This is a genomic window from Nocardioides sp. cx-169 (assembly GCF_021083605.1).
Taxonomy (GTDB): domain Bacteria; phylum Actinomycetota; class Actinomycetes; order Propionibacteriales; family Nocardioidaceae; genus Nocardioides.
In genome coordinates this window covers 1-55,610 of sequence record NZ_JAJNRO010000017.1, presented here as the reverse complement: position 1 = coordinate 55,610, position 55,610 = coordinate 1, and the positions used below count along the sequence as shown (strand labels likewise).

The following is a 55,610-nucleotide window of genomic DNA, read 5'->3' as shown; positions in this document are numbered from 1 at the left end:
ACGTGGAGTTCTGGGAGTCCTCGCCCTCCGGCGACCTACTGGCGCCCCGACGCAACCGCTACGCCGACCGGATCCCGCACGACGTCGCCGCCGTCGAGCACGAGGTCGACGGGGTGGCGGTCCGCACGCTGCCGCTGATGGCCGCGCCCAGCGTCGAGCAGTGCGCGTTCGACGTCGACGTCGTCTACACCTGGGTCGACGGCAACGACCCGGCGTGGAACGCCGCCCGCGAGCGCCGCCTGGCCGAGACCACCGGCACCGCCCAGACCCGCGAGTCCAGCGGTCGCGCCCGCTTCGTCGACCGCGACGAGCTGCGCTACTCCCTGCGCAGCATCCACCTCTTCGCGCCTTGGGTGCGCCGCATCCACCTGGTCACCGCGGGGCAGGTGCCGGAATGGCTCGACGCCGCGCACCCAGCGATCAACCTCGTCGACCACCGCGACATCCTGCCCGCGGACGCGCTGCCGACCTTCAACTCGCACGCGATCGAGACCTCGCTGCACCGCATCGAGGGGCTGGCCGAGCACTTCGTCTACTTCAACGACGACGTCTTCCTGGGCCGGCCGGCCCACCCGGAGACGTTCTTCAGCCCCGGCGGGCTCAACGCCGCCTTCTTCTCCAAGACGACGATCGGGCTGAGCGACCTGCCCGGATCGCCGCCCTTCCTGCGCGCCGCCTGGAACAACCGCGCCCTGCTGCAGGACGCCTTCGGCGCAGTGACCCTGCGCAACCTGGCGCACTCCCCCCACCCGCACCGGGTGTCGGTGCTGGAGGAGGTCAGCGCGCGGTTCGCCGACGCGGTCGCCGCGACGGCCCGCTCGCCGTTCCGCTCCGAGACCGACGTCTCCATGCTCAGCTCCCTGGCCCAGCACTACGGCCTCCTGACCGGCTCGTCGTACGTCGGCGCGGCCGAGCTGTCCTTCATCAACCTGGCCAACGCCGACGTCGAGCGCCAGCTCGACCAGGCCCTCGACCGGGAGCAGGACTTCATCTGCCTGGGCGACCACCACGACCATGCGCTGCCCCAGTCGCGCCTCGTGCAGCTGCTGCAGGAGTGGTACCCCGCCTACTTCCCGGTGGCCGCGCCGTGGGAGCGCGGCGGATGAGGGCGGTCTACGCCCGGATCCTCGACGGCGAGCGGCTCTGGCTCGCCGTGCCCGCGCGACCCGGGGCGACGCTCACCGTGCGCGGGCTGCCCGGGGGGGAGCAGGCCCTGCCGACCGAGCACGACGCCGGTCTGGCGACGGCGCGCGTGGACCTGGCCGGCCTGCTCGCCGGCTCTGCCGAGCCCGAGGTGGTGCTCACGTTCGCGCTCGACGGGTCGCCGGTCGAGTGGAGCGGCGGGCCGCTGCCGGGCCCCACGAAGGTGCCCCCGACCCGCGACGGCCGCTGGCAGCTGCGTGTGGAGTCCGCGGACGGGCGGCTGCGGGTGCTCCGGGCCGCGACCGACCCGGTCGTGCCGGTGACGGCCCTGTCCAGCGACGACGAGGGCGCGCTGCTGCGCCTGTCCGTCGACGCCGGGGCCGAGCTCGTGTCCGTGCACGACGAGCGCGTGGTCGGCTCGACGGCGGTGGGGCCCGACGGACTCGTCCGGCCCGACCTGCCGCCCGGGCGGCTCGCGGTCCGCACCGGCGGCCGACTGCTGCCCGTCGTACGCCGCGAGCGCGACCTGAAGCGACCCAACTTCGCGGTCGCGCTGCCCGCGACCCGCACGGGACGGCTCCGCTGGCTGCCCGAGGGTCGGCTCAGCATCGCCGAGGAGGAGCGATGAGGATCGCCTACCTGGTGCCGAGCATCCACGACATGGGCGGCACCGCCAGCGCGATCGCGACCCAGGCCAGCGCGATGGCGCGCTTCCACGACGTCGAGGTCTACAGCGTCTACCGCGAGACCGAGACCTCGCACTTCCCGCTCGCGCCCGGCATCCCCGTCCACGACCTGGTCGATCTCACCGGCGACCAGGACGAGTCGCCGCTGCGCGGGGCGCCGCCGCTGCTCAACCGCGCCGAGTGGGACCCGACACTCGACGCGCTCGCCGAGGTCGCGCTGGAGGCGGCGCTGCCCACCGTGACCGCCGACGTCCTCGTCACGGTCACCCCGGCCCTGCTCGCGCTGGCCACCCAGCTGGTCCCCTCGCGCACCGCGCTGGTGCACCAGGAGCACCGCTCCTCCTCGCAGCGCGTCGCCGGCCTCGAGCCGCTGCTGACCTTCGGCCCGCGCGCCGACGTCGTGGCGATGCTGAGCGAGCCCATGGCCGTGTGGCTGCGCGAGCAGCTGGGCGACAACGCGCCGCGGGTGGTGGTGATGCCGAACGCGGTGCCTCCCGGCTACCGGCCGCGCTCGACTCTCGAGACCCCGCTGATCGTCGCGGCCGGGCGGCTGATGGGCGAGAAGCAGTACCCCCGGCTGGTCTCCGCGTTCGCCACGATCGCCGACCGGATCCCCGACTGGCGGCTGCGCATCCTGGGTGAGGGCACCGCCCGCTTCGAGATCATGAGCACGGTCCGCAAGCACCGGCTCTGGGACCGCGTCGAGCTGCCCGGGCCGACGACCGACATGGCGAGCGAGTGGGCCAAGGCGTCGATCTCGGCGTTGACGTCGCGCTCGGAGGGCTTCCCGCTGGTGCTCCAGGAGGCCATGGCCGCGGGCGTGCCCGTCGTCTCGTTCGACTGCCCCTCCGGCCCGCGCGCGATCATCGACGACGGCGTCGACGGGCTGCTCGTCGCGCAGGGCTCGGAGCCGGCGCTCGCCGCGGGGCTCCTGCGCCTGGCCACCGACCGCGACCTGCGCAACCGGCTCGGCGAGGCGGCGCTGGCGAAGGCCGCCACCTGGGACGTCGAGGTCATCACCGCCCGGTGGCGCGAGATCTACGAGACCACCGTCAAGCACCACGACACGTCCAGCCGGGGCACGGCGCGGCTGCGCGCACGCCGTGCGGCGGCCGTGGCGGCGCCACCGGCGCCGGCCCCCGGGGTCACCCCCGCCCAGGCCCGGTCCGAGGCGCTGCGGGCCGCCAGCTCGGCGGCCGCGGCCGTCTGCGACGACTGGTTCGTGATCCCCCCGCACGCCGACGAGACGGTCCTGGTGGTGCCGATGAGCGCCCGCCGGGCGTTCCTGGACGCGCTGGCCGCCGGCGACCTCGCGCCGTACCTCTCACTGGTGGACCCCGAGCTGCGGGGCTGGCCGGAGCGGCGCGGCACGCCCGGCGAGATCGTGCCGGCCCTGCGGCGCGGGCGCACGAGCGTGCTGATGGTCGAGCCGTGGCCGAGCACGGGCGGTCGGCCGTCGCTGCTGGCCGGCTGCGGGCTGCGCGTGGAGTTCTGGGAGGAGGACGCCGACGGGGAGCTGCACACGCCCGGCCCGGCGCGCTTCGCCACGCACGTGCCGCGCGGCGCCGCCACCTCCCGCACCCGGGTCGAGGGCGTCGACGTGCCGACCTTCGAGGCGATGGTCGGTCCGACCCCCGAGGAGTGCCGCTTCCCGGTCGACGTCGTCTACACCTGGGTCGACGGCAACGATCCCGAGTGGGACACCGCCCGGCGTCGCCGGCTCGCCGAGGCCACCGACCAGGCCGTGCAGAGCCCCGCCGCCAGCGGGCAGGCGCGCTACCTCGAGCGCGGCGAGCTGCGCGCGTCGATGCGCAGCGTGCACCTCTTCGCGCCGTGGGTGCGGCGCATCCACCTGGTCACCGCCGGGCAGGTGCCCGCATGGCTCGACGCCTCGCACCCGATGGTCCACGTCGTCGACCACCGCGAGCTGCTGCCGCCCGAGGCGCTGCCGACGTTCAGCTCGCACGCCATCGAGACCGCGCTGCACCGCATCGATGGGCTGGCCGAGCACTTCCTCTACCTCAACGACGACATGGTCCTGGGCCGGCCGACCCGGCCCGAGCGGTGGTTCTCCCCCGCCGGCGCCTGCGCGGTGTTCCCCTCCAGCGGCGTCGTGGGGCTGCCCGGTCAGGACGACCTGCCCTACCTGCACGCCGCCGCCAACAACCGCCGGCTCCTGCAGGAGGCGTTCGGCGTCACCACCACCCGCACGCTGCTGCACGCGCCGTACGCGCACCGGGTCTCGGTGCTGGAGGAGATCACCGATCGGTTCGCCGACGCGGTGGCCGCCACCGCCCGCTCGCCGTTCCGCTCCGAGACCGACGTGTCGCTGCTCAGCTCGCTGGCCCAGCACTACGGGCTGATCACCGGCACTGCCTACCTCGGCGAGATCGACTACACCTTCGTCAACCTCACCGTGCCCGACGTGAAACGGCGGCTGACCCGGCTGCTCGATCGCGAGCAGGACTCCTTCTGCCTCGGGGACCACCACCACTTCGCGCGGCCGCGTGAGGTCGTCGACCAGATGGTGGCCGAGACCCTCGAGGCCTACGTGCCGGTGCCCGCGCCGTGGGAGCGGCCGCTCTAGGAGCGGCGGAAGAGCCCGCGGCGGGGCTGGGTCCGAGCGCCGAGCTCGCGCTCGACGTTGGCCCGCACCGTGCGCCGTACGTGCGCCTCGCGGGCCTTCGTATGGTCGATCGCGATGGCGACCGCGTGGTCGTGCAGGCGCGCGTAGCGCTCGCGCAGGCCGGCGAGCTCCTCGGCGACGGCGCGGTCCTGGGGGCTGTCGACCAGCGCGTTCATCAGCTCCCAGGCCCGCTCGGCGAGGTCGCGCAGCTCGTCGGGCACGTCGAGCTGGTCCCAGTCGGTGCGGGCCCGGTGCAGCCGGGTGTCGATGAAGTCGTCGACGGCGGCGTCGCCCGCCGGGTCCAGGGTCAGCTCGAGCTGCTCGGCCGCCCGGCCCAGCGCCCCGCGCCAGTCGGCGAGCAGGTCGACGTGGCGGACGAACGCCCGCTCACCGCGGGTGGCGACCTCGGTCTCGAACGCGCCGTTGACCCATGCCGCCACGTTGGCCGTCGCGCGCTGGCGACGGAAGCCCTCCGCCTCGTCGGCGAGGTACGCCGAGTCGCGCGAGCCGGCGACCTCCACCGGGTGCCGCAGCATCGTGAGGAACGCCAGCTCGCGGCCGGTCTCCGGCACGGCCGCCCGCCAGACGTCGTGCAGCCAGAAGGCCCGCGGGTCCTTGACCAGCACCTGCGCATGGACGTCCTGCTCGGCGAGCCAGCCCACCAGCCGCTCGCGCGCCTGCGGGTCGGCCGCGGCGCGGGCCGCCAGCGCTGCGGCCTCCGGCCGGGCGTCGATGGTGCGCACCGGGGCTCGGTTGAGCAGCTCCTTGTGGAAGTCGACGACCCACTGCGACTCATAGAAGCCGCGCGGGTTCGTCTCGTCGGCCTCGACCAGCGGCGGGGGGACGAACAGCCCGAGCCGGGACAGCGCGCCCGCCACCGTGCTGGTCCCGCTCCGTCCGGACCCGGTCACGAGCAGCACGCGGCGGCGGGTCTCAGTCACGCGAAGGACCCTATCCGAGCCGGTTGCCGTCCTCGTCCCAGTGCTCGGCCACCTTCTTGGACGGCTGCACGCGCGGCGGCTCACCCGGCATCTTCGGGTGGTCGGGCGGGTAGTTCAGCTCGCCGCCCGGCAGCTCCTCCCACAGGCGCAGCAGCGGCTCCAGCGAGAACGCCTCGTCGTCGATCGTGGCCCACGGGTCGCCGTCGGCCAGCCGGTCGGGCACCGTGAAGAGGTTGAAGACACTCGGGTCGGTGACCTCCGGCAGCTCCTCCCAGGTGAGCGGCGTCGACACCGGAGCGCCCGGGATCGGGCGCAGCGAGTACGCCGACGCGATCGTGCGGTCGCGGGTGTTCTGGTTGAAGTCGACGAAGATCCGCTCGCCGCGCTCCTCCTTCCACCACGCCGTGGTCACCTGGTCGTCGCGGCGCTCCAGCGCCCGACCGAAGCCGATCGCGGCGTGCCGCACGTCGGCGAACTCCCACTCCGGGCGGATCCGCACGTAGACGTGGACGCCGCGATTTCCCGACGTCTTCACATAGCCCCGTATGCCCAGCTCCTCCAGCAGCTCACGCGCCACGCCGGCCACCCGCACCGCGTCGCCGAACGTCGTGCCCGGCTGGGGGTCCAGGTCGATGCGCAGCTCGTCAGGGCGGTCGACGTCGCTGCGACGCACGGGCCACGGATGGAAGGTGAGGGTCCCCATGTGGGCGCACCACACCGGCACCGCGATCTCGGTCGGCACGATCTCCTCCGCCGGGCGCCCGGACGGGAAGGTGATCTCAACACTCTCGAGGTAGTCGGGCGCCCCCTTGGGCACCCGCTTCTGGTAGAACGCGTCGGCCTTCTCGTTCGGCCGCCCGGTGGCCAGCTTGATCCCCGGCCGGACGCCGGCCGGCCAGCGCTCCAGCGCGGTCGGCCGGTCGCGCAGGGCGCGCATCAGCCCGTCGTCGACCCTGGCGAAGTACTGCGCCACCATCAGCTTGGTGACCTCGGGCGTGGTCTCGGTCGCCTCGTAGATCACCCGGTCCGGGCTGGACACGCGCACGGCGCGTCCCCCGGCGTCGACCTCGGCGGCTGGCGGCTTCGGCATGCCGTCAACCTAACGCGACAGCACCGCCGTGGGCTGGAAGGTCGGGCGCCGGTCCAGGTCCTCGCGCCCGGGCCGCACGAACTCGAAGGCCGCCGTCGTGACCAGCACCCAGGCGTTGACGGCCTCGTCCTGGCCCAGCACGCCCTCACCCACGCCGTCGTACGCCGCCAGCAGGGCCGTGGCGCACTCCTCGTGGGTCGGCGGGAAGTGGAAGGCGTTGCGGGCCTCCTCACGCCCGGTGCCGAGGAACGCGATCGGGCGGCCGAGGCCGGCGCCGCACACCCCGCAGACGCGGCTCAGCGCGCACTGCGTGACCCGGCGCTTGTCGAGGTCGCGCGGGCTCGAGCACGCGAACGGCACGGGCACCCCCAGCCGCGGGTCGAGCGGCAGCTCGGCGAACGTGGTCGGCGCGGCGTCCATCAGTCGTGCTCCCGCTCGCGGGGGCTGCGCGCGTAGGCGCCGAGCTCGCGACGCCGCGGCTGGCGCTCGGAGTCCGGGCGCCGCTTGCGATCGCGCGGCGGCTCGTCGGCGGTGTCGCGGCGCTCCGGCGGGGCCGGGTCGTCGGAGCTGGTCATGTGGTTGGGCAGCGACAGCTTCATGATCGTGCGCAGCGCCTGGCCGTACTGGCGGTGCAGCGGACCGGTCGTGTACGGGATGTCGTACTTGTCGCACAGCGCCCGCACCTTGACCGCGATCTCGGGGTAGCGGTTGCTAGGCAGGTCGGGGAACAGGTGGTGCTCGATCTGGTAGCCCAGGCTGCCGCTGAGCACGTGCAGCGTGCGGCCGCCCTCGAAGTTGGCCGAGCCGAGCATCTGGCGCAGGTACCACTCCGCGCGGGTCTCGTCCTCGAGCTCCTCCTCGGTGAAGTGCAGCGCCCCGTCGGGGAAGTGCCCACAGAAGATGATCATGTAGGACCACAGGTTGCGCGCCAGGTTGGCGCTGGCGTTGGCCACCAGCGTGGTCTTCCACTGCCGACCCGACAGTGCGGGGTAGACGACGTAGTCCTTGAGGATCTGGTTACGGCCCTTGCGCACGATCTGGCGCAGCTGCCGCTTCATCTCCTTCGGGTCCTTCTCGCCCTTGCGGATCCGCTCCAGGTCCAGGTCGTGGAGCGCGACGCCCCACTGGAAGAGCGAGGCCAGCAGCGCGTTGTAGACCGGCTGCCCGAGGTAGTAGGGGTGCCACTTCTGCTCGCGCGCCATTCGCATGATGCCGTAGCCGATGTCGTTGTCATGGCCCAGCACGTTGGTGAACTGGTGGTGCACGTAGTTGTGCGAGTGCTTCCACTGCTCCGCCGGCTGCGCGGTGTCCCACTCCCAGTTGCTGGAGTGGATCTCCGGGTCGTTCATCCAGTCCCACTGGCCGTGCATGACGTTGTGGCCGATCTCCATGTTCTCGAGGATCTTGGCCAGGCCCAGCATGCTCCCGCCCAGCACGGCCGCCGGCACGCGCGTACGGCGAGACTGGGTGCCCGCCATCAGCGTCACCCGACCGGCGGCGGCGAGCCCGCGCTGGAGCTTGATCAGGCGGTTGATGTACGCCGCGTCATCGGCGCTGCGCGACTCCTCGATGTCGGCGCGGATCGCGTCGAGCTCGCGTCCCAGCTGCTCGACCTCGTCCTCGGTGAGGTGGGTGTACTCCTTGACGTCGGCGATGGCCATGTCAGGTTCCTTTCGTGGTGCTCGGTGGTTGAGGTGCGAGCGAAGCGAGCCTCGAAACTCAGATGTCGAGGGTGCAGTCGCCGACGGCGGCGGTGACGCAGGTCTGGACGGGCTCGTTGGGCTGGCCGAACTCGTCGCCGCTGCGCAGGTCGCGAATGGTGCCGGAGACGAGGGTGACCGTGCAGGTGTGGCAGATGCCCATGCGGCAGCCGTAGGGCATCCCGACCCCGGCCTCCTCGCCGGCCTCGAGGATGGTCGTGGCGCCGTCGGCGTCGACGGACTTGCCGGAGTTGCGGAAGCTGATCGTCCCGCCCTCGCCGCCCTCGCCGCCGAGCTCCAGGGAGAAGCGCTCCACGTGCAGGCGGTCCTCGAGGCCAGCGGACTCCCAGTGCTCGGTGGCCGCGTCGAGCATGGGGCCCGGGCCGCAGGCCCAGGTCTCGCGGTCGCGCCAGTCGTCGCACACGCGGTCCAGCTCGGCGAGGTCGAGGATGCCGTCGACGTCGGTGTGCAGCTGGTGGAAGGCGAACGACGGGTGCTTGTCGGCCAGGGCGGTCAGCTCGTCGCGGAAGATCATCCGCTCGGCGGTCGTCGAGGAGTAGTGCAGGACGACGTCGGGCATCGTGTCGCGGCGGTCGAGCGTGCGCAGCATCGCCATCACCGGCGTGATGCCGCTGCCGCCGACCAGGAAGAGCGCCTTGCCCGGCGGCGGGTCCGGCATCACGAAGTCGCCCTCGGGCTTGGCCAGCCGCACGATGGTGCCCGGCGCCAGCCCGGAGACCAGGTGCGAGGACAGCTTGCCCTCGGGCATCGCCCGCACCGTGATCGAGATCGTGCGCCCACGCCGCCTGGGCGGAGAGCTCACCGAGTACGAGCGCCACTGGAACCGGCCCTCGACCTGCACGCCGATGCCGACGTACTGCCCGGGACGGTGCTCGTAGTGCCAGCCCCAGCCGGGGCGGATCACCAGCGTGGCGGCGTCGTCGGTCTCCGGGATGACCTCCTCGACCCGCCCCCGGAGCTCGCGCGAGCTCCACAGCGGGTTGAGCAGGGAGAGGTAGTCGTCGGGGTGCAGCGGCGTGGTCAGCTTCGACCCGGCCTTCCGCACGCGCTCCCAGGGGATCGTGGTCGTCACCCCATTCAGTGAACAGGTGTTGACTGAGAACGTCAACCGGCCGGAGGGGTGACTTGGGTCGCCCCTTACGGTGGTGCCCATGAGCTATCAGGTGGAGAAGTCCGACGAGCAGTGGCGCGAGGAGCTCTCGCCCGAGGAGTACGCCGTCCTGCGCAAGGCGGGCACGGAGCGCGCGTTCACCGGGGAGTACACCGACACCGAGACCACCGGCATCTACCGCTGCAAGGCGTGCCAGGCCAAGCTCTTCGAGTCCGACACCAAGTTCCACTCGGGCTGCGGCTGGCCGAGCTTCTACCAGCCGATCAGTGACACGATCGAGTACCTCGAGGACGACTCCGCCGGCATGAGGCGGGTCGAGGTCCGCTGCGCCAACTGCGGCTCCCACCTGGGCCACGTGTTCCCCGACGGCTACGGCACTCCCACCGGCGACCGCTACTGCATCAACTCGATCTCGCTGACCCTGGAGCCGGTCGACCCCACGACCGACTGACCCGTCAACTGACGCACATCCCCGCTGACCCGTCACATATCTGACGGGTCAGCGATCGGAGGGTCAGGGGAGGCGCTGCACGAGCTCCGAGACGGGGGTCAGGGAGCCGGTGTAGAACGGCACCTCCTCGCGCACGTGGCGGCGGGCGTCGGAGCCGCGCAGGTGGCGCATCAGGTCCACGATCCGGTAGAGCTCGTCGGCCTCGAACGCCAGCATCCACTCGTAGTCGCCGAGCGCGAAGCTGGCCACGGTGTTGGCGCGGACGTCGGCGTAGTCGCGGGCCATCTTGCCGTGCTCGGCGAGCATCCGGCGACGCTCGTCGTCCTCGAGCAGATACCACTCGTAGGAGCGCACGAACGGGTAGACGCAGATGTGCCGCTTGGGCTCCTCGTCGTTGAGGAACGCCGGCACGTGGCTCTTGTTGAACTCCGCGGGGCGGTGCAGTGCCATCTGCGACCAGACCGGCGCGAGGCGGCGGCCCAGCTCGGTGCGGCGGAAGCGGTGGTAGGCCAGCTGCAGCTCCTCGCTGGTGGTCGCGTGGACCCACAGCATCAGGTCCGCGTCGGCCCGCAGGCCGCTGACGTCGTAGACGCCGCGCACGATGACGTCGGCCTCGTCGAGCTCGGCGAAGAGCTTCTCCGCCTCGGCTCCGATGGCGGCGCGGTCGGCGTCGTCGCCGAGGACGGTCTCGAGCTTGAACACCGACCACATCGTGTAGCGGATGGAGTCGTTGATCTCGCGGACCCGGGCGGCCTTGGACTGCGTCTCGCTCATGGCTCCATTGTGCCGTCGCCGCGCACGGCCTCGGCAGCGGCCCGGTGCGCGGAGGCCACGACGGCCGCGATCCCCACGCCGTCGTAGGCCGCACCGCACACCGCCAGGCCCGGCACCCGGGCGACGTCGGCCCGGATGCGGGCCACCCGGTCGAGGTGCCCCACGGCGTACTGCGGCAGCCCGCCGCCCCAGCGCTGGACGTGGGTGTCGACCGGTCGCGCGTCTAGGCCGGTGGCGTCGGCCAGGTCGGCGAGCGAGACGGCCACGAGCTCCTCGTCGGAGGCCTGCAGCGCGGCCTCGTCGCCGTGACGGCCCAGGGAGGTGCGCAGGTGCACGACCCCCTCGGCGGCACCCGCGGAGCGCACCCAGTCCCACTTGGCGAAGGAGAACGTCGACGCCTTGATCCTGCGGCCGTCGATCGGCGGCACCAGGAAGCCGGACGAGCCGGTCTCCTCCAGCGCCGCGACCTCCGCCGCCCGGAACGCCAGCGTCACGACCGCCATCGAGGCGTACTCCACCTCGCGGAGCTCGGCGGACGCCACCGGCGCCAGGCCCTCCAGCAGCCGCGCGGTCGGGGCCGCCGGGGTCGCGAGCACGACCGCGTCGGCGCTCATCCGCTCGGTCGCCGTGGTCGGCCCGACACCCAGCGCGAAGCCGCGTCCGTCGCGCTCCAGCGACCGGACGGTCGAGCCGGTGCGCACGTCGACCCGCGCGCTGAGCGCCTCGGTCAGCCCACCCATGCCGCCGGGCAGGCCTGCGAAGACCGGCAGGTCGTACGTCGTGGGGATCGCGGCGGCCTGCTCCAGCAGCGACCCGCGCTCCGCGAACGCCACGAGCTGCGGGACCGACGCCCGCGCCGACAGCAGCCGCGCGTGACCGGCGTACACGCCCCCCAGCAGGGGCTCCACCAGACGGTCGGTCACCTCGTCGCCGAAGCGCCGGGCCACCAGGTCGCCGACCGAGAGGTCGCCCTCGATCCGCTCGGGGGGCAGCGACGGCTCCTGGCGCACCCGCGCCAGCCCGGCCTCCGACAGCACGCCGGAGGCCGCGAGCTGCTCCAGGTCGAGCGGGACGCCCATCAGTGAGCGCGGCAGCGGCCGCAGCGCCCCGCGCGTCCAGATCCGCGACGAGGCGAGCGCCGGGTGGACGACCTCCAGCCCGACGGCGCGGGCCAGGCCGACCCCCTCGGGACGGCGGTTGAGCATCGCCTCGGCACCGACGTCGACCGCGACGCCGGCCACCTCGTGGCGCAGGATCTTGCCGCCGGTGCGCGGGGCGGCCTCGAGCACGAGCACGTCGTGCCCGGCGGCGCTCAGGTCGTGGGCGGCAGTGAGGCCGGCGACGCCGGCCCCGACGACGATGACTCGGCTGTGCACGCCGCCATCGTCTCAGACCGCACCCAGACCCTCGCGCCGTCGCGACCGGGTGCACGGTCCCGCCCCCTGCCCCCGGCGCGGCCGCGAGGGGGGGCAGTGTGGCGACGGCGCGAGGTGATCGGGAGGACTCAGGCCGGCTTGGCCATCTGTCCGAAGCCGCTGCGGTGGAAGAGCAGCGGGAGCGAGGTGTCGGCGTGCTCCACGGCGTGCAGCTGCAGCAGCACGATCGTGTGGTCGCCGGCCTCCACCTCGCGGTGGATGGTGCAGTCGAAGCGGGCCAGGCCCTCGTCAAGGGTGAGCGCACCGTCCTCGGTGGCGGTCACGTCGATGCCGTCGAAGCGCTGGTCGACCGGCCCCGCGAGCTGGCGGCAGACGTCGCCGTGGTGAGCGGCCAGGATCGTCACGCCGAGGTGCTCGGCGCGGCGCAGGTCCGGCCAGGTCCTCGACGTGTTGGCGATCGAGAACGACACCAGCGGCGGGTCCAGGCTCACCGAGGTGAACGAGCTCGCCGCCAGCCCGACGCGCCGTCCCTCGACCTCCGCCGCCACGGCCACGACACCGCTGGGAAAGATCCCGAACGCCTCACGCAGCCGCTGCGGGTCGAGGTCCTGGTTGGTGGGCAGGGGGCTCACGCTCATGAGGGGACTCCCGCGGCAGAGTCGAGGAGCGCACGGGCCACCGGACGTGCGGTGGCCAGCCACTCGGCGTACGCCGACGGGTCGTCGTAGGCGCTGTCGAGCACGTAGAGCCCGCGCAGGGACACCGGGGCGCCGATCTCGGCGAGCACCGGGCGCAGCGTGAACTCCGGCGCGAGGGCATGGCCGGGTCCCGCACCCAACATCAGCGGTACGGCGGTCCCGCGCAGGCCGGTGCCGCGCTGCGGGGCGAACCGGTCGAGGAACAGCTTGAGCAGGCCGGTGTAGGTGGCCTTGTAGGTGGGGCTGGCGACCACCACGAGCCCGGCCCGGCTCACCTGGCGCACCAGGTCGTCGACCTCCGGGTCCCCCCAGTCCAGCAGCCCGGCGCCGAGGGTGGCCAGGTCCACGACGAGGTCGGGCGCCTGGCCGCTCAGCTCGGCCGCGAGGTAGGTGGCGGCGTCCAGCGTGCGCGACGCGGGCTTGGGGTTGCCGACGACGACCGCGACGCGAGCGGTCACGAGGCCGCCCTCGCGCCGGCGGACGCGCCGAACGGCACGGAGGCGGTCGTGGCGACCGGGGCGGGGTGCTCCCACCGGCCGCGCCGCGCCAGCTCCGGCAGCACGCCCTCGCCGAAGGCGTAGGACTCCTCCAGGTGCGGATAGCCCGACAGTACGAACTCGGTGATCCCGACCTCGGCGTACTTCTCGATCAGGTCGGCGACCTCGGTGTGGCTGCCGACCATCGCGGTGCCGGCACCGCCGCGGACCAGGCCGACCCCGGCCCACAGGTTGGGGTAGATCTCGAGGCCGTCCTTGGAGCCCTGGTTGAGCTCGAGCATCCGGCGCTGGCCCTCCGACTCGCTGCGCTTGAGCCCTGCCTGGACCTTGGCGATCTGCTCCTCCTCGATGCCGGCCAGCAGCCGGTCCGCCTCGGCCCACGCGGCCTCGGAGGTGTCGCGCGCGATCGTGTGCAGCCGGATGCCGAAGCGGAGCTCGCGCCCCTCCTTCGCGGCCAGCTTGCGGATCCACGCGACCTTCTCGGCCACGGCTTCGGGCGGCTCGCCCCAGGTGAGATACACGTCGGCGTGCTTCGCCGCGACGTCTCCGGCCGCGGGCGACGAGCCGCCGAAGTAGATCTCGGGCAGCGGGTCCGGCACCTGCGACAGCGTGGCGTCCTCGACCGAGAGGTGCGTGCCCTCGAAGGTGACCGTCTCGCCGGCCCACAGCCGGCGCACGATGGTGAGGAACTCGTCGCAGCGCTCGTAGCGGCCGTCCTTGTCCAGGAAGTCGCCGAACATCCGCTGCTCGTGGCTCTCGCCGCCGGTGACGACGTTGAGCAGCAGCCGCCCGCCGGAGAGGTTCTGGAAGGAGCCGGCCATCTGCGCGGCCAGGAACGGCGCGGTGAGGCCAGGGCGGAACGCGACCAGGAACTTCAGCCGCTCCGAGACCGAGCTGAGCATCGCGGTCGAGACCCAGGCGTCCTCGCACCATGCGCCGGTCGGCGTGAGGGCCGCCTCGAAGCCGAGCTGCTCGGCGCTGCGCGCGATCTGGCCGAGGTAGGCCACCGACGCGGGACGACCCGACGCACCGGCCTCCACACCGTGGCCGCCGGCGACGACCTGACGGCCGTCACCGCCGTTGGTGGGCAGGAACCAGTGGAACCTCAGCTTGCTCATACGGGCCTCCTTCGGCGTTTCACGCTTATGTGTATCAGATTGCTGGACTTTTGTCGGGGACGCAAGTCGGAGCGCCGGGAACCGACCCGTTCCCGGGGCCGTCGAAGCGACATGACCCCCGCCTCCACCGGCCTTCGCCGCCGCCTGACCACGGCCGCGCTCGCGGTCCTGCTCGTCACCACGGTCGCCGCCTGCTCGGGCGGGTCGGGCGGGTCCGACGGCGGCGACGCCGCCTTGTCCGAGCGCGAGGCTCCCGCAAGGGACACCGACGCCGACCGGCCCGACGCCCTCTCCGCGCTCGACGCCTCCACCGGCCGCAACGCCGCGACCGGCGTCGCCGACGTCCCTGACGAGCGCAAGCTGATCTCCCAGGGCAACGTGCAGCTGCGCTCCGATGACGTCGAGCAGGCGCTCTTCGACGTGCAGCAGGTGGTGGACACCTTCGCCGGCGAGGTCGTGCAGAAGGACACCGCGACCGGTCAGGCCGGAGCGGCCACGCGGGCGCGGCTCGTCCTCCGGGTGCCCTCCGCACGCTTCGACGAGGCGATGGCGGGCCTGGAGGACGCCGCCGACCTGGTCACCTCGAGCAGCAACGTCCAGGACGTCACGACGAAGGTGCTCGACGTCGACATCCGGGTGCGGGTGCAGCGGCGCAGCATCCGGCGGATCGAGGTGCTGCTGGACCGGGCGCAGAGCATCCGCGACATCGTGGCCGTCGAGCGGCAGCTGTCCACCCGCCAGGCCGACCTGGCCTCGCTGGAGCGCCAGCAGGCCTACCTCGCCGACCAGACCGCCCAGGCCACGATCACGCTCTCGATCGAGCGGACCGAGGCGCCAGCGGACAAGGCGGAGGAGAAGGAGGACCGGGGCTTCGTGGCGGGTCTCGACAGCGGCTGGACCGGCTTCAAGAACCTCACGGTGGCCCTGGCGACGGCGCTGGGCGCGGCGCTGCCGTTCCTGCTGGTGCTGGCGCTGCTGGTCTGGCCCACGCGGCTCCTGGTCCGGCGGGTGGCGCGACGGCGTACCTCCCCGGTGGCCGAGGCCTGACCCCTGACGGGCAGGCGATCACGAGCCGGGCATCATGGGCAGGTGCCCTCCGAGACCAGCCGCCTTGCCGTCCTGATCGACGCCGACAACACATCCCCGAAACACGCGGGGGCGGTGCTGCGGGAGGTGGCCCGCTACGGGCTGCCGACGGTCAAGCGCGCCTACGGCGACTGGACGACGCAGAACCTGGTGGGCTGGAAGAACACGCTCCCCCAGCACGCCATCCAGCCGGTGCAGCAGTTCGCCAACACCTCGGGCAAGAACTCCACCGACTCCGCGATGATCATCGACGCGATGGACCTGCTCTACGCCGGGCACCTGGACGGCTTCGCGATCGTGTCGAGCGACAGCGACTTCACCCGCCTGGCGACGCGGCTGCGGGAGTCCGGCCTGACCGTCTACGGCCTGGGCGCCCGCAAGACGCCCGCCTCCCTGGTCGCCGCGTGCGACCGGTTCATCTACCTCGAGCTGCTGGACGCCGACACCAAGGAGGAGCAGCAGGCCGAGGAGGCGGACGTCGAGTCGCCGGCGCGCCGGCCCGACCTGCGCCGAATCCTGGTGGCCGCGATCGACAGCACCTCGCACGACGACGGCTGGGCCTCCCTCGGCGCCGTCGGCAGCTACATCAGCGCCAACAACCCCTCCTTCGACGCCCGCGACTACGGCTCGCCGCGGCTCGGCGCCCTGCTCAGCGCCCAGGACTACCTCGAGGTCGACCTCTCCGCCACGGGCCAGGCCCAGGTCCGGCTCAAGGCGCCCACGAAGGCGCCGGCGAAGAAGGCCACCGCCCGCAAGCGCGCGGCGAAGAAGGGCTAGCGACTAGACCGGGTACGCCTGCACGAAGTCCGTGAGCCTCTTGAGCTGGTCGGGGTCGGTGGAGGGGATGACGCCGTGCCCGAGGTTGAAGATGTGGCCCCGGGCGGCGCGGCCGGCCTCGATCACGTCGGCGGCCCGGGCCGTCATCAGCTCCGTGGGCGCGAACACCAGCGTGGGGTCGAGGTTGCCCTGGACGGCTCGGTCGCCCACGGCGGGGATCGCGGAGGCGAGCGGCGTACGCCAGTCGACGCCGACGACGTCGGCGCCGGCCTCGCCCATGAGCCCGAGCAGGCTGGCGGTGTTGACGCCGAAGTGGATGCGCGGCACGCCGAGCTCGCCGGCGCGAGCCAGGACCCGCGCGGAGTGCGGCATCACCTGCGCCTCGTAGTCGACCGGGGTGAGCGCGCCGGCCCACGAGTCGAACAGCTGGACCGCGGAGGCGCCGGCCGCGACCTGGACCTCGAGGTAGGCGGCGGAGATCTGCGAGATCTTGCGCATGAGCGCGTCCCAGACCTCCGGCGCGCCGAACATCATCGCCTTGGTCTTGGCGTGCTCCTTGGACGGCCCGCCCTCGACGAGGTACGACGCCACGGTGAACGGCGCGCCCGCGAACCCGATCAGCGGAGTGGCCCCCAGCTCGGAGGCCAGCGTTCGGACCGACTCGGTGATGAAGGGGACGTGCTCGGGGGTGAGGTCCGGGATCGCCGCCACGTCCGCCAGGGTGCGCACGGGGTGGGCCACCACCGGCCCGACGCCGGCCTTGATGTCGAGGTCGACGCCGACCGCCTTGAGCGGCAGGACGATGTCGGAGAAGAAGATCGCGGCGTCGACGCCGTAGCGGCGGACGGGCTGGAGCGTGATCTCGACGGTCAGCTCCGGGCGCATGCACGACTCGAGCATGCCGACGCCCTCGCGCAGCTTGAGGTACTCCGGCAGCGATCGCCCGGCCTGCCGCATGAACCACACCGGCGTGTGCGGCACCGGCTCGCCGCGGGCGGCCTTGAGGAAGGCGCTGTCGGCGAGCCCTGGATGACGGGGAGGCGGGACCATGCGCCAAGCCTCCCAGGTGGCCCCCGGCGTGTTCGCACAAGGGTTCGTCGGCCCCGCCCTACTGTGGGCTCATGGTGGTCCGTCAGGAGACTCGGTCGGGCTCCGGAGCCGACGCGAGCCCTCCGGAGTTCCAGGAAGCGGTCGCGACCATGCGCGCGGCCACGCTGCGCCCGGAGATCTTCTGCGAGGAGATGCCGGCCCCGCAGCGCATCGCGCCGTACGCCGCCGCGCTGTCCGCCGACGTGACCGTCGACGGGACCGACGTGGGCACCGGGCGGATCATCCTGCTCCACGACCCCGCCGGCAACGACGCCTGGGACGGCACCTTCCGCTGCGTGGCCTACGCCCGCGCGGAGATCGAGCTGGACATGATCACCGACCCGCTCCTGGCCGACGTCGGCTGGAGCTGGCTCACCGAGGCGCTGGCGTCGCACGGCGCGGCCTACACCGCCGTCTCCGGCACCGTCACGCGCGTCGCCACCGAGAGCTTCGGCGGCATGTCGGACGAGGAGGGTGCCGCTCAGCTCGAGATCCGCGCCTCGTGGACCCCGCTCGCCCGGCCGGGCGCGGGGCTCGACGTCGGCCCGCACGTCGAGGCCTGGGGTGAGCTGCTCTGCACCGCGGTGGGGCTGCCGCCCGTCCCCGAGGGCGTGACGGTCATGCCCGGGCGCCGCGGGCAGCGGGGCACCGGCCGCTGATGACCTCCGATCCCCCACCCTCCGACGTCGGCGAGCCCCTCGAGGAGCCACCTCCGCTCGCCGAGCTGCTGGTGCTGCGCGACGGCCTCACCGACGTGGTCGAGACCGACGAGGCGCTGCGTGCGGTGTGCGACGCGCTGGCCGCCGGCACCGGCCCGGTCGCGATCGACGCCGAGCGGGCCTCGGGCTACCGCTACTCCAACCGCGCCTACCTGATCCAGCTGCGCCGCGAGGGCGCCGGCACCTCGCTCATCGACCCCATCGCGTTCGAGTCGCTGGCCCCGCTGCAGGAGGTCCTCGAGGGCACCGAGTGGATCCTGCACGCCGCCACCCAGGACCTGCCGTGCCTCAACGAGGTCGGGCTCTACCCCAGCGCGCTGTTCGACACCGAGCTGGCGGGGCGGCTCCTGGGCTACCCGCGAGTCGGCCTGGCCACTCTCGTGGAGACGCTGCTGGGTCGGCGGATGAAGAAGGAGCACTCCGCCGTCGACTGGTCGACCCGCCCGCTGCCCCGGGAGTGGCTCGAATACGCCGCCCTGGACGTCGAGGTGCTCGTCGAGCTGCGCGACCTGCTCGCCGCTGAGCTCGTCGAGACCGGCAAGGACGAATGGGCGCGCCAGGAGTTCGAGTACCTGCGCACCTTCGTGCCCGCCCCGCGCGTCGACGCCTGGCGCCGCACGTCCGGACTGCACCGGGTGCGCGGGCGCCGCGCCCTCGGCGCCGTACGCGCCCTGTGGGAGCTGCGCGACTCACTCGCTCAGCAGCGCGACGTCACCCCCAGCCGGATCGTCCCCGACTCCGCGATCGTGGCCGCCGCGCAGGCGATGCCACTCGACCGGGACGCGCTGCTCGCCACCAAGGGCTTCCACGGCCGCGGCGCGGAACGCTACGCCGGCCGGTTCGCGGCGGCGCTGCGCGAGGTCGCCGAGCTCGACGAGGACGCCCTGCCCACGCGCGCGCCGCGCGGAGACGGACCTCCGCTGCCGCGGGTCTGGGCCGAGAAGGACCCAGTGGCCGCCCGCCGGCTGCAGCTCGCCCGCGAGGCCATGACGGCGCTCGCCGAGGAGCGCAACCTCCCGGTCGAGAACGTCCTCACCCCCGACTTCCTGCGGCGCATCCTCTGGTCGCCCCCGGCCACCCGTCGCGGCGACGAGCTCGTGGACGCGGTCGTCACCCAGCTCTCCGGCTACGGCGCCCGCGGCTGGCAGATCGCGCTCGCCGCGCCGGTCATCGTGACGGCGATCCTGCAGGCCGACGAGGAGGCCGCGCACCAGCCCGACGCGCTGCCGGCGCCGGACGAGGTCCAGCCGGACGAGGTCGAGCCGGACGAGTAGCTACTCGTCCGTGGGACTCGGGCTCTCCGATGTCTGCTCCGGGTCCAGCACGGCCCGCGACTCCTCGTCGATCTGGGTCGTCAATGCGTCGACGTCGGGCAGCGTGGTGGTCAGCAGCAGCCTCAGCGTGGACGACACCGCCCGCTCCAGCTGGGGCCAGTCGTCCAGGAGCGGCGGCACGACCATCCGCTCCACACTCTCGGTGAACACCCCGGCGTGCTCGGGCATCCGGCCGGGTTGCAGGAAGTCGTCGGACACGGCGACCGGCAGGTTGGCTGGCGTCAGGTAACCCTCGGCCGCGACCCGAGCCGTCGCGTCGCGCGAGACGACGTAGACCAGGAAGTCGGCGGCCTTGGCCGTACTGGCCGCATCCGAGGACAGGCACAGGCCGGTGAGCTCGCCGACCGTCGCCTCGTCGTCGATCCGCGGCATCGGCATCACGTCGAAGCTCAGCCCCGAGACCCGGCGCAGCTGGGGGGTCAACGCCCGGAAGCCGGGGATCATCCCGAGCTTGCCGCGCTTGAACCACTCCAGCGGAGTGGCCCGGGCCAGCTGCTCGTCGGTGAGCGTCACGGACGCATCGCGCAGCAGCTCGAGGGTGATGCCGAGCGCCTCGCGGGAGTCGTCGTCGGCGAGGGCGAGGGACGTGGGGTCGTCATCGTCGTCGAACAGCTTGCCGCCGCCGGAGTAGATGAACGGCGCCAGCCCGTGCAGCGTCGGGTCGACGTGGACCCCGCGGCTGCCGCGGCGCGGGCGGGTGGCGAAGTTGGCCGCGGCCGTGAACTCCTCGAACGTCCACCCCTCATGGCTGTCGTCGGCCGGGGCCGGCAGCTCCAGCTGGCGCATGCGCTCGAAGTCGATCAGGTCGGTGTTGTAGTACATGACCATCGGGGAGGCGCCGTAGGGCATGCACTGCAGCTCGTTGTCGGCGGAGAACGCCAGGAGCGCCTCGCGCGCGTAGTCGTCGCTGTAGTCGACGCCCCGCTCGTCGAGGAGCTCGAGCAGCGGCTGGTTGAGACCCCCGGCACGGAGCAGGGCGAGGTCACCGCGCGAGGCCAGGTAGACGTCCGGCACCTTCTCAGGGTCCTCGGAGCGGAGGTCGCGACTGAAGGCCTCGTGGCTGGGCCAGGTCAGCAGCTCGATGTCGGTGCCAACGCTGTCGGCGTTGTAGGTCTCGACGAGGTCCTGGTAGGCCGCGACCTCCTCCTTCGGACCCCACACCCCGAAGGTCAGCTGGGTGACCTTCGGCGGCTTGCTGGACACCGTCGGGGACGGGCCCGACCTCGGCTCGGAGCCGTCGCAGCCGGCCGCCGCCACGCCGAGTGCCAGGAGGATCGCGAGCATGCCGACTCCCAGTCGAGGGCGTCGTACGCCGCGCTGTCCGAGCCTCATCTGGATCCCTGTCCGCATGCCTCTGCCGGCCTTCCTGGAGGAGGCCCGGGGGTCACGCCCGGGCCACCTTACCGGCGGGCCGTCACCGATCAGGCCAGGGAGTGCCGTCGTCCGGCCTCCGCGAGGACCGCGTCGAACACCGTCCGTGCCAGCGCCGCGCCCTCACGTCGCACGACGGCCGGGTCCAGCACCAGCAGCCGGTCCAGCCGGACCTCGCTCGGCCGCCCCTGCCGGTCCCACGCCCCGGTCCCCACGTCGCGCCAGTACCGGCCGTGGCGGGCCTCGTCCTCGGCGTCGCGGTCGTGGTCCTTGCTCGTCAGCATCAGCCCCAGCAGGTCGTCCCCGCGCCGCCCGATGAGCAGCACCGGCCGATCCTTGCCCTGGCTCGCGTCCTCCTCGTAGGGCACCCACGCCCAGACCACCTCGCCCGGGTCGGGCAGCCCGTCGGCCTGTGGCGCGTACCCGATCTCGTCGCCGCTCGGCGTGGCGAGCGGTGCGGTCGCGCCGGTCGGCCTGGCGCCGAGCAGGCGTCGCAGGATCATGCGGGCGGTCCTCATGTCCCCGAGCCTAGTCCCGCAGCTGCCCCGCGTGGTCGAGGTGAGCGAGTGCGCCGAGCCGGGAGCGCCTCACGGCGCATGGCCGCTCGTAGCGGCTTATTTTGGGACCCGGGGCTGCCGCGGCCCGGCGCACTCACCCCTAGTTTAACGGCTCAGGCCAGGCCGCGCGCCAGCTCGGTGTGGCCGGCGGCCTCCAGCTGCTCGGCGAGGACCAGCATCCGCTGCACCTCGGCCGGCGAGGCGTCGGACAGGACGGCGCGGCCGGTGGCGACCACGCGCGCGAACGCCGCGGCGCGGAACAGCACGTCGGCGAAGTCGCCGCCGGCGATGCCGCGCAGGACCTGGTCGACCATGGTCCGCAGCTCCTCGATGCCGGGCGGGTCGGCGACGCCGGCCACCACGCGCGCGACCTGCGCCTGGGCGCGACCGGCCTCGAACTCGCGCGCGACGGCGGCCGAGTCGGCGTAGACCCACGAGCGGAGGAGGAACAGGCGCCACAGGCAGCCGGCGAGCGAGTCGGCCGGCGAGCCCGACCAGACCTCCGCGATGGACTCGATGCCCTCGGTGTCGGCCAGGTGGAGGAGCCGCTCGGCGACGGCGTCGTCGTGGCTCTCCCGAGCCCCGCGCACCAGCAGCTCCGCGGCGCGGTCCCCCGCCTCCGTCACGAGCGCGGGGTCGGCCCCGCCGATGATCTCGTCGAAGTAGGAGCCGCTGCGCCGCGCAGGGCGGTGGTGGGGCCGGCTCGTCATGCGCTCCAGGCTACGTCGCGCTCGCGCCCGCCGAGCCCAGGGCCTTGCGGATCCGCTGGTCGCTGACCGGGTACGCCGTGCCGAGGTGCTGGGCCCAGAGCGAGACCCGGTACTCCTCCAGCATCCAGCGCACCCGACGCAGCCGCTCGCCCGGCGGCCGGCCCTCCGGCAGGGCCGCCACCTGGTGCAGGTAGGCCTCCTGCAGTTCGCTCACCCGGTCCATGAGCTGCCGGTCCTGGGCCACCGCGCCGCCGCCGGCGCCGAGCCGGTCGCGGCGGGCCTGGAGCGCGGCGAGGTAGCGCGGGTAGGCGCGCAGCTGGGTCGTGCCTGCCTCGCGCACGAAGCCGCGCGTCACGAGCCGCTCGAGCTGGCCCTTCATGTCGGCGAGCGCCGGCAGCATGGTCATGTCGGCGCGCCCGCTGAGCTGCTTCTCGGTGGCCCGCCAGGCGTCCAGCACTCGCAGCACGTCGGCGACCACGCCGGGCAGCGCGGCCTCCTGCTCGGGGCGCGCGGCCGCGACCAGGGCGTCGTACGCCGCCTCGTCGCGCACCACCGGACGCGCGTCGACCACGGCCTGGAGCACCGCCAGGCGGCAGTCCTCGAGCAGCTCCGCCACCGAGGGGTACGGCGATCCGGCCAGGCCGAGCTTGTCGGCGTTGGAGAGGCCGTCGAGCACCGGCCGGTCGGCGCGCGGCAGCGTCAGCGCGAGCAGCCGGGTGACGCCGAGGCGGTGTCGCGCGTCGCGCTCGTCCTCGGAGCCGAAGACGGCGAGCCCGACGGTGTCGCCCTCGTCGACCAGGCCGGGGTAGCCCTGCACCTCGTGGCCGGCCCGGACCTGCCGGAACGACTCCTCGATGGTGCCGAACACCCAGGCCGTCTCACCGGTGCGCGCCAGCCCGCTGTCGCTGGCCACCTCGGCCATCGCCTTCGCGAACTGCGGCCGCAGCGGCTCCTTGAGCGCCTCGAGGTCCTTGCCGCGGGCCTGCTCGCGACCGTCCTCGCCGACGACCCGGTAGGTCGGGCGCAGGTGCTCGGGCACCTTGGTCCAGTCCCACGCGTCGCGGGGCACCACGACCCCGGTCGTCGAGCGCAGGTAGCGCTCCAGCGCGTCGAGCAGCGGCTCCTCGCCGGCCGGCACCGCGGCCAGGAACTCCCGCGCCGTGTTGGGCGCCGGCACGAAGCTCACCCGCAGCCGCTTGGGCAGGCTGCGGATCAGGCTGGTGACCAGCTCCTCGCGCAGGCCGGGGACGTTCCACGAGAAGTCGTCGGCCGCGACCCGGTTGAGGGTCGCCACCGGCACGTCGATGGTGAGGCCGTCCTCGGCGCTGCCCGGCTCGAAGTGGTAGCTGATACCGAAGGTCAGCCCCTCGCTCGACCACTCCTGCGGGTAGTCCTCCTCGCGCACCTCGTCGGCCGTGCCGTGGCGCAGCATCGCCGGGTCGAAGGTGAGGAAGTCGGGGTCCTCGCGGCGCTTGAGCTTCCACCACTGGTCGAAGTGCGCACCGCTGACGACCTCCTTGCCGACGCGGGCGTCGTAGAAATCGAAGAGGGTGTGCTCGTCGACGACGATGTCGCGCCGGCGCAGGCGGTGCTCGAGCTCCTCGACCTCCTCCAGCAGGGCCCGGTTGTGCGCGAGGAACTTCTGGTGCGTCGACCACTCGCCGTAGACGAGCGCGTGACGGATGAACAGCTCGCGGCTGTACTCCGGGTCCACCGCCCCGAAGCCCACGAGCCGGTCCGCGACCAGCGGGACGCCGTAGAGGGTCACCTTCTCGTGGGCCATCACCTGGGCGCGCTTCTTGGACCAGTACGGCTCGGAGTAGGTGCGCTTGAGCAGGTCGCCGCCGAGGCGCTCGGCCCACTCCGGCTGGATCGCCGCGTTCTGCCGCGCCCACAGCCGCGAGGTCTCGACCAGCTCGCCGGCCATGAGGTACGGCGGGCTCCTGCGCGCCAGCGCACTGCCCGGGAAGATCGCGAACCGCGCGCCGCGGGCGCCGACGTACTCGCGCATCGGGCGCCGCCCGCCCCGCTGGGGCTTCTCCTTGTCGCGCTCCTCGAGCATGCCGATGTGGCTGAGCAGCCCGGAGAGCAGCGCCTGGTGGATGGCGTCGGAGTCCATGCCCTCGGAGCCGTCGGACGGTTTGCCGACCTCGATGCCCATCTCCTTGGCCACGCGGCGCAGCTGGGACTCGAAGTCCTGCCACTCGCGCACCCGCAGGTAGTTGAGGAACTCGCGCTTGCACAGTCGCCGGAAGGCGCTGCTGCCGAGCTCTCCCTGCTGCTCCTTGAGGTAGCGCCACAGGTTGAGGAAGGTGAGGAAGTCCGAGCTCTCGTCGCGGAAGCGCGCGTGCATCTGGTCGGCCTGCTGCTGCAGCTCCGCGGGCCGCTCGCGCGGGTCCTGCAGCGACAGCGCGGCGGCGATCACCACCACGTCGCGCACGCACCCGAGCCGCTCGGCCTCGATGATCATCCGCGCCAGTCGCGGGTCGATGGGCAGCCGGGCGAGGCGCCGGCCGAGCTTGGTGAGCTTGCCGCCCGACAGCGCGCCGAGCTCCTCCAGCAGCTGCACGCCGGCGTGGACGTTGCGCTTGTCGGGCGGCTCGACGAACGGGAAGCGTCCCACGTCGCCGAGCCCGAGCGAGGCCATCTGCAAGATGACCGAGGCCAGGTTGGTGCGCAGGATCTCGGGCTCGGTGAACTCCGGGCGCGACTCGAAGTCCTCCTGCGAGTACAGCCGGATGGCGATGCCGGCCGCGACCCGGCCGCAGCGCCCGGAGCGCTGGTTGGCCGAGGCCTGGCTGATGGCCTCGACCGGCAGCCGCTGCACCTTGGTGCGCACGGAGTAGCGCGAGATGCGCGCGACGCCGGAGTCGACGACGTAGCGGATCCCGGGGACCGTCAGCGAGGTCTCGGCCACGTTGGTCGCCAGCACGACCCGGCGCCCGGAGTGGGGAGAGAAGACACGGTGCTGCTCGGCGGCCGACAGCCGCGAGTACAGCGGCACGATCTCCACGGTGCCGAGCCGCTCGAGCCGGGCGTCCCCGAGGGCGTCGGCGGTGTCGCGGATCTCGCGCTCGCCCGGCAAGAACACCAGGATGTCGCCTGGGCCCTCGGCGCACAGCTCGCGCACGGCGTCGACGATCGCCTCGGTCTGGTCGCGGACGACCGTCTCGCCCTCCTCGTCCTCCTCGGGGCGCTCGACCAGCGGTCGATAGCGCACCTCGACCGGGTAGGTCCGGCCCGTGACCTCGACCACCGGGGCGTCGAAGTGCTTGGCGAAGCGCTCCACGTCGATCGTCGCGCTGGTGATGACCAGCTTGAGGTCGGGGCGCCGCGGCAGCAGCCGCTTGAGGTAGCCGAGCAGGAAGTCGATGTTGAGGGTGCGCTCGTGGGCCTCGTCGATGATGATCGTGTCGTAGCGGCGCAGCTCGCGGTCGCGCTGCAGCTCGGCCAGCAGGATGCCGTCGGTCATCAGCTTGACCCGGCCGCTGCGCGAGGTCCGGTCGGTGAACCGCACCTGGTAGCCCACCAGGTCGCCCAGGTCGGTGCCGAGCTCCTCGGCGATCCGCTCGGCCACCGAGCGGGCGGCGATGCGCCGCGGCTGGGTGTGCCCGATGAGCTTGCCGTCGGGCCCGCCCTGGCCGCGCCCGAGCTCGAGGCAGATCTTCGGCAGCTGGGTGGTCTTGCCCGACCCGGTCTCCCCGGCCACGATGACGACCTGGTGGTCGCGGATCGCGGCGGCGATGTCCTCGCGTCGCTGGCTGACGGGCAGCTCCGCGGGGTAGACGATCTGGAGCTGCTGGGTCTCGGTCATGGCCCGGCCCATTGTGCCGGACGGCCTTGCTAGAACAGGTTCTACTTGCAAGGATCGCGCGGTGACGGAGCAGCGGTACGACGTGGTCGTGGTCGGCTCGGGCGGGGGCGCACTCACCGGGGCCGCGCTCGCGGCGACGGCGGGACTGTCGGTGGTGGTGGTCGAGAAGACCAGCCTGATCGGCGGGACGTCGGCCTACTCCGGCGGGGCGTGCTGGCTGCCGGGCAGCCGGGTGCAGCAGCGCGCGAGCATCGCGGACTCCATCGAGTCGGCGCGCACCTACCTCGACGCGATCCTGCGGGACCCCGGCGACGAGCTGGTCGAGGCGTTTCTCGCGCACGCGCCCGAGCTCGTCGCCGCACTGGAGGACGACCTGGGCGTCGACTTCGAGTGGCTGCCGTTCCCGGAGTACTACGACGCCCCCGGCCGGGTCGCCTCCGGGCGCTCCATCCAGCCCACGAACGTCCGGCGCGGCGATCTGCCGGCCCAGGTGACCGACCTCGTGCGCCCGCCGGTCGAGCGCGACCGCGCCGGGGAGCCCGGCCGGAGCACCCTGACCGGCGGACAGTCGCTGATCGCCCGGCTGGCCGCGGCTCTGGCGAACGCGGGCGGTGAGATCCGGACGAACCTGCCGGTCACCGGGCTGCTCGTCGACGACGACGGACGGGTCACCGGCGTCGCGGCGATGACACCGGAAGGGCCGCTCACCTTCGGCGCGAGCCGCGGCGTGCTCCTGGCCGCCGGCGGCTACGAGGGCAACGCCGCCCTGCGCCAGGAGCGCGGCGTTCCCGGCGACGCGGCGTGGACGATGGCGCCGGCCGGCACGAACACCGGCGAGCCGATCCAGGCCGCGATCGCGCTCGGGGCGGCCACCGACTTCAGCGCCCTCGGCTGGTTCTGCCCCGGACTGGAGCACCCCGACGGCCGCGGGTCGTTCACGCTCGGCTTGCGCAGCGGGCTCATGGTGGACGCATCCGGCCACCGCTACGCCAACGAGGCGCAGCCCTACGACCGCCTGGGTCGAGAGATGGCCGCGGCCGTGGGGGGAAGGGCGACCCGGGTGCCGTCGTGGCTGGTCTTCGACTCCCGCGAGGGCGGGCGGCTGCCGGCCATCGCGATGCCCGAGGGCGACCCGGTCGAGCACCTGGCCGCCGGCACGTGGACGCAGGCCGACACGGTCGAGCAGCTCGCGGCCACCATCGGCGTGCCCGCCGACGCCCTGGTCGCGACCGTCGCGCGCTTCAACGGCTTCTGCGAGAAGGGCCTCGACGAGGACTTCGGCCGCGGGGACGACGAGTACGACACCTTCTTCGCCGGCGGCGAGGGGCCCAACTCCGCGTTGAGGCCCTGCGACCGTCCGCCCTACTACGCCGCCCGCTTCGTGCTCTCCGACCTCGGCACCAAGGGTGGCCTGGTCACCGACGCCGCCGGGCGCGTGCTGCGCCACGACGGCTCCCCGATGCCTGGCCTCTACGCGGCGGGCAACTGCGCCGCCTCGGTGTTCGGCCCCGTCTACCCCGGCCCCGGCGCCCCGCTGGGCTCGGCGATGGTCTTCGCGTCGCTGGCCGTGCGGGACATGCTCAGCGGGTCGGCTGCCAGCGCGGGTCGGTGACGAACGCGAGGGCCCGCTCGAGCGGGAACTCCCCGGTGTCCGGGACGAACGACACCGTGACGCGGTACGACGCTCCGGCGTAGACCGCCTGCCAGCCCTCGACTCCGGCCCCTGTCCATCGCACCTCCGCTGCTCTCTACCTCCTCAACGGAGCGCGAGTCGGTTGGGTGCGGAGGCGGACCTGCTCAGGCGTCGCCGTCTCCGGTGTCGGGCTCGGGCGTCCCGGACTCCGGCGCCTCGGGCTGCTCGGAGTCGGGCTGCTCGCCGAACGGCAGTCCGCCCTGGTCGCCGTCGTACTCGTCGTCGCCGTAGGAGCCGGGCGGCATCATCAGCCCGGGCCCACCGTGGTGGCCGCCCCGGTGGCCACCGTGCTCCTGGAACCGTCCGCCGCCCGGGCCGAAGCCGTCCGGCTCGTCGTCGTCGGCCCAGGCGCTCACGGCCGCACCGCCGAGGCCCCCGAGGATCAGGCAGAGCGCCGCGACGCCGGCCACGATCGGCGCGCCGAGGCTGCGCTGGCGCCAGCTGGTCTTGTGCGGGGGCTGGACGGGCTGGGTCTCGTGCTCGTTCACAGGTGAAACCTCCTTCTGTGGTCCTGTCGTGTCGTGCACCCCTGAGTGTCGGCGGCGAGTCTGTGCAGACGCTGTGCTCGCCGGATGAGGACGTCGTGAGCCGGCTCCTAGCTGCACCTCATCGTGCGCACAGGAGAGTCACAGGATGGCGAGGCACAGTGGAGCCATGGCTCCACACGACCTGGTACGCGCCGACGGCTCACCGCTGCGCGTCCTCGTCGTCGACGACGAGGTGAACCTCGCCGAGCTGATCTCGATGGCGCTGCGCTACGAGGGCTGGCAGGTCGAGACCGCCCACACCGGGACGAAGGCGGTGAGCACGGCCAAGGAGTTCCGCCCCGACGCGGTGGTGCTCGACATCATGCTGCCCGACTTCGACGGCCTCGAGGTGCTGCGCCGGCTGCGCAGCGCCGACGCCGACGTCCCGGTCCTCTTCCTCACCGCGCGCGACGCCGTGGAGGACCGGATCGCCGGGCTCACGGCGGGCGGCGACGACTACGTCACCAAGCCGTTCTCCCTGGAGGAGGTGGTCGCGCGCCTGCGCGCGCTGATGCGGCGCGCCGGCGCCCAGCAGGCCAAGGAGTCCCCCGTTCTGGTGGTCGGCGACCTGGAGCTGGACGAGGACAGCCACGAGGTACGCCGGGCGGGCGAAGAGATCAGCCTGACGGCGACCGAGTTCGAGCTGCTGCGCTACCTGATGCGCAACCCCCGCCGGGTGCTCAGCAAGGCGCAGATCCTCGACCGGGTCTGGAACTACGACTTCGGCGGCCAGGCCAACGTCGTCGAGCTCTACATCTCCTACCTGCGCAAGAAGATCGACGCCGGCCGCGAGCCCATGATCCACACGGTGCGCGGCGCCGGGTACGTCCTCAAGCCGGCCGCATGAGGCTGCCTCGGTCGCTGGCCTCGCGACTGGTCGTGACGACCGTCGCGCTCGTGGCGGTCGCCGCGCTGCTCATCAGTGGCGCGACCGCACTGGTCATGCGCAACTACCTCAACGGCCAGCTCGACGACAAGGTGCTCTCCTCGGCACGCCGCGCCGAGGACGGCCCCGGACTCCGCGGGCCCGGGCCGCACGGCCACGAGCCGCGGGGCCTCTTCGGCAACCAGGAGCCCGCCACCCTCGTGGCGCTGCCGGACGAGGGCGTGGGCATCGTCCTGGCCGACCAGCCCGGCGACAGCGCCCAGCTCGACGACGAGGCGCTCGACCTGCTCGCCGACGTCCCCGACGACGGCGAGGTGCACACCGTCGACGTGCCCGAGCACGGCCGGTACCGGGTCACCGTCGAAGGTGGCCTGGTCTCCGGGCTGCCCACCGAGTCGGTGGACGCCGCGGTCGCGTCGGTGGTGCGCTGGGAGCTCCTGCTCACCCTGCTGGGCGTCGTGAGCACCGGCGCGCTGGCCTCGAGCGTCGTACGCCGCCAGCTGCGCCCACTCACCGAGGTGGCCGAGACGGCGCGCGCGGTGGCCACCCTGCCGCTGGCCTCGGGCGAGGTCGGGGTGACCGAGCGCGTGCCGGCGCACCTGACCGACGAGCGGACCGAGGTCGGCCAGGTCGGTGCCGCGCTCAACACCCTGCTCTCCCATGTGGAGTCCTCCCTGGACGCGCGGCACCGCAGCGAGCAGCAGGTGCGGCAGTTCGTCGCCGACGCCTCCCACGAGCTGCGCACCCCGCTGGCCACGATCGTGGGCTACGCCGAGCTCGCCCGGCGCCGACCGGGGGACGCCGAGGCCGCGGCGACCGCGCTGGCGAAGGTCGAGGAGGAGTCCACGCGGATGACCCGGCTGGTCGAGGACCTCCTGCTGCTGGCGCGTCTGGACGCCGGGCGACCGCTGGCCCGGGAGCCCGTGGACCTGACCCGGCTGCTCCTGGAGGCCGTCGAGGACGCGCGGGTGCTGGCGCCCGAGCACCGGTGGACGCTGCACCTGCCCGAGGAGTCGGTCGAGGTGCTCGGGGACGAGCAGGCGCTGCACCAGGTGGTGACCAACCTGCTCACCAACGCGCGCAAGCACACCCCGCCCGGCACCGAGGTCACGGTCTCGCTGACCGACCGCGGCTTCGAGGTCGCCGACGACGGGCCGGGCTTCCCGCCGGAGCTTGCCGACCATGCGTTCGAGCGGTTCGCGCGCGGTGACGCCGCCCGCCACCGGCAGGGAGGTGTCGGTCTCGGTCTCGCCCTCGTCCGGGCCATCGTCACGGCCCACGGCGGCGACGTACGGCTGGAGAGCACGCCGGGCCACACCAGGATCCGGGTGGATCTGAGGTAGTCTTCGCAGCGACGGATTGTCAGACAATCTGACGCCCACCACCCGAGGGAGAAGCGCTCCGATGACGTCATCGCTGACCGACCTGCCCGCCACCAACGGCATCGAGTTCGCTCGCGCCGAGGAGCGCACCGCCCACAACTACCACCCGCTCCCGGTGGTCGTCGCCCACGCCGAGGGCGCGTGGATGACCGACGTCGACGGCGGGCGCTTCCTCGACCTGCTGGCCGGCTATTCCGCGCTCAACTTCGGCCACAGCCACCCCGCGCTCGTCGCCGCGGCGCACGCCCAGCTCGACAAGCTCACCCTCACCAGCCGAGCGTTCGTGCACGACCAGTTCGCCGACTTCTGCGCCGCCCTGGGCGACCTGTGCGGCAAGGACCTGGTGCTGCCGATGAACACCGGCGCCGAGGCCGTCGAGACCGCGATCAAGGTCGCTCGCAAGTGGGGCTACGAGGTGAAGGGCGTGCCCGCCGACCGCGCCACGATCCTGGTCGCCTCGGGCAACTTCCACGGCCGCACCACCACCATCGTCGGGTTCTCCGACGACCCCGACGCCCGCGACGGCTTCGGTCCCTTCGCCCCGGGCTTCGTGACGGTGCCCTACGGCGACCTCGCCGCACTCGAGGCCGCCATCGACGACACGACCGTCGCCGTGCTGATCGAGCCGATCCAGGGCGAGGGCGGCGTCGTGATCCCGCCCGAGGGCTACCTGCGCGGCGTCCGCGAGGCCTGCACGCGCGCGAACGTGCTCTTCGCCGCCGACGAGATCCAGGCCGGCCTCGGCCGCACCGGGCGCACCTTCGCCTGCGACCACGAGGACGTCGTCCCGGACATCTACATCCTCGGCAAGGCCCTGGGCGGCGGCATCGTGCCGGTCTCGGCGGTCGTCGCCGACCGCGACGTGCTCGGCGTGCTCAAGCCCGGCCAGCACGGCTCCACGTTCGGCGGCAACCCGCTGGCCTGCGCGGTCGGCCACGCGGTCGTCGACATGCTCGCCACCGGCGAGTTCCAGCGGCGCGCCGACGAGCTGTCGCTGCTGCTGCGCGAGCGCCTCGAGTCGATGATCGGCCACGGCGTCCTCGCCGTCCGGGTCCGAGGCCTGTGGGCCGGCGTCGACATCGACCCCGCCGTGGGCACCGGACGCGAGGTCTGCGAGGCGCTCATGGCCCGCGGCGTCCTCGCCAAGGACACCCACGGCTCCACCATCCGCCTCGCGCCCCCGCTCGTCGTCACCGCCCCGGACCTCTCCTGGGGCCTGGACCAGCTCGCCGAGGTGGTCGCGCGCTAGGCCGCGGCCGCGGACCGATCGGCTACGACCTCACCCGGGCGCGATGACCTCGACGAGCGCCGGCAGGGAGGCCGCGAGGATCGCCAGCAGCTCCTCGCGGCTCACGCCCGCCGGCTCGGCGCGCCAGGTCAGCACGAGCTCCTCGGCCATCGCCGACCAGCCGCGCACCAGCAGCCGGGTCGTGGCCGTGTCCGCGACGATCTGGCCCCGGGCGTCCTCGCGGAAGATCCGGTCGGTGAGTGCGGAGCGGGCCTCCTCGTAGATCTCGCGCAGCGCGTCGTTGCCGCCCGCAGCCCCCTTGACCAGGGACAGGTAGCCCTCGTAGTTGGCCGTGACGTAGTCGACGTACGCCGTCACCGACACCCGCAGCCGCTCCAGCGGCTCGCCCTCCACGGGCGGTGCGGTCTGGGCGATCAGGTCGTCGGCCGCGCGGCGTACGACGGCCTCGTGGAAGGCGTGCTTGTTGCCGAAGTAGTGGTAGAGCAGGCCGCGCGAGATGCCGGCCTCCTCGGCCAGCACGTCGATGGAGAGCTCGTCGAGCGAGCGCGTCGCGAGCAGCCGGACCCCCAGGTCCAGGAGCTGGGAGCGGCGCTCGTCGGGAGCCAGCCGGGTGCGTGCGGGTGACGTCACGTCACGAGTGTATTGACACTCGTTCAATAACGGCAATACCGTCGCGCCATGAGCTCCCCCCACGCGGTCGACCACGTGATCATCGGCTCAGGCTTCGCCGGGCTGTGCGCCGCAATCAAGCTGCAGGAGGACGGCGAGACCGACTTCGTGGTCCTCGAGAAGGCCGGTGAGGTCGGCGGCACCTGGCGCGACAACACCTACCCCGGTGCCGCCTGTGACGTGCCGAGCCAGCTCTACTCCTACTCCTTCGCCGAGCACGACTGGCCCAGCTCCTACTCCCCCCAGCCCGACATCCAGGCCTACATCCAACGGGTCGCCGCCGAGTCCGGCACGCTCGACCGGTTCGCCTTCGACACCCCGGTCACCGACGCCGTCTGGGACGCCTCCGCGCAGCGGTGGAGCGTTCACACCCCGGCCGGCGTGTGGACCGCGCGGTTCCTCGTGGTCGCGGCCGGCGCCCTCGAGGAGCCCAAGGTGCCCGACCTCCCGGGGCTGGACACCTTCCAGGGCCACGTCTTCCACTCCGCGCGCTGGGACCACGACGTCGACCTGGCCGGCAAGCGCATCGCGGTCATCGGCACCGGCGCCTCCGCGATCCAGATCATCCCCGAGCTCCAGAAGGCCCTGCAGCCCACGGGCGGCCACCTCGACGTCTACCAGCGCAGCGCGCCCTGGGTGATCCCCCGCAACGACCGGGCCTACTCCCGACTCGAGCGGCTCGCGCTGCGGCGCGTGCCCGGTCTGCGCCGCCTCTACCGCACCGGCCTGTACTGGTCCCACGAGGCCTACGTGCCGGCGTTCACCCTCCAGCCCAAGATCGCGGCCCCCGCTCGTGCGCTGGCGCTGCGGAACATCGAGAAGGGCATCTCGGACCCGGTCCTTCGCGACAAGGTCACGCCGCGCTTCGCCTTCGGCTGCAAACGGGTGCTGCGCTCCAACACCTACTACCCCGCCCTCGCCGCCGACAACACCGAGGTCATCACGGAACGCATCTCCAAGGTCACCGGCAACGCGGTCGTCACCGAGGACGGCACCGAGCGCGAGGTGGACGTGCTCGTGGTCGCCACCGGCTTCCACACGACCGACCTGCCGATCGCCGAGCACATCACCGGCCGGTCCGGGCGCACGCTCGCCGACACGTGGCGCAGTGCCGGCATGGCGGCCTACAAGGGCACGACCGTGCCGGGCTTCCCCAACCTCTTCATGCTCGTGGGGCCCAACACCGGCCAAGGGCACACCAGCATGATCTTCATCATCGAGTCCCAGGTCGCCTACCTGCGCGACGCGCTGCGCACCGTCCGCCGCCGCGGCCTCGACGCGGTCGAGCCCACCCAGGAGGCCACCGACCGCTGGAACCGCTCCTTGCAGCGCCGGATGCGCCATACCGTGTGGACGACGGGCGGCTGCGACAGCTGGTACCTCGACGACCATGGGCGCAACACCGTCCTGTGGCCCCGCACCACGGCAGACTTCCGGCGCCGGTTGGCGTCCTTCGACGAGGAGGCGTACGCATGAGGAGCTTCGCGGACAAGGTCGTCGTCATCACCGGCGCCGGCTCCGGGATCGGACGCGCCCTCGCGGTCGAGACGGCCCGCCGCGGCGCGCTGCTGGCGATCTCCGACGTGGACGAGGCCGGGCTGGCCCGGACCGTGGACCTGGTCAAGGCGGTGGGCGCCGAGGTCCGCAGCGACCGCCTCGACGTCGCCGACCGCGCGGCCTTCGCGGCGTACGCCGGTGCCGTCGTCGAGCACTTCGGGCGGGTCAACGTGGCCGTCAACAACGCCGGCGTCGCGCTCTCCGGCGACCTCGCGGACCTGTCCTACGACGACATGGAGTGGATCTTCGGCGTCAACTTCTGGGGCGTCGTCCACGGCACCAAGGAGCTGCTGCCGCATGTGATCGCCTCCGGCGACGGCCATGTCGTCAACATCTCCTCCCTCTTCGGCCTGGTCTCGATGCCGGGGCAGAGCGCCTACAACGCGACCAAGTACGCCGTGCGCGGGCTCACCGAGGCGCTGCGCGAGGAGATGCTCGTGGCCGGCCACCCGGTCGGCGTCACCGCCGTCCACCCGGGCGGCATCAAGACCGCGATCGCCCGCAACGCCCGCGCCGCCGAGGGCGAGGACGCCGAGGCGCTCGCTCGGTTCTTCGACGAGAAGCTGGCCAAGACGACCCCCGAGAAGGCCGCCCGCGTCATCGTCAAGGGCGTGCTGAAGAACAAGGCCCGGGTGCTGGTCGGGCTGGACGCGCACGCGGTGCACCACGCGGCCAAGCTGGTCGGGTCGCGCTACCAGGAGGTCGCCGCCCGGGCCTCGCGCAGGGTGCTGTGAGCGCGCCCGCGCCACCGCGGTCCGGCGACCCCGTGCGGGTCGTGATGACCAAGTGGGGCGACCGCCCCCACTGGGAGTTCGACGCGGTGCTGCTCGGCACCGACGAGGCCGGCGACTGGCTCGGACTGCCGGCCGGGGCGACGATGTCGCGCCCGGGCGCAGACTACGTCGCCCCGGTCGACCAGGCGCTCCTGGTGCCGGCCGAGGGCACTGAGACCACCCGGGGTTGGCTCGCCACGTTCCACGCCGCGCAAGGTCCCCTCCACACCTACGTCGACATGACCACGCCACCGCGTTGGGACGGCCACACCCTGCGGGCCGTCGACCTCGACCTCGACGTGATCCGCGGCAACGACGGGCGGGTCTGGGTGGACGACGAGGACGAGTTCGCCCAGCACCGCGTCGAGCTCGGCTACCCCGACGAGGTCGTCGCGCTCGCCCTGTCCACCGCCGAGCGGATCCTCGCGGCGGTCGAAGGGAGACGGGCGCCCTTCGACGGGAGCGCGCTCGCGTGGCTGAGCCACGTCGAACGGCTCTCCGGCTAGGACGCGACCGTCCGGCTCCGACCGCGACGGCGCCTGCCGGGGTAGCGCAGCGGCCCGACCAGCCGGGGTCCGGCCAGCCGGCTCTCCAGCCGGCTCGCCTCGCGCCTCAGGGGCTGCGCCACGTACTCGCCCAGGATCACGCCGGCCGAGAGCGCGGTGGCGATGGAGGCTGCCGAGATCATCGCCAGGAGCCCCTGCGAGGTGGTGGTCCCGCCCTCGGCCATCAGCGCCAGGCCGCGGTAGATCGACAGTCCGGGCAGCATCGGCACGACCGCGGAGACGACCACCACCAGCGGCGGGACGCGCAGGCGGCCGGAGACGGTGTAGCTGACCACCCCGACGAAGAACGCCGCGAGGGCGGTCGGCCAGGCGCGGCCGAACCCCTGGATCGAGATCGACTGCGAGATCGAGATGGCGAGCCCGGCGATGAGCGCGATCGGCAGGATGATCCGACGAGGCGCGTACGACGAGAACGCGAACGCGCCCGCACACAGGGCCGCGCCGAGCGCGACCGGGGTGAGCGTCTCCCAGCTGGAGGCGGCCATCCCGACGCGGCGCAGCTCCACGCCGGCCACGTCGGCCACGGTGAGGCCCCCGCTGACGCCGGCGATGATGCCGGCCGTGGCCAGCAGCGCCTCGGTGAGCCGCGCGCCGGCGGTGATGTAGAAGCCCGAGAGTGCGTCCTGGAGCGCGCCCATGAACCCGATGCCCGCGAGCAGCATGATGATGTTGGCGGTGATGACCAAGGACGGGTTCTCCACCAGACCCACCCCGGCGGCGGCCGCCGCGAGCAGCGTGGCGACGGCTCCGCCCGCGACCTGCTGGTAGAAGAACGGCAGCCGGCGGCGGGCCATCCACAGCTGCAGCCGGTCGATGCAGACCGCCGCCACGAAGGCGATGGCCACCACCGTGACGTCGCCGCGCAGCAGGATGCCGACCCCCGAGCACATGGCCCCCCAGCCCAGGCTGACCGCCCACCGGGGGGTGCTGTGCCCCGACGAGACGATCCGGGCCAGCGTCGCGCGCGCCTCGGCCAGGTCCACCTGGTCGGCGATCACGTCGCGGACCAGGTGGTCGACGAGCGTGAGGTCCTCGTAGTCGATGTCGCGCTGCTTGACGTGGCGCACCTGCATGAGCGGAGACTCCTCGGGGGAGACCTGGTAGCTCATCGACAGGGACGTGAACGTGACGTCGATCTCGGGGTGCCGCAGCCCGAAGTGCCACGCCAGCGTCTGCATGGTCGAGGTGACGTCGGCGGCACCGGCGCCGGACGAGAGGAGCAGCTCGCCCACGCGGAGACAGAAGTCCATCGTCAGGTTCAACGCGCGTCCCTCAGCCATCCCGCCATGCTGGCAGGCACCAGGTGTGCTTCGCTTGGCGGGTGCGCATCGACTTCCACGCCTCCGCCGAGCCCACGCTCGGGGTCGAGTGGGAGCTCGCACTGGTCGATCGGCGGACCCGCGACCTGCGCAACGACGCCTCTCACCTCTTCGCCCGCGCCCGGCACCGGATGCCGGATCCGAGCCGCCTGCACCAGGAGCTGCTGCGCAACACCGTCGAGCTCGTGACCGGCGTCTGCCACACGGTGCCCGAGGCCATGGCCGAGCTGCGCGAGACGCTCGCCGCCGTGGTTCCCGCCGCCGACGAGCTCGGGCTCGACCTGTACGGCGCCGGCACGCACCCCTTCGCGTCGTGGACCGCGCAGGAGCTGACGCCGGGCCACCGCTACGCCGAGCTGATCAACCGCACCCAGTGGTGGGGACGCCAGATGCTCATCTGGGGCGTCCACGTCCACGTCGGGATGCCGGAGCGCGACCGGGTACTGCCGGTGCTGTCGGCGCTGCTGAACTACTACCCGCACCTCCAGGCCCTCTCGGCGTCCTCGCCGATCTGGGCCGGGGTCGACACCGGCTACGCCTCCAACCGGGCCCTGATGTTCCAGCAGCTGCCCACCGCGGGGCTGCCGTTCCAGTTCGACACCTGGGCCGAGTACGAGCGGTTCGTGGACGACCAGCTCACCACCGGGGTGATCGAGGTGCTCTCCGAGGTGCGGTGGGACGTTCGGCCGGCCCCGCACCTGGGCACGATCGAGACCCGGGTCTGCGACGGCGTCTCCACCTTCGACGAGCTGGCCGCGCTGACGGCCCTCGTGCACTGCCTGGTGGTCGACCTCGACTCCCGGCTGGCGGCGGGCGAGACGCTGGCGACCATGCCGCCGTGGCACGTGCAGGAGAACAAGTGGCGCTCGGCCCGCTACGGCCTGGACGCGATCATCATCCTGGACGCCGACTCCCAGGAGCGGCTCGTGACCGACGACCTGGTCGACCTCGTGGAGCGGCTGGCCCCGGTCGCGGACCGGCTGGGGTGCGAGGCCGAGCTGCGCTCGGTCCTCGACATCGTGGGCCGCGGGGCGTCCTACCAACGGCAGCGGGCCGTCGCCGAACGCACCGGCGGCGACCTGGTCGCGGTGGTCGACTCCGTCGTGCGCGAGCTGCGCGACGGGCTCTGACGTGGCGGGCGACGGGATCCGGGTGGCGCTGGCGGCCCCCAACGAGGCGGCGGCCGCCGCCGGCGAGCGCGTGGTCCTGGCCGGTGGCAACGCGGTGGACGCGGCGCTGGCCGCCGCGCTGGTGACGATGGTCAACGAGGTCGGCATCGTCTCGCTCAGCTCCGGCGGCTTCGTCACCGTGCAGCCGCCCGAGGCCGAGCCCTTCACCGTCGACGGCTGGATGGACATGCCCGGTCGCGGCGGAAGCCCCCTGGGCGGCGGCACCTGGGACGTCGTCACCGAGTACGGCGACGGGGTCGAGACCACGATCGGGCCGGGCTCGGTCGCGGTGCACGGCTCGGTCGCGGCGTTCGGCGAGGTGCACGCCCGTGACGGCAGGCTGCCCTGGCGCGACCTGGTCGCTCCGGCGATCGAGGTGGCCCGCGGCGGCTTCCGGCTGAGCCGGGCGTCGCGGTACTACCTCGACCACGTCCACCTCGACATCTACGGCTGGGACGAGGCCAGCCGGGTCGCGCTGCACGATCGCGACGGACGGCTCACCCGCGGGCCGGTCGTGCTGCCCGACCTCGTCGCGACGCTGCGCCAGCTCGCCGACGAGGGGCCGGCCGCGCTCCACACCGGCGACCTCGGCCGCCGCATCGCCGCCGATGTGACCGCTCGCGGCGGCATCCTGGACGCCGACGACCTGGCGGCGTACGCGCCGGTTGTGCGGCCCTCCCTGACCACGCGCATGGGGGCCTGGACCCTGGCCACGACGCCGCCGCCCTCGGTCGGCGGGGTCTGCGTCGCCGCCATGCTGCGCCTGCTGGAGGACCGCCCGCACGGCCCGTGGACACCCGACGACGTGGACCACCTGGTGCGCGTCCAGCGCGCGGTGCTCGGCCACCGCCTCGACATCCTGGACCACGCCGACGACGTCACGGCGGCCGCCGCGTCGCTCCTCGACCAGGTCGACCGTGACCACCTCGCGGTGCTGGAGTCCGGCTCGACGGCGCACGTCTCCGCCGCCGACAGCGACGGCCTGGCCTGCTCGGTGACCGTCTCGTCGGGCTACGGCGCCGGCTTCATCGCCGAAGGCACCGGCATCTGGCTCAACAACTGCCTGGGCGAGCAGGAGCTCAACCCCCGCGGCCTGCACGGCTCGGCCCCCGGCACCCGACTGCTGTCCAACATGGCCCCCACCGTGGGCCGGCACGACGACGGCTCCGCCCTGGCGATCGGCTCGCCCGGCGCGGATCGGATCACCACCGCGCTCGCCCAGGTGCTGGCGCTCTTCGTCAACGGCGGCCTGTCGCTGCGCGACGCCGTCGACCACCCGCGGGTGCACCTGCACCGCGCCGGCCGGCCCGGCGAGGTGCTCAAGCGGGAGGCCGAGCCCACGATGTACTTCGGGGGCGTCGGCGCCGCCCTGGTCGGCCCGGACGGGCGGCTCGACGCGGCCGCGGACCCCCGTCGCGAGGGCGCCACCCGGCTCGTCGCCGGCCCCGCCTCCTAGTAGCCGCCCTCGGGCTCGGTCATCTCCAGGCGGACTCCCAGCAGCCGCACCGGACGGTCCCGGTCGACCCGGCCGAGCAGCTCGACGGCGGCCTCGGCCAGGATCTCCGGGTCGTTGGTCGGTGCCGGCAGGGTGAGGCTGCGGGTGACGGTGAGGAACGGCTTGAACCGCACTTTGATCCCGACCCGCGCGGCGGGACGGCCCTCGGCGTCGATGTCCACCACCGCCCGGCGGGCCAGCCGGCGGGCGGCCTCCTCGACCTCGGCCCACACCTCGAGGTCGGACTGGAAGGTCTCCTCCCGGCCGTGGGCGCGCGGCACGTAGGGCGCGGGGTCCACGGGGCTGGTGTCGACACCGCGGCCGAGCCGGTGGAACCACGGGCCCATCGTCGGCCCGATCTCGGCGGCCAGGACGCGAGCGTCGGACTCGGCCAGCTGGCGCACCGTGTCGATCCCCAGCGTCGCCAGCCGCTTGGCGGTCTTGGCCCCGATCCCCCACAGCGCCCGGGTCGGCCGGTCGCCCATCTCCTCGAACCAGGTCTCGTCGGTGATCCGGTAGACCCCGCGCGGCTTGCCGAAGTCGGTGGCGATCTTGGCCTGCAGCTTGTTGTTGCCGATGCCGACCGAGCAGTGCAGGCGCGTCGCCGCGAGCACCGCCGCGCGGAGCTGCTCGGCGAAGGCGACCGGGTCCTCGCGTGGCTCGCGCGCGGCCAGGAACGCCTCGTCCCAGCCGAGCACCTCGACGTCGACCGGGGCGCCGTCCCACTGCTGCGCGCGCAGGGTCGCCATCACCTGCGCCGAGGCCGCCTCGTAGGCCGGCGCGTCGACCGGGAGGATCACCGCGTCGGGGCACTTGCGCGCCGCCAGCCGCAGCGGCATGCCGGACCCCACGCCGTACTCGCGTGCCTCGTAGGACGCCGTCGAGACCACCGCCCGCTCGCTCGGGTCGCCGCGCCCGCCGACGATCAGCGGCAGGCCCGCGAGCTCGGGGCGTCGCAGCACCTCGACGGCGGCGATGAACTGGTCCAGGTCGACGTGCAGCACCCAGCGAGCCCGCGGCGGATCGCCCGACGTGGTCATGACGTCATCGTGGGAGGCGGGGGCAGGGCGTCGGTGGACTCGGTCTCGTCCATGCCCGTCAGGAGCAGCAGGTCGACGACGATCGATCGGAGCTGGGCGAGGATCACCTCGGCGGCCAGCACCTCGGAGCGCTCGACCTGGCCGGTGCGCTCACCGACCGCGAGCACCTGCGGCCGGGCCGCGAGGGCCATCCGGTCGGCGGCCAGCTCGGCGGCCACCGCGTCGGCGGCGTCGGCCAGCTCGAGCGCCAACCGCGCGTAGGAGCCGGGGACCGCCCCGCGCCGGTAGGCGGTGACCGCCGTCTGCCGCACCAGCACCCGGGTGGAGCGCAGCGTCCGGTCGAGGGGGTCGACCAGGTCGCTCACCCGCCTGAGGTTGTCCCGGTGGCGCACGCGGAACGGCGAGGAGGCCACGACGGACATCCCCTCGTCGGCGGCCGACTGGAGCTCGCGGATCAGGTGGTCGGTGGCACGGGCGTCGGCGAGCAGCGCCAGGCCGCGCTCGGCCTCGCCCGTGACCATCACGTCGCTGGCCGTGCGCAGCAGCTCGGCGATCTTGTCCATGACCAGCGCCGCCTGCTCGCGGGGCCGCCGCAGCGGCGCGGCGGGGACGACCGTGGCCGCCACCAGGGCGACCGCGCCGCCGACCAGCGCGTCCGTCCAGCGGGTCAGCGCCGCGCTCGGATCCGGCAGCAGGGTGCTGACCACGATCGACTGCACCGCCGCCTGGGTGACGAACAGCTGTCCCCCGTCGAGGAGGAACGCCGTCGTCATGGCCAGGCCCACGATCAGCACGAGCTGCCAGGCGCCCGAGCCGATCTGGATGACCAGCAGGTCGGCGATGAAGACGCCGATCGCCACCCCGAGGGTCACCTCGACCACCCGCCGCAGCCGCTGGCCGTAGGAGGTGCCCAGGCTGACCACCGCGGCGATCGGGGCGAAGAACGGCGTGTCGCGGCCCAGCACGTCGGCGGCCAGGAACCACGCGACCCCGGCCGCGAGCGCGCACTGGGCGATCTGCCACCGCTTGGCCCTCAGCCGCAGGAGGCGGGCCCCGAGCGACGCGCGCCCCCGCGCCCGCATCCGGTCCAGCCGTCCGGCCTCCATGGACCGATCGTGTCACGACCGCGCGTGCTCCAGCGCTCGCTTGAGGTCGCCGAGATCGCGGTACCAGACCCGGACCTCGGTGCGGCAGCGGACGCGTGCCACGCGGCGGCCGTACTCGCCGCACTCGGCGAAGGCCTCCGAGTCGGTGGGTGGGGAGAGCTCGGAGCCGTCGGAGTAGTGGATGCCGAAGCCGTTGGCCGCGTCACCCTCCACCTCCACGATGACGGGCGGCTCGTGGACGCGGTCGCCCGGCGGCCCGTGCTCCGCGCGGGCCAGGCCGGTGAGGGCGGCGGTGAGGAGAAGTGCGGTCAGGAGTGCGAGAAGGATCTTCATGGCCGCGACGCTAGGAGCGGCGAGGGACAGAACGAGGCGAGCGCGGTCCTCCCTGGGGACGACCGCTGGCGCGAGGCCCCGCTGTGGACGACAGGTGGCCCGAGCACCGCTCGCCGGGCCCTGGGTGCTTGTGGCCGTGGTCACGGCGAGCGAGGATGCGTCCCTACGAAAGGCGCACCGTGGTCACTGCGATCGATCCCACCGCGACCGGCTTCCTCTTCGCCGAGAACCGGAGCATGCCGATGCACGTCGGCGGACTCCAGCTGTTCAAGAAGCCGGAGGGAGCCGGACGGGGCTACGTCCGCGAGATGTTCGAGCAGATGAGCGACATCGACGAGGTGGCACCGCTGTTCCTCAAGCGACCCCACCGGTCGGTGCGCACCGGCGGGCAGTGGGTCTGGCGGCCCGACGAGCAGTTCGACATCGAGCACCACGTGCGCCACAGCGCCCTGCCCAAGCCCGGACGGATCCGCGAGCTGCTCGAGCTGTGCGGCCGGCTCCACGGCACTCGCCTGGCGCGTGAGCGTCCCCTGTGGGAGGCCCACGTCATCGAGGGTCTGCGTGACGGCCGGGTCGCGATGTACACCAAGACCCACCACGCGCTCATCGACGGCGTCTCCGCGATGCGGCTCCTCGCCAGCGTCCTGTCGACCGACCCCGACAAGCGCGGGATGCCCGCGCCCTGGGCCGCGCCGCCGACCTCCCGCCCGAGTCGCGAGCGCGAGGCCCCCGAGCTCTCCGAGCTGCCCGTCCAGGCGCTGCGTACGGCGCTCGGGATCACCGCCGAGGCCGCCGGCATGCCGGGCGCGCTGGTGAAGACGCTCAGCAAGGGCCTGCGCAACGAGACCTCCGCGCTCTCGCTCTACGCGCCGCGCACGATCATCAACCAGAAGATCACCGGCTCGCGGCGCTTCGCCGCGCAGGACTGGCCGATCGAGCGGCTGCGCGGCATCGGCAAGGCCACCGGGACCACGGTCAACGACGTGGTGCTGGCGATGTGCAGCGGTGCCATGCGCGCCTACCTGCTCGAGCTCGACGCGCTGCCAGACCAGACGCTGGTCTCGATGGTCCCGGTCGGTCTCAACGCCACGCAGTCGCAGATCGCCTCGGCCGAGGGCGGCAACGCGGTCGGTGCGGTGATGGTGCAGCTGGCCACCGACCTGCCCGACCCGGCCCGGCGGCTGGCGGCCATCCACCGCTCCATGAAGGACGGCAAGGAGGCGCTCTCGTCGATGACGCCGATGCAGATCCTGGCGATGAGCGCGCTCGGCCAGGCCCCGGCGATCCTCGCGCCGATGCTGCGCATGCAGGGCATCGTGCGTCCGCCGTACAACCTCATCATCAGCAACGTCCCCGGCCCGCGCTCCACCCACTACTGGAACGGTGCGCAGCTGGTCGGCACCTACCCGCTGTCGATCCCGATCAACGGCATGGCGCTGAACATCACCTGCACGTCCTACGACGGCCACATGGCGTTCGGGCTCACCGGCTGCCGCCGCACCGTCCCGCACCTGCAGCGGCTGCTCACCCACCTCGACGACGAGCTAGGTCACCTGGAGCAGGCCGCCGGAGTCTGAGGACGACCGGGCGCCGGTCCGCTCGGCGCCGATGCCGGCGACGACCACGAACCCGACGCCGGCGACGGCCAGCCACCCCGGCGCCTGGCTGAGGGCGAGGAAGCCGATGAGCAGGGCGAACGCCGGCTCCAGGCTCATCAGGGTGCCGAACGCCGAGGTGGTCAGCCGGCGCAGCGCCAGCAGCTCCAGCGCGAACGGCACCACCGGCAGCAGCACCGCCAGCCCGACGCCCACGAGCAGCAGCTCGGGGGTGAGCCGGCCGAATGTCGAGGGCCCGGCGACGGCGGTCGCGACCAGGGCCGCGACGGGCATCGAGATCGCGAGCCCCTTGAGGCCGGTGACCTCGTCGCCGACGCGCTGCGTCAACAGGATGTACGCCGCCCAGCAGACCGCCGCACCCAGCGCGAACGCGACCCCCACGAGGTCGGCCTCGCCGCTCCACGGCTGGGTGAGCAGCAGGACGCCGACCGCCGCGAGGGCCGGCCAGATCCGTCGGCCGCCGTGTCCGCGCGCGACCGCGACGCCCAGGGGGCCGAGGAACTCCAGCGCGCTGGCCGTGCCCAGCGGCAGCCGGTCCACGGCAGCCATGAACAGCATGGTCACCCCCGCGGTGACGACGCCGAGCAGCACGCAGGCCGGCAGCGAGCCGGCCGGGAAGTCGGAACGGCGCGGGCGGACCACCGCCAGCATGATCACCCCGGCCCACGCCAGGCGCAGCCAGGCGGCACCCTCGGGGCCCAGGTCGTCGATGAGGCCGACCGACACCGCCAGCCCCAGCTGGACGCACAGCATCGAGACGACGGCCATCGAGGCACCGGTGCGCGAGCTCATGGGCCCAGTGTTCGCGCCGCCACCGTTCGCGTCCACGTGATTTCAGTGGACATATCGTTCACGATCTGTGGACAATCGGCGCATGGACGTCCGTCGGCTCCGGCTGCTCGTCGAGCTCTCCCGGCTGGGCTCGATGCGCGAGGTCGCCGACGAGCTCGGCCACACCACCTCGACGGTCTCCCAGCAGATCGCGGCCCTGGCCCGCGAGGTTCAGACCCCGCTCGTCGAGCCCGACGGCCGGCGGGTCCGGCTCACTCCCGCGGGGCGCCGCCTCGCCGACCACGCGGTCACCATCCTCGCCGCCGTCGACGCCGCCCGGCGCGACCTGGACCCGGACGCGGAGCCGGCCGGGACCCTGCGGGTCGCCGGCTTCGCGACCGCCGTACGCCGCTCGCTGCTGCCGATCATCGGCGACCTCGCGACCTCGCACCCGGGGGTGCGGGTGCTGGTCAGCGAGTACGAGCCGCTCGAGGCCTTCGAGCTGCTCGCGAGCGACGACATCGACCTGGCGCTGACCTATGACTACAGCCTGGCGCCGGCGGCGCTGCGCAACGACCTCGACGCCCTCCACCTGTGGGAGGTCGCCTGGGGCCTCGGCGTGCCCGCGGACGAGCCCACGCCGCGCGGCGACTCGGCCGCGGTCTTCGCCGCCTTCGCCGAGCGGCCGTGGATCGTCAACTCGCGCAACACCGCCGACGAGCACGCCGTGCGCACGCTCGCGTCCATGGCCGGCTTCACCCCGCGCATCGCCCACGAGATCGACAGCCTGGAGCTGGTCGAGGACCTGATCGTCGCCGGCCTCGGCGTCGGCCTGCTCCCTCTCGACTGGCATCCCCGACCGGGCGTCCGCGTCCTCCCCTTGACCGAGCCGAGCGTCGTGCTCCGGGCCTACGCCGTCACCCGGCGAGGCCGCGAGCGCTGGGCGCCGCTGCGGCTGGTGCTGGACCGGCTGCGCTCCGGTGCAACCTGCGAGGGCACCGATCCCGTGTGAGGGGCATGGGACAGGACTCGGAGCCGGAGTTCCGCGAGTGGGTGACCGCCCGCCGGTCGCAGCTGCGGAGGACGGCGTACCTGCTGTGCGGCGACTGGCACCTCGCCGACGACCTCGTGCAGGAGGCGCTCACCCGGGCCTTTGCGGTGTGGGGCCGGGTCACCCGTACGGGGCAGCCGGACGCCTACGTGCGCAAGATCCTGCTGAACCTCTACCTCGACCACCGCCGCCGTCCCGCCCGGCGCGAGTCCGCCTGGGCCGAGCTGCCCGACGTCACCGCCGCCGGCGGTGACGTCGAGAGCCTCGGCGAGCGCGAGCGGGTCCTCGCCGCCCTGCGCCGGGTCGCCCCCGGCCAGCGCGCCGTGCTGGTGCTGCGCTTCTGGGAGGACCTCTCGGTGGAGCAGAGCGCCCAGGCGCTCGGCGTCAGCACCGGCAACATCAAGAGCCAGACCAGCCGCGGCCTCGAGGCCCTGCGGGGCGCCCTGGCGACCTATCAGGAGGAGACGCCGTGAACGACGTCCGCACGCTCTTCGAGTCGGTGCTCACCGACCCGCCGCCCGACACCCTCGACCTGGACCACGTGATCGCCCGCGGCACCCGCCGCCGCGCGGTACGGCGGGCGGTCACCGCCGGCGCCGGGCTGGCGGCGACGCTCATGATCGGCACCGGCTTCGCCTACGTGGCGATGCCCGGCGACACCGACACCGCTCCGCCCGCCACCGTCGAGCCCACCCCCACGATCCGGCGCACGGCCGCACCGCTTCGCGGGAGCGGTACGGGGATCGGCGAGTGGTCGTTCGGGGACGCGGCGGGCGAGGTGATCACCGAGATGACCCGGTCCTTCGGCGCACCGGACTGGGACTCCGCCTGGGACCAGCTCGAGCCCGCGCCCGCCGGGTTCGCTGTCGACGGGGACGACCCGCTCAGCCCGTCGTGGGACCACCGTCAGGCCCGGACCGTGTGCTGGCAGTCCCTCTGCGCCGCCTTCGGCGGCGAGACGGTCAAGGCCGCGACCTTCCGGGGCTGGGAGCTCGCCAGGAGCCCGTCGTGGAACGACTACGAGCCGGTCGACGCCACGCAGCCGCAGATCCGCCTCGCCGACTCCGGCATCGCTCTGGGCGACACCTGGGCGGAGCTCTCCGCCGCCTACCCCGACGTGGTCCCCGGCGGCGGCGAGGGCGCGTCCCTCACCATCGACGACCCACCCTGGCCGGGCATCTTCGACGGTGTCGGCGAGTGGCGCCTGTCCGGGACGTGGGACAGCTCCCGCCCCCGGTATGCACCGCCCGGGGCAGAGGTCACGCGGATGTCGGCCGGCGAGGGTCTGGAGCCGGGCTGCTGCTGAGCGGCGGGAGCTCCTCGAACCCGCCCCCGACCCGCTCGGCCACGGCGCGCAGCCGGGCGCGGGTGATGTCGGCGACGGTGGCATAGCCCGCGAGCTGGGCGTTGGAGCCGACCCGGGTGGGCTCGGTCGAGTTCACCGAGAGGCAGGTGCGGGTGCCGCCGTCCGCGGCGTTGGCGAGCGCGACCGCGTGCCCCGTCGTACCGCTGCCGGCGAAGAAGTCGAGCACCCGCGCGTTCGCGGGCATCGTCTGCAGGATCCGCAGGATCAGCCCGGTCGGCTTGGGCGACTCGAAGACATGGCCGAGCACCTCCTTGAGCTCGGCCACGGCGGTGTCGGTGGAGCCGACCTCCTCGGCCATCCAGATCGTGCGCAGCTTCTTGCGGCGCCCGCCCGGGGTGTCGCGGTGCAGCCAGTCCTTCTGGAACACGTCGACCCGCTCGCCACGCACCCCCTTGATGGTGCGGCACACCAGGTCGTCGGGGCGCTCGTCGATGCGCGGCCGGCTCCACCGCCACACCGCCGGCGTCCCGTCGCCGAAGACCGGCAGCACCTCGACGGCGCCCTCGAACGGCGCCGTGCGGACCGCGCCGCCGACCGGGTCGCCCCAGACCGGGAAGTGCAGGGTGCGCGCGGTCGCCGGGTTGAACTTCTTGTTCGTGTTGCGCAGCGGCAGGTGCCGGAAACGCCGTCCGTCGGGCCCGGCCAGCGGGAAGTCGCGCTCGTCGACGGTGTCGCTGGTGCTGGCGTCGAGCACGCAGCGGCGGGCGTCGCGCGCGTAGACGAGCAGGTACTCGTGGTTGGTCGCGAACCCCTTGCCCAGCTGACGGCCCTTGGGGTTGAGGTTGACCACGACCTGCGCGAGCAGGTTCTGCTCGCCGTACACCTCGTCCATGAGCAGGCGCAGGTACGCCGCCTCGTTGTCATCGATGCTGACGAAGATCGCGCCGGTGTCCGCGAGCACCTCGCGCGCGGCCACGAGGCGAGGCCGCATCATCGCCACCCAGGCCTGGTGCCGGCTCGCGCCGTCGACGCCGCGGATGTCGTCGGCGTAGGCGAAGTCGTTGCCGGTGTTGTAGGGCGGGTCGATGTAGACCAGGTCGACGCTGCCGGGTGGGAGCGCGGGCAGGACGTCGAGGTTGTCGCCCGCGACGAACGTGTTCCACGGCGGGGGTTCGACGGTCACGGGCGCACGGTAACCGGTGGTCGGACATCATTTCTGGCATGGGAGGGTCCGGATGGTCACGGCGGCGCGCCGATCGCCAGTGGCAGCGCGACCTGCTGCGCGAGATCCGGGCCATGGAGACGACCGACGCAGGCCCTGACGGGGCCGACGTCACGCCGATCCGGGGCGGCCTGCCACGACCCCCGCGACGGCGCCGCCGACGCCCGGATCGGACCGAGCGGCCGCCCGGAGCCACCCGGGATCGTCGCCGGACCTACTTCACCATCGGCTTCACCGTCGCCGTGATCGTCGGGCTGGTGGGTCTCAACCTCAGCCCCGGAGCCGCCCAGGTGCGCAGCTGGCTGGGCATCGACGACCGGCTCAACGACCCGGTCGCCGGCGACGGGAGCGGCAGCTACGAGTTCCTGTCGACTCGTCCGGGCACGGACCAGCCGGTCGCGTGGAGCCCCTGCCGCCCGGTCGAGTACGTCGTCAACCCCGACGGGGCGCCGGACGACTGGGAGGACCTGCTCGACGACGCGGTCGAGACCATCAGCGGGGCCACCGGGCTGCGGTTCGAGGACGGCGGCACCACCGACGACCGCGACTTCGAGGGCCGCGTGAGCCCGTCGGGTCGGCCCGGTCCGGTGCTCATCGGGTGGGCGGACGCCGACGAGGTCGAGGGCCTGGCCGGCGACGTCGCCGGGCTGGCCGGGCCGATGGGCCGCGACGACGGGATGTTCACCCGGTACGTCACCGGCCGGGTCGTCCTCGACCGGGACGCCTTCGAGGACATCGAGGCCACTCGCGACCCGGAGGCCCAGCAGCGCGCGATCATCGTGCACGAGCTCGGCCACCTGGTCGGTCTCGACCACGTCGACGACCCCAACGAGCTGATGTACCCCACCGCCCAGGTGACCAGCCTGGGCCCCGGCGACCTCAGCGGCCTGGCCATCCTCGGCGACGCACCCTGCGCCTGACCGTCCCGGCCGGGCCCGGAGCGTGACCCCGGCCGGGGTCGACAGTTGAGCAGGGCATGACCTCGCGCCTCGCCCTGCCGCTCGCCACCGCCCTGCTGACCGCCGGCCTGAGCGCCGCGCCCGCCACCTCCGCCGCCCCGGCGCCGGCGGCACCGCCGACCGCGGCGGGCAAGGTCACGGTGACCCACGGCTGCCTGAGGAGCGCCCCGGAGACGAGGGGCGGCGCGCCGGTCAAGATCTGCTACTCGGTCTTCAAGCCGCCGCGCGCCACCGCGAAGCGGCGGGTCCCGATGCTCATGCACAGCCACGGCTGGGGCGGCTCGCGCACGAAGGACCCGGCGGCACTCGCCGCGTTCACCCGGGCCGGGTACGGCGTGATCTCGTTCGACCAGCGCGGCTGGGGCGAGTCCGGCGGCAAGGCGCACGTCGAGAGTCCCGCCTACGAGGGCAAGGACGTCCGGGCGCTGGTGCGGCTGGTCAGCCGGCTGCGCTGGGTGCGCCAGGACGGCAGAGGGGACCCGCGCCTCGGCGCGATCGGCGGCAGCTACGGCGGCGGCTACCAGCTGCTCGGCGCCTTCGAGTCGCTGCGGCTGCGGGGCAAGCCGGTCTTCGACGCCCTCGCGCCCGAGATCACCTGGCACGACCTCTCCCAGAGCCTCGCCCCCGAGGGCGTGACGCGCACCGAGTGGGCACTGGGCCTCAGCGCCGCGGCACTGCCGTCGCAGGCGCTGCCCGAGCGCGTCTACCAGGCGCTGATCGAGGGCGCCGCAACCGGCCAGTGGCCTGACGGCTCGCTGCCCGGCGGGCAGGACCTGGTGTCGTTCTTCGAGCGCAACGGACCCAAGTGGCACGCCGACCACGGCCGTCGTCTCGACATCCCGGTGCTCCTCGGCCAGGGCACCACCGACACCCTCTTCCCGCTCCAGCAGGGCCTGGCCAACTGGCAGCGCGGCCTCACCAAGCGCGCCCGCAAGCACAGCATCTTCGTCGGCTACAACGGCGGCCACGTGCTGCCGAACCTGCTGCCTGCGGGCATCGACGTGACCTCCGACCCGTGCAGCAGGAGGCTCGCCGGCGGCGACTTCCGGGCGCTCTCGATCCGCTTCTTCGACGCCAGGCTCAAGGGGCGCAAGACCGGCCTGCGCGGCTGGGGCCGCATCCACCTCGCCACCCCGTCCAGCACCTGCACGACCGTGCGCTCGGTCGCGCCCACCCGGCGGTACGCCGTCGGCACGGTCGCCACCACCGTCGGCCCGGCCGGCGCGCCGGTGGCGGTGCCGGTCGTGAAGGGCCCCGTGCGGGTCGCCGGGTCGCCCTACCTCACCGGCAAGGTCACCGCGCTCGGGCTCGAGAACCGCGCGTTCTACGGGCTGGCCGTCGGCACCTCGCCGGCGACCGCTCGCCTGGTGCAGAACAACGTGCTGCCCCTGCGCGAGGTCTCCCCCGTCACCGGGGTCGCGCGGCGGGTCACCCTGCCGTCGGTGGCCGTGAACGTGCCCGCGGGGCAGACGCTGTACCTGCTGGCCACCGCGGTCAGCGACACGTTCGTGACCATGGGGTCGCGCACGCCGGGCGTCGTGATCATCGACGACACGGTCGTCTCACTGCCCGTCGTGAGGCGTTGAGGCACCTACCCTGGACGAGGTGCGCACACGACTTCCCCAGGTCGCAGCCCTGCTCCTCGGCTGCACCCTCCTCGCGGCGCCGTCACCCTCGGTCGGCGGCGGGCGCGACGACCCACGGCGACCCGGCGTCTCCGAGGACTCGCGCGTCCCTCAGACCTCCGACGGGATCCGCGGCGAGATCGCCGCGCCGCAGCCCGCCCCGTCCCTGCGCCGGGCCACCCGTGAGCTCGCCCCGCCCGTCTCCTGGCGTGTCGCACCGGGCATCACCTACAGCCGCTGGGACCAACTCGACGCGCGCGGCCCGGTCCGCGCCCACCTGCTGACCGTGAACCCGAAGGTCCGCGGGGTCAACCTCGGCTACGGGTCGCCCGGGGCCGTCCGCCGTACCGACGAGGTCAGCGACATCCTCGCCCGCCACGACGCGGTGGCCGGCGTCAACGGCGACTTCTTCGACATCGGCGACACCGGCGCTCCCCTCGGCATCGGCCGCAGTCGGCTGCGCGGGCTGCTGCACGGGCCCCGCAGCGGCTGGAACTCCGCGTTCTTCCTCGACGCCAAGGGCCGCCCCGACATCGGCCCCCTCACTCCGGCCCTGGTCGTGGCGCACCGCCCGCGCCTGGTGATCACCAACGTCAACTCACCGTCGGTGCAGCCCGACGGCATCGGCCTCTACACCAGCAAGTGGGGGCGCACCTCGGGCTACCGCGTCACCGACGGCGTCCGCAACGGTGTGCGCATGGTGCGGGTCGTCAAGCGCCGGGTCGTCGAGGTAAGCACCCGGCTCCCGGTCGACACCCCCGTGCGCGGCCAGCTCCTCATCGGCCGTGGCGCCGGAGCCGAGCGCCTCGCCGCCCTGCGTCCGGGCTCCTGGGTCACCGTGCGCGGCGGCATCGCCGAGGCGCCGCAGATGGCCATCACCGGCAACAGGTTCCTGGTGCGCGACGGGGTCATCGACGTGGTCGACGACCGCGAGCTGCACCCGCGCACGGCGGTCGGGATCGACCGCGACACCGGCGAGGTGCTGCTGCTGGTGATCGACGGCCGCCAGGACTTCAGCCGCGGCCACACGATGGTCGAGCTGGCCGAGCTGATGATCGAGCTCGGCGCCGACGAGGCGCTCAACCTCGACGGGGGCGGGTCGACGACCATGGTCGCGCCCGGGCGCCGCGGCGCGGTGGGCGTGCGCAACAGCCCCTCCGACGGCGCGCAGCGCCAGGTCGCCAACGCGATCGAGGTCACCTACACCCGGCCGCGCCGGCCCTAGAAGCCCGACGGCGCCGGCCCGGGCGGCACCTCCCCGGGCACGTCCACGACCACCACCGTGGTCACCGGCGCGAAACACTCCGTCAGCGGACTCGCCACCTTGTGCGGCGAGACGGCCCAGCCGTCGCCGGCCCGCGTCACCTCGACGCCGGGCGGCACGTCGCACCCGACCGCGACCACCGCGGCGCCCAGGCTGTGGCCCTGTGGCAGCTCATGGTGCTCGACCTCGCTGCGCACCTTGTCGGCGAGCGAGCCCGAGTCGAGCTGCGCCAGGAAGCCCTCCAGCGCGGCGCCGTCGACCGGCGAGAGCACGTCGGAGGTAGGGCCGCCCGTGGTGGTCTCGCTCAGCAGGGCCACCACGACCGGCTCGACCGCGGGGTTCGTCGAGGGGTCCCCGGCGGAGGTCGACGTCGACGGGGACGGGGACGGGTCGTCGCCGGCCCGCCCGGCGTCGTCGCCGCAGCCGGCGAGGGCAGCGAGCAGCACGAGCAGCAGCAGGAGGGGTCCGGGGGTCCGTCTCATGGTGGTTGGACGCTACCCCTCACAGGGCGGTTCCCGGTGGCCCTGGCACGCTGGCGTCGTGACCACGCCACCTGCTCCCGAGCGGCGCCGCTTCACCCGAGCCGAGCTGGAGTCCTTCCGCGACGCGCTCGTGCCCGACCTCCTCCCCGGCCCGGGTCAGGAGCTGCGACTGCTGTTCGTCGGCATCAACCCCGGCCTCTGGACGGCGGCGACGAGCAGCCACTTCGCGCACCCCGCCAACCGCTTCTACCCGGCCCTGCTCCAGGCCGGCATCCTCGAGCGCCCGATCAGCCCGTCGGCGGGCATGACCGACGCCGATCGCGACTACCTGCGCTCTCGCGGCATCGGCATCACCAACATCGTGGCCCGTGCCACCGCCCGCGCCTCCGACCTGACCGCCGATGAGCTGCGCGCGGGCAAGGCGCAGCTCGCCGCACTCGTCCGGCGTACGACGCCGGCGGTGGTGGCCATCGCGGGCATCACCGCCTACCGCACCGGGTGGGGGTTGCCGAAGGCCGTGCTCGGCCGGCAGCCCGAGGACCTGGCCGGCGCCGAGCTGTGGGTGGTGCCCAACCCGAGCGGCCTCAACGCGCACCAGACCGTCGCCACCCTCGCCGAGGCCTACGCCGAGCCGGCGCGCGCGGCGGGCATCCTGACCTGAGCGGTCGGGCGCTCAGAACCTCTGGTCCTTGCCGAGGACGGTCAGTCCGTCCTCGACCACGAAGCCGCGGGCGCGGTCGGCCTCGAGGTCGACGCCCACCTGCGCGCCGTCGGGGATGACCACGTTCTTGTCCAGGATCGCGTGCCGCACGACCGCGCCGGCGCCGACGTGGACGCCGTTCATCAGCACCGAGCCGTCGACCACCGCGCCGGCCTCGACGCGCACGCCCGGTGACAGGACCGAGCGGTTGACCCTCGCGCCGCTGACGACGACGCCGGGCGAGAGCAGCGCCTCGTCGACGGTGGCCTCGGTACCGTCGGCGCCCTGCACGACCTTGGCCGGTGGCTGCGGGCCGTAGGAGGTGAAGATCGGCCACGCGAAGTTGTAGAGGTTGAAGACCGGCAGCGGCGAGACGACGTCCATCTGCGCGGCGTAGTAGGAGCCGAGCGTCCCGACGTCGCGCCAGTAGCCGCGGTCACGGTCGGTGGCGCCGGGCACCACGTTGTCCCGGTAGTCGTAGACGCCGGCCTGCTCGCGTCGTACGAAGTACGGGACGATGTCGCCGCCCATGTCGTGCTTGGAGCCCTGGGTGGTGGCGTCGCGGGTGACGGCCTCGATCAGGGCGTCGGCGTCGAAGACGTAGTTGCCCATCGACGCCAGCACCTCGCCGGGACTGTCGGGCAGACCGATCGGGTCGGTGGGCTTCTCCAGGAACTCCCGGATCCGCGACGGGTCGTCGCGGTGGACGTCAATCACGCCGAACTGGTCGGCCATCTCGATCGGCTGCCGGATCGCGGCGACCGTGCAGGCGGCGTCGCTGTCGCAGTGCTGCTGCACCATCTGCGCGAAGTCCATGCGGTAGACGTGGTCGGCGCCGACGACGACCACGATGTCCGGCTTCTCGTCGCGGAGCAGGTTGAGGGACTGGAAGATGGCGTCGGCGCTGCCGAGGTACCAGTGCTTGCCCACCCGCTGCTGCGCCGGCACCGGCGTCACGTAGTTGCCGAGCATCGTCGACATCCGCCAGGTCTGGGTGACGTGCCGGTCGAGGCTGTGCGACTTGTACTGGGTCAGCACGACCACCCTGAGGTAGCCGCTGTTGACCACGTTGGACAGCGCGAAGTCGATCAGCCGGTAGATGCCCGCGAACGGAACGGCGGGCTTGGCTCGGTCGGCGGTCAGCGGCATCAGGCGCTTGCCCTCGCCCCCGGCCAGCACGATGGCCAGGACCCTCTTGCGCGCACTCATGCGCTCACCGTAGTCCCGAACCCGCCACCGAGTAGCGTGCCCCACGTGAGGGTCGACGTGGTGAGCAGGGAGTACCCACCGGAGGTCTACGGCGGCGCCGGCGTGCACGTCACCGAGCTGGTCCGCGCGCTGCGCGCCCGCTCGGATGTCGACGCCCGCGTGCACGCGTTCGGGGCGCCGCGCGCCGAGGCCGGCACGTCGTCGTACGCCGACCTGTCCGAGCTGGCCTCCGCCAACCCGGCGCTGCGCACGCTCGGCGTCGACCTCGCGATCGCCGACGCCTGCGCCGGCACCGACCTGGTCCACTCGCACACGTGGTACGCCAACATGGCCGGCCACCTCGCCTCACTGCTGCACGGCGTCCCCCACGTGGTGTCGGCCCACTCGCTCGAGCCGCTGCGGCCGTGGAAGGCCGAGCAGCTCGGCGGCGGCTACGCCGTGTCCTCCTGGGTGGAGCGCACCGCCTATGAGGCCGCGGCCGCGGTCATCGCGGTGTCGTCGGCGATGCGCGACGACGTGCTCTCCGCCTATCCCGCGATCGACCCGGCGCGGGTGCACGTCGTGCACAACGGCATCGACACCGAGGACTGGGCGCCGGTCGTCGACCCCGACCGCGTGCGCGAGCTCGGCGTCGACCCCGACCGCCGCTCGGTGCTGTTCGTCGGCCGGATCACCCGCCAGAAGGGGCTGCCGCTCTTCCTGCGCGCCGTGGCCGACCTGCCGGACGACGTGCAGATCGTGCTCTGCGCGGGTGCCCCCGACACCCCGGAGATCCAGGCCGAGGTCGAGGCGCTCGTGGCCGACCTCGCCTCCCGGCGTACCGGCGTCGTGTGGATCAGCGAGATGCTCCCGCGCCACGACGTCACGAGGCTGCTCACGAACGCCACGGTGTTCGCGTGCCCGTCGATCTACGAGCCCCTGGGCATCGTCAACCTCGAGGCCATGGCCTGCGAGACCGCCGTCGTCGCGACCGCGACCGGCGGCATCCCCGAGGTCGTCGTCGACGGCGAGACCGGTCGCCTGGTCCCGATCGCGCAGGCCACCGACGGCACCGGCACCCCGCTCGACCCCGACGCCTACGTCGCCGACTTCGCCGCGGCCCTCACCGAGGTCGTGACCGACCCGGTCCGCGCGGCGGCCATGGGCGTCGCCGGCCGCCGCCGCGCCGTCGAGGCGTTCGGGTGGTCGGCCATCGCGGAGCGCACCGTCGGCATCTACCGCTCGCTGCTCTGAGGCGGCCGACCGGCAACACCCTCTGGCAGATCATGCTCGGGCCCGACGGCTCGACGACCCCGGTCATCACCGAGCGCCGAGTGCAGCCCCTTCCCCGACGAGGGCCCGTCACGAGCCGGCTTCGTCGACGTCCTGCGCATGCTGGTCACGCAGGCCGTGCCCAGCGGCCGGGTCGCGTTCCTCCGCACCCGGCCGGGCCGCGAAGCGAGCCTCGAAACCACCCCCAGCCCACCCACCAGCCACAACCACCACCCGTTGCCACACTCATCCACAGACCACACGCAACCCTCCGTCACTGTCGGCGGTGGTGCCTATAATCGATTATATGTTCGAGACGCTCATCCAGCAGATCCACGAGGCGACCGCCGCCCTCGCGGACTGCCCCCGCGAGGTCTCGGACGCCCAGCGCATCGACCTCATCGGCGCGTTGGAGGACCTCAAGTGCACCGCCACCGCCGCCCAGGCCACCACCGCGGTCGACTTCGACGCCTCCCAACGCTAGAGCCAGGCAGCGGCCGGCGTCCCCACCTCCCGCCTCGGCGAGGGCATCGCCGAGCAGGTCGGTCTGGCCCGCCACGAGTCCCCGACCAAGGCCGCCCGCCTCCTCGCCTCGCGAAGGTCCTGCAGCACGAGATGCCCCACACCCTGGCGCTCATGCGCGCCGGGCGGCTCAACGAGTGGCGCGCCACCATCCTGGCCCGCGAGACCGCCTGCCTGTC

General features: G+C 73.3%; 53 protein-coding genes (1 of these 53 running past the window's edge). 27 read left to right on the top strand and 26 right to left on the bottom strand.

Annotated elements, in window-relative coordinates:
- The 3 genes in view from LRP67_RS19615 to LRP67_RS19605 are tightly spaced (each overlapping or abutting the next) and all read left to right on the top strand, a layout consistent with a single transcriptional unit that may run on beyond the window.
- Positions 1-1,106, top strand: partial view of a stealth conserved region 3 domain-containing protein gene (locus LRP67_RS19615; protein WP_231271825.1) — the 3' end only. The gene continues 1,582 nt to the left of window position 1, outside the view; the window shows 1,106 of its 2,688 coding nt (coding positions 1,583-2,688); its start codon lies off the left edge, out of view; the stop codon is at positions 1,104-1,106.
- Entirely contained in the window at positions 1,103-1,771 is a 669-nt protein-coding gene (locus LRP67_RS19610) for a hypothetical protein (protein WP_231271824.1), read from the top strand. Before LRP67_RS19615 ends, LRP67_RS19610 begins: the two co-directional genes overlap by 4 nt.
- Positions 1,768-4,416: a stealth conserved region 3 domain-containing protein gene (locus LRP67_RS19605; RefSeq protein WP_231271823.1), complete on the top strand. Its 2,649-nt coding sequence runs from the start codon at positions 1,768-1,770 to the stop codon at positions 4,414-4,416. The genes LRP67_RS19610 and LRP67_RS19605 overlap by 4 nt, the downstream gene beginning before the upstream one ends.
- Here LRP67_RS19605 and LRP67_RS19600 read toward each other — a convergent pair.
- Genes LRP67_RS19600 through LRP67_RS19580 form a run of 5 tightly spaced genes read right to left on the bottom strand, consistent with a single transcriptional unit; the run spans position 4,413 to position 9,279 of the window.
- Positions 4,413-5,396, bottom strand: coding sequence for a sulfotransferase family protein (locus LRP67_RS19600; RefSeq protein WP_231271822.1), 984 nt, complete (start codon positions 5,394-5,396; stop codon positions 4,413-4,415). The genes LRP67_RS19605 and LRP67_RS19600 overlap by 4 nt on opposite strands.
- 10 nt (positions 5,397-5,406) lie before the next feature.
- The gene (locus tag LRP67_RS19595; RefSeq protein WP_231271821.1) at positions 5,407-6,486 is read right to left on the bottom strand and encodes a DNA polymerase domain-containing protein; all 1,080 of its coding nucleotides are present in this window, start codon (positions 6,484-6,486) and stop codon (positions 5,407-5,409) included.
- 9 nt (positions 6,487-6,495) lie between these two features.
- The gene (locus LRP67_RS19590) at positions 6,496-6,906 is read right to left on the bottom strand and encodes a hypothetical protein (RefSeq protein WP_231271820.1); all 411 of its coding nucleotides are present in this window, start codon (positions 6,904-6,906) and stop codon (positions 6,496-6,498) included.
- Positions 6,906-8,147 carry an acyl-CoA desaturase gene (locus tag LRP67_RS19585; RefSeq protein ID WP_231271819.1) on the bottom strand — a complete coding sequence of 414 codons (1,242 nt, stop codon included), beginning with the start codon at positions 8,145-8,147 and terminating at the stop codon, positions 6,906-6,908. Before LRP67_RS19585 ends, LRP67_RS19590 begins: the two co-directional genes overlap by 1 nt.
- A gap of 58 nt (positions 8,148-8,205) precedes the next feature.
- A complete protein-coding gene (locus tag LRP67_RS19580; RefSeq protein WP_231271818.1) occupies positions 8,206-9,279 on the bottom strand; it encodes a ferredoxin reductase in 1,074 nt (357 codons plus the stop codon).
- Positions 9,280-9,358: 79 nt separating this feature from the next.
- Between LRP67_RS19580 and msrB the strand changes: the two genes are divergently transcribed.
- Entirely contained in the window at positions 9,359-9,769 is a 411-nt protein-coding gene (gene msrB, locus LRP67_RS19575; protein WP_231271817.1) for a peptide-methionine (R)-S-oxide reductase MsrB, read from the top strand.
- Between the two features lie 63 nt (positions 9,770-9,832).
- On the opposite strand, the gene hemQ is transcribed toward msrB, so the two are convergent.
- The 5 genes from hemQ to LRP67_RS19550 all read right to left on the bottom strand — a co-directional run bounded on the left by hemQ (position 9,833) and on the right by LRP67_RS19550 (position 14,232).
- A complete protein-coding gene (gene hemQ, locus LRP67_RS19570) occupies positions 9,833-10,543 on the bottom strand; it encodes a hydrogen peroxide-dependent heme synthase (RefSeq protein ID WP_231271816.1) in 711 nt (236 codons plus the stop codon).
- Positions 10,540-11,919 (bottom strand): protoporphyrinogen oxidase, encoded by a 1,380-nt coding sequence (hemG, locus tag LRP67_RS19565; protein ID WP_231271815.1) that lies wholly within the window; start codon positions 11,917-11,919, stop codon positions 10,540-10,542. The genes hemQ and hemG overlap by 4 nt, the downstream gene beginning before the upstream one ends.
- A 128-nt stretch (positions 11,920-12,047) precedes the next feature.
- Entirely contained in the window at positions 12,048-12,557 is a 510-nt protein-coding gene (locus LRP67_RS19560; protein ID WP_231271814.1) for a flavin reductase family protein, read from the bottom strand.
- Positions 12,554-13,075, bottom strand: a complete 522-nt coding sequence (locus LRP67_RS19555; RefSeq protein ID WP_231271813.1) for an NAD(P)H-dependent oxidoreductase — start codon at positions 13,073-13,075, stop codon at positions 12,554-12,556. The genes LRP67_RS19560 and LRP67_RS19555 overlap by 4 nt, the downstream gene beginning before the upstream one ends.
- Positions 13,072-14,232, bottom strand: coding sequence for an LLM class flavin-dependent oxidoreductase (locus tag LRP67_RS19550; RefSeq protein WP_231271812.1), 1,161 nt, complete (start codon positions 14,230-14,232; stop codon positions 13,072-13,074). Before LRP67_RS19550 ends, LRP67_RS19555 begins: the two co-directional genes overlap by 4 nt.
- 111 nt (positions 14,233-14,343) lie before the next feature.
- Between LRP67_RS19550 and LRP67_RS19545 the strand changes: the two genes are divergently transcribed.
- Entirely contained in the window at positions 14,344-15,279 is a 936-nt protein-coding gene (locus LRP67_RS19545; protein ID WP_231271811.1) for a DUF4349 domain-containing protein, read from the top strand.
- Between the two features lie 42 nt (positions 15,280-15,321).
- Positions 15,322-16,095 carry an NYN domain-containing protein gene (locus LRP67_RS19540; protein ID WP_231271810.1) on the top strand — a complete coding sequence of 258 codons (774 nt, stop codon included), beginning with the start codon at positions 15,322-15,324 and terminating at the stop codon, positions 16,093-16,095.
- Positions 16,096-16,098: 3 nt separating this feature from the next.
- On the opposite strand, the gene hemE is transcribed toward LRP67_RS19540, so the two are convergent.
- The gene (gene hemE / locus LRP67_RS19535) at positions 16,099-17,145 is read right to left on the bottom strand and encodes a uroporphyrinogen decarboxylase (protein WP_231271809.1); all 1,047 of its coding nucleotides are present in this window, start codon (positions 17,143-17,145) and stop codon (positions 16,099-16,101) included.
- A 71-nt stretch (positions 17,146-17,216) separates the two neighbouring features.
- On the opposite strand from hemE, the gene LRP67_RS19530 reads away from it, so the two are divergent.
- On the top strand, positions 17,217-17,843 hold the full coding sequence (locus tag LRP67_RS19530; RefSeq protein ID WP_231271808.1) for a DUF3000 domain-containing protein: 627 nt from the start codon (positions 17,217-17,219) through the stop codon (positions 17,841-17,843).
- Positions 17,843-19,177, top strand: coding sequence for a ribonuclease D (locus LRP67_RS19525; protein ID WP_231271807.1), 1,335 nt, complete (start codon positions 17,843-17,845; stop codon positions 19,175-19,177). The genes LRP67_RS19530 and LRP67_RS19525 overlap by 1 nt, the downstream gene beginning before the upstream one ends.
- On the opposite strand, the gene LRP67_RS19520 is transcribed toward LRP67_RS19525, so the two are convergent.
- The 4 genes from LRP67_RS19520 to hrpA form a co-directional block, all read right to left on the bottom strand.
- Positions 19,178-20,569 carry an ABC transporter substrate-binding protein gene (locus LRP67_RS19520; protein ID WP_231271806.1) on the bottom strand — a complete coding sequence of 464 codons (1,392 nt, stop codon included), beginning with the start codon at positions 20,567-20,569 and terminating at the stop codon, positions 19,178-19,180. It lies immediately after the preceding gene.
- A gap of 89 nt (positions 20,570-20,658) precedes the next feature.
- Positions 20,659-21,126 carry a type II toxin-antitoxin system PemK/MazF family toxin gene (locus tag LRP67_RS19515; protein WP_231271805.1) on the bottom strand — a complete coding sequence of 156 codons (468 nt, stop codon included), beginning with the start codon at positions 21,124-21,126 and terminating at the stop codon, positions 20,659-20,661.
- 152 nt (positions 21,127-21,278) lie between these two features.
- Positions 21,279-21,875 (bottom strand): hypothetical protein, encoded by a 597-nt coding sequence (locus tag LRP67_RS19510; RefSeq protein ID WP_231271804.1) that lies wholly within the window; start codon positions 21,873-21,875, stop codon positions 21,279-21,281.
- 10 nt (positions 21,876-21,885) lie between these two features.
- A complete protein-coding gene (gene hrpA / locus LRP67_RS19505) occupies positions 21,886-25,689 on the bottom strand; it encodes an ATP-dependent RNA helicase HrpA (protein WP_231271803.1) in 3,804 nt (1,267 codons plus the stop codon).
- Between the two features lie 61 nt (positions 25,690-25,750).
- Between hrpA and LRP67_RS19500 the strand changes: the two genes are divergently transcribed.
- Positions 25,751-27,301 (top strand): FAD-dependent oxidoreductase, encoded by a 1,551-nt coding sequence (locus LRP67_RS19500; protein WP_231271802.1) that lies wholly within the window; start codon positions 25,751-25,753, stop codon positions 27,299-27,301.
- On the opposite strand, the gene LRP67_RS19495 is transcribed toward LRP67_RS19500, so the two are convergent.
- Both LRP67_RS19495 and LRP67_RS19490 read right to left on the bottom strand, forming a co-directional pair.
- Positions 27,270-27,425, bottom strand: coding sequence for a hypothetical protein (locus LRP67_RS19495; protein WP_231271801.1), 156 nt, complete (start codon positions 27,423-27,425; stop codon positions 27,270-27,272). The two genes, LRP67_RS19500 and LRP67_RS19495, sit on opposite strands and share 32 nt — an antisense overlap.
- A 61-nt stretch (positions 27,426-27,486) precedes the next feature.
- Positions 27,487-27,870, bottom strand: a complete 384-nt coding sequence (locus tag LRP67_RS19490) for a hypothetical protein (RefSeq protein WP_231271800.1) — start codon at positions 27,868-27,870, stop codon at positions 27,487-27,489.
- A 166-nt stretch (positions 27,871-28,036) separates the two neighbouring features.
- Here LRP67_RS19490 and LRP67_RS19485 point away from each other — a divergent pair, with 166 nt between their 5' ends.
- The 3 genes from LRP67_RS19485 (at position 28,037) to rocD (ending at position 31,426) form a co-directional block, all read left to right on the top strand.
- Positions 28,037-28,756, top strand: a complete 720-nt coding sequence (locus tag LRP67_RS19485) for a response regulator transcription factor (RefSeq protein WP_231271799.1) — start codon at positions 28,037-28,039, stop codon at positions 28,754-28,756.
- A complete protein-coding gene (locus LRP67_RS19480) occupies positions 28,753-30,138 on the top strand; it encodes a cell wall metabolism sensor histidine kinase WalK (RefSeq protein ID WP_231271798.1) in 1,386 nt (461 codons plus the stop codon). Before LRP67_RS19485 ends, LRP67_RS19480 begins: the two co-directional genes overlap by 4 nt.
- A gap of 61 nt (positions 30,139-30,199) precedes the next feature.
- The gene (gene rocD, locus LRP67_RS19475) at positions 30,200-31,426 is read left to right on the top strand and encodes an ornithine--oxo-acid transaminase (protein WP_231271797.1); all 1,227 of its coding nucleotides are present in this window, start codon (positions 30,200-30,202) and stop codon (positions 31,424-31,426) included.
- Positions 31,427-31,456: 30 nt separating this feature from the next.
- On the opposite strand, the gene LRP67_RS19470 is transcribed toward rocD, so the two are convergent.
- Positions 31,457-32,056, bottom strand: coding sequence for a TetR/AcrR family transcriptional regulator (locus LRP67_RS19470; protein WP_231271796.1), 600 nt, complete (start codon positions 32,054-32,056; stop codon positions 31,457-31,459).
- Between the two features lie 48 nt (positions 32,057-32,104).
- On the opposite strand from LRP67_RS19470, the gene LRP67_RS19465 reads away from it, so the two are divergent.
- Genes LRP67_RS19465 through LRP67_RS19455 form a run of 3 tightly spaced genes read left to right on the top strand, consistent with a single transcriptional unit; the run spans position 32,105 to position 34,931 of the window.
- A complete protein-coding gene (locus LRP67_RS19465) occupies positions 32,105-33,571 on the top strand; it encodes an NAD(P)/FAD-dependent oxidoreductase (RefSeq protein ID WP_231271795.1) in 1,467 nt (488 codons plus the stop codon).
- Positions 33,568-34,386 (top strand): SDR family oxidoreductase, encoded by an 819-nt coding sequence (locus LRP67_RS19460; protein ID WP_231271794.1) that lies wholly within the window; start codon positions 33,568-33,570, stop codon positions 34,384-34,386. Before LRP67_RS19465 ends, LRP67_RS19460 begins: the two co-directional genes overlap by 4 nt.
- Positions 34,383-34,931: a DUF402 domain-containing protein gene (locus tag LRP67_RS19455; protein WP_231271793.1), complete on the top strand. Its 549-nt coding sequence runs from the start codon at positions 34,383-34,385 to the stop codon at positions 34,929-34,931. Before LRP67_RS19460 ends, LRP67_RS19455 begins: the two co-directional genes overlap by 4 nt.
- Here LRP67_RS19455 and LRP67_RS19450 read toward each other — a convergent pair.
- Positions 34,928-36,271 carry a threonine/serine exporter ThrE family protein gene (locus LRP67_RS19450; protein ID WP_231271792.1) on the bottom strand — a complete coding sequence of 448 codons (1,344 nt, stop codon included), beginning with the start codon at positions 36,269-36,271 and terminating at the stop codon, positions 34,928-34,930. The two genes, LRP67_RS19455 and LRP67_RS19450, sit on opposite strands and share 4 nt — an antisense overlap.
- A gap of 41 nt (positions 36,272-36,312) precedes the next feature.
- Between LRP67_RS19450 and LRP67_RS19445 the strand changes: the two genes are divergently transcribed.
- Both LRP67_RS19445 and LRP67_RS19440 read left to right on the top strand, forming a co-directional pair.
- Entirely contained in the window at positions 36,313-37,440 is a 1,128-nt protein-coding gene (locus tag LRP67_RS19445; protein ID WP_231271791.1) for a glutamate--cysteine ligase, read from the top strand.
- Position 37,441: 1 nt separating this feature from the next.
- Positions 37,442-38,935 (top strand): gamma-glutamyltransferase, encoded by a 1,494-nt coding sequence (locus LRP67_RS19440; RefSeq protein ID WP_231271790.1) that lies wholly within the window; start codon positions 37,442-37,444, stop codon positions 38,933-38,935.
- Here LRP67_RS19440 and LRP67_RS19435 read toward each other — a convergent pair.
- The 3 genes from LRP67_RS19435 to LRP67_RS19425 are packed head-to-tail and all read right to left on the bottom strand — an operon-like array spanning position 38,932 to position 41,453.
- Complete coding sequence (locus LRP67_RS19435; protein WP_231271789.1) at positions 38,932-40,014, bottom strand: DNA polymerase IV; 1,083 nt, start codon at positions 40,012-40,014, stop codon at positions 38,932-38,934. The genes LRP67_RS19440 and LRP67_RS19435 overlap by 4 nt on opposite strands.
- Positions 40,011-41,120 carry an aromatic acid exporter family protein gene (locus LRP67_RS19430; protein ID WP_231271788.1) on the bottom strand — a complete coding sequence of 370 codons (1,110 nt, stop codon included), beginning with the start codon at positions 41,118-41,120 and terminating at the stop codon, positions 40,011-40,013. Before LRP67_RS19430 ends, LRP67_RS19435 begins: the two co-directional genes overlap by 4 nt.
- 12 nt (positions 41,121-41,132) lie before the next feature.
- Positions 41,133-41,453, bottom strand: coding sequence for a hypothetical protein (locus LRP67_RS19425; RefSeq protein WP_231271787.1), 321 nt, complete (start codon positions 41,451-41,453; stop codon positions 41,133-41,135).
- Between the two features lie 179 nt (positions 41,454-41,632).
- Here LRP67_RS19425 and LRP67_RS19420 point away from each other — a divergent pair, with 179 nt between their 5' ends.
- A complete protein-coding gene (locus LRP67_RS19420) occupies positions 41,633-43,030 on the top strand; it encodes a wax ester/triacylglycerol synthase family O-acyltransferase (protein ID WP_231271786.1) in 1,398 nt (465 codons plus the stop codon).
- On the opposite strand, the gene LRP67_RS19415 is transcribed toward LRP67_RS19420, so the two are convergent.
- Entirely contained in the window at positions 42,998-43,861 is an 864-nt protein-coding gene (locus tag LRP67_RS19415) for a DMT family transporter (RefSeq protein WP_231271785.1), read from the bottom strand. The genes LRP67_RS19420 and LRP67_RS19415 overlap by 33 nt on opposite strands.
- An 82-nt stretch (positions 43,862-43,943) precedes the next feature.
- On the opposite strand from LRP67_RS19415, the gene LRP67_RS19410 reads away from it, so the two are divergent.
- Genes LRP67_RS19410 through LRP67_RS19400 form a run of 3 tightly spaced genes read left to right on the top strand, consistent with a single transcriptional unit; the run spans position 43,944 to position 46,197 of the window.
- Positions 43,944-44,852 (top strand): LysR family transcriptional regulator, encoded by a 909-nt coding sequence (locus LRP67_RS19410; RefSeq protein ID WP_231271784.1) that lies wholly within the window; start codon positions 43,944-43,946, stop codon positions 44,850-44,852.
- A gap of 5 nt (positions 44,853-44,857) precedes the next feature.
- Positions 44,858-45,364, top strand: a complete 507-nt coding sequence (locus LRP67_RS19405) for a SigE family RNA polymerase sigma factor (RefSeq protein WP_231271783.1) — start codon at positions 44,858-44,860, stop codon at positions 45,362-45,364.
- Positions 45,361-46,197: a hypothetical protein gene (locus LRP67_RS19400; RefSeq protein WP_231271782.1), complete on the top strand. Its 837-nt coding sequence runs from the start codon at positions 45,361-45,363 to the stop codon at positions 46,195-46,197. The genes LRP67_RS19405 and LRP67_RS19400 overlap by 4 nt, the downstream gene beginning before the upstream one ends.
- Here LRP67_RS19400 and LRP67_RS19395 read toward each other — a convergent pair.
- Positions 46,151-47,380, bottom strand: coding sequence for a site-specific DNA-methyltransferase (locus tag LRP67_RS19395; protein WP_231271781.1), 1,230 nt, complete (start codon positions 47,378-47,380; stop codon positions 46,151-46,153). The two genes, LRP67_RS19400 and LRP67_RS19395, sit on opposite strands and share 47 nt — an antisense overlap.
- Before the next feature lie 38 nt (positions 47,381-47,418).
- Here LRP67_RS19395 and LRP67_RS19390 point away from each other — a divergent pair, with 38 nt between their 5' ends.
- Genes LRP67_RS19390 through LRP67_RS21970 form a run of 3 tightly spaced genes read left to right on the top strand, consistent with a single transcriptional unit; the run spans position 47,419 to position 51,228 of the window.
- The gene (locus LRP67_RS19390) at positions 47,419-48,339 is read left to right on the top strand and encodes a matrixin family metalloprotease (protein WP_231271780.1); all 921 of its coding nucleotides are present in this window, start codon (positions 47,419-47,421) and stop codon (positions 48,337-48,339) included.
- Positions 48,340-48,395: 56 nt separating this feature from the next.
- On the top strand, positions 48,396-49,964 hold the full coding sequence (locus tag LRP67_RS19385; protein WP_231271779.1) for a S9 family peptidase: 1,569 nt from the start codon (positions 48,396-48,398) through the stop codon (positions 49,962-49,964).
- 19 nt (positions 49,965-49,983) lie between these two features.
- A complete protein-coding gene (locus LRP67_RS21970; protein ID WP_231271778.1) occupies positions 49,984-51,228 on the top strand; it encodes a phosphodiester glycosidase family protein in 1,245 nt (414 codons plus the stop codon).
- Here the strand turns inward: LRP67_RS21970 and LRP67_RS19375 are convergent.
- Positions 51,225-51,749, bottom strand: coding sequence for a hypothetical protein (locus LRP67_RS19375; RefSeq protein ID WP_231271777.1), 525 nt, complete (start codon positions 51,747-51,749; stop codon positions 51,225-51,227). The two genes, LRP67_RS21970 and LRP67_RS19375, sit on opposite strands and share 4 nt — an antisense overlap.
- A 58-nt stretch (positions 51,750-51,807) precedes the next feature.
- Here LRP67_RS19375 and LRP67_RS19370 point away from each other — a divergent pair, with 58 nt between their 5' ends.
- Positions 51,808-52,410 (top strand): mismatch-specific DNA-glycosylase, encoded by a 603-nt coding sequence (locus LRP67_RS19370; protein ID WP_231271776.1) that lies wholly within the window; start codon positions 51,808-51,810, stop codon positions 52,408-52,410.
- Between the two features lie 12 nt (positions 52,411-52,422).
- Here LRP67_RS19370 and glgC read toward each other — a convergent pair whose 3' ends face one another.
- Positions 52,423-53,658 (bottom strand): glucose-1-phosphate adenylyltransferase, encoded by a 1,236-nt coding sequence (gene glgC / locus LRP67_RS19365; protein WP_231271775.1) that lies wholly within the window; start codon positions 53,656-53,658, stop codon positions 52,423-52,425.
- Between the two features lie 45 nt (positions 53,659-53,703).
- Between glgC and glgA the strand changes: the two genes are divergently transcribed.
- Both glgA and LRP67_RS19355 read left to right on the top strand, forming a co-directional pair.
- Positions 53,704-54,891, top strand: coding sequence for a glycogen synthase (gene glgA, locus LRP67_RS19360; RefSeq protein WP_231271774.1), 1,188 nt, complete (start codon positions 53,704-53,706; stop codon positions 54,889-54,891).
- A gap of 325 nt (positions 54,892-55,216) precedes the next feature.
- Entirely contained in the window at positions 55,217-55,393 is a 177-nt protein-coding gene (locus tag LRP67_RS19355) for a hypothetical protein (RefSeq protein ID WP_231271773.1), read from the top strand.
- Positions 55,394-55,610: the final 217 nt, after the last annotated feature.

Excerpts from the sequence above, each read along its gene's own strand:
- LRP67_RS19375 (WP_231271777.1), bottom strand. The coding sequence starts at position 51,749 with ATGAGACGGACCCCCGGACCCCTCCTGCTGCTGCTCGTGCTGCTCGCT.
- LRP67_RS19450 (WP_231271792.1), bottom strand. The coding sequence starts at position 36,271 with ATGGCTGAGGGACGCGCGTTGAACCTGACGATGGACTTCTGTCTCCGC.
- LRP67_RS19545 (WP_231271811.1), top strand. The coding sequence starts at position 14,344 with ATGACCCCCGCCTCCACCGGCCTTCGCCGCCGCCTGACCACGGCCGCG.
- LRP67_RS19435 (WP_231271789.1), bottom strand. The coding sequence starts at position 40,014 with ATGACCACGTCGGGCGATCCGCCGCGGGCTCGCTGGGTGCTGCACGTC.
- LRP67_RS19520 (WP_231271806.1), bottom strand. The coding sequence starts at position 20,569 with ATGAGGCTCGGACAGCGCGGCGTACGACGCCCTCGACTGGGAGTCGGC.
- LRP67_RS19390 (WP_231271780.1), top strand. The coding sequence starts at position 47,419 with ATGGGAGGGTCCGGATGGTCACGGCGGCGCGCCGATCGCCAGTGGCAG.
- LRP67_RS19485 (WP_231271799.1), top strand. The coding sequence starts at position 28,037 with ATGGCTCCACACGACCTGGTACGCGCCGACGGCTCACCGCTGCGCGTC.
- msrB (WP_231271817.1), top strand. The coding sequence starts at position 9,359 with ATGAGCTATCAGGTGGAGAAGTCCGACGAGCAGTGGCGCGAGGAGCTC.
- LRP67_RS19590 (WP_231271820.1), bottom strand. The coding sequence starts at position 6,906 with ATGGACGCCGCGCCGACCACGTTCGCCGAGCTGCCGCTCGACCCGCGG.
- LRP67_RS19460 (WP_231271794.1), top strand. The coding sequence starts at position 33,568 with ATGAGGAGCTTCGCGGACAAGGTCGTCGTCATCACCGGCGCCGGCTCC.
- LRP67_RS19595 (WP_231271821.1), bottom strand. The coding sequence starts at position 6,486 with ATGCCGAAGCCGCCAGCCGCCGAGGTCGACGCCGGGGGACGCGCCGTG.
- rocD (WP_231271797.1), top strand. The coding sequence starts at position 30,200 with ATGACGTCATCGCTGACCGACCTGCCCGCCACCAACGGCATCGAGTTC.
- LRP67_RS19425 (WP_231271787.1), bottom strand. The coding sequence starts at position 41,453 with ATGAAGATCCTTCTCGCACTCCTGACCGCACTTCTCCTCACCGCCGCC.
- LRP67_RS19515 (WP_231271805.1), bottom strand. The coding sequence starts at position 21,126 with ATGAGGACCGCCCGCATGATCCTGCGACGCCTGCTCGGCGCCAGGCCG.
- LRP67_RS19610 (WP_231271824.1), top strand. The coding sequence starts at position 1,103 with ATGAGGGCGGTCTACGCCCGGATCCTCGACGGCGAGCGGCTCTGGCTC.
- LRP67_RS19465 (WP_231271795.1), top strand. The coding sequence starts at position 32,105 with ATGAGCTCCCCCCACGCGGTCGACCACGTGATCATCGGCTCAGGCTTC.
- LRP67_RS19550 (WP_231271812.1), bottom strand. The coding sequence starts at position 14,232 with ATGAGCAAGCTGAGGTTCCACTGGTTCCTGCCCACCAACGGCGGTGAC.
- LRP67_RS19410 (WP_231271784.1), top strand. The coding sequence starts at position 43,944 with ATGGACGTCCGTCGGCTCCGGCTGCTCGTCGAGCTCTCCCGGCTGGGC.
- LRP67_RS19480 (WP_231271798.1), top strand. The coding sequence starts at position 28,753 with ATGAGGCTGCCTCGGTCGCTGGCCTCGCGACTGGTCGTGACGACCGTC.
- LRP67_RS19585 (WP_231271819.1), bottom strand. The coding sequence starts at position 8,147 with ATGGCCATCGCCGACGTCAAGGAGTACACCCACCTCACCGAGGACGAG.
- glgC (WP_231271775.1), bottom strand. The coding sequence starts at position 53,658 with ATGAGTGCGCGCAAGAGGGTCCTGGCCATCGTGCTGGCCGGGGGCGAG.
- LRP67_RS19530 (WP_231271808.1), top strand. The coding sequence starts at position 17,217 with ATGGTGGTCCGTCAGGAGACTCGGTCGGGCTCCGGAGCCGACGCGAGC.
- hemE (WP_231271809.1), bottom strand. The coding sequence starts at position 17,145 with ATGGTCCCGCCTCCCCGTCATCCAGGGCTCGCCGACAGCGCCTTCCTC.
- LRP67_RS19405 (WP_231271783.1), top strand. The coding sequence starts at position 44,858 with ATGGGACAGGACTCGGAGCCGGAGTTCCGCGAGTGGGTGACCGCCCGC.
- hrpA (WP_231271803.1), bottom strand. The coding sequence starts at position 25,689 with ATGACCGAGACCCAGCAGCTCCAGATCGTCTACCCCGCGGAGCTGCCC.
- LRP67_RS19605 (WP_231271823.1), top strand. The coding sequence starts at position 1,768 with ATGAGGATCGCCTACCTGGTGCCGAGCATCCACGACATGGGCGGCACC.
- LRP67_RS19355 (WP_231271773.1), top strand. The coding sequence starts at position 55,217 with ATGTTCGAGACGCTCATCCAGCAGATCCACGAGGCGACCGCCGCCCTC.
- LRP67_RS19510 (WP_231271804.1), bottom strand. The coding sequence starts at position 21,875 with ATGACGAGCCGGCCCCACCACCGCCCTGCGCGGCGCAGCGGCTCCTAC.
- hemQ (WP_231271816.1), bottom strand. The coding sequence starts at position 10,543 with ATGAGCGAGACGCAGTCCAAGGCCGCCCGGGTCCGCGAGATCAACGAC.
- LRP67_RS19560 (WP_231271814.1), bottom strand. The coding sequence starts at position 12,557 with ATGAGCGTGAGCCCCCTGCCCACCAACCAGGACCTCGACCCGCAGCGG.
- LRP67_RS19385 (WP_231271779.1), top strand. The coding sequence starts at position 48,396 with ATGACCTCGCGCCTCGCCCTGCCGCTCGCCACCGCCCTGCTGACCGCC.
- LRP67_RS19415 (WP_231271785.1), bottom strand. The coding sequence starts at position 43,861 with ATGAGCTCGCGCACCGGTGCCTCGATGGCCGTCGTCTCGATGCTGTGC.
- LRP67_RS19525 (WP_231271807.1), top strand. The coding sequence starts at position 17,843 with ATGACCTCCGATCCCCCACCCTCCGACGTCGGCGAGCCCCTCGAGGAG.
- LRP67_RS19430 (WP_231271788.1), bottom strand. The coding sequence starts at position 41,120 with ATGGAGGCCGGACGGCTGGACCGGATGCGGGCGCGGGGGCGCGCGTCG.